Origin of the sequence: Arenibacter sp. S6351L (assembly GCF_023016025.1) — a bacterium.
Classification (GTDB): Bacteria; Bacteroidota; Bacteroidia; order Flavobacteriales; family Flavobacteriaceae; genus Arenibacter; species Arenibacter algicola_B.
In genome coordinates, this window is the sequence record NZ_JALKBB010000039.1 from 1 (window position 1) to 48,198 (window position 48,198).

Annotated in this window: 47 protein-coding genes and 1 pseudogene; 19 read left to right on the plus strand and 29 right to left on the minus strand. The window is 39.2% G+C overall.

Annotated features, from left to right (window positions below; genetic code table 11):
• Window positions 1-431 precede the first annotated feature (431 nt).
• The 3 genes from crtI to MWU82_RS21980 are packed head-to-tail and all read left to right on the plus strand — an operon-like array spanning window position 432 to window position 3,197.
• Entirely contained in the window at window positions 432-1,895 is a 1,464-nt protein-coding gene (gene crtI, locus MWU82_RS21970) for a phytoene desaturase family protein (protein WP_247097941.1), read from the plus strand.
• Window positions 1,896-1,897: 2 nt separating this feature from the next.
• Window positions 1,898-2,737 carry a phytoene/squalene synthase family protein gene (locus MWU82_RS21975; RefSeq protein ID WP_247097942.1) on the plus strand — a complete coding sequence of 280 codons (840 nt, stop codon included), beginning with the start codon at window positions 1,898-1,900 and terminating at the stop codon, window positions 2,735-2,737.
• Window position 2,738: 1 nt separating this feature from the next.
• Window positions 2,739-3,197 (plus strand): sterol desaturase family protein, encoded by a 459-nt coding sequence (locus tag MWU82_RS21980; RefSeq protein WP_247097943.1) that lies wholly within the window; start codon window positions 2,739-2,741, stop codon window positions 3,195-3,197.
• 16 nt (window positions 3,198-3,213) lie between these two features.
• Here MWU82_RS21980 and MWU82_RS21985 read toward each other — a convergent pair whose 3' ends face one another.
• The 6 genes from MWU82_RS21985 to MWU82_RS22010 form a co-directional block, all read right to left on the minus strand.
• Window positions 3,214-3,777, minus strand: coding sequence for a TlpA disulfide reductase family protein (locus MWU82_RS21985; protein WP_247097944.1), 564 nt, complete (start codon window positions 3,775-3,777; stop codon window positions 3,214-3,216).
• 7 nt (window positions 3,778-3,784) lie between these two features.
• The gene (locus MWU82_RS21990; RefSeq protein ID WP_215947160.1) at window positions 3,785-4,345 is read right to left on the minus strand and encodes a TlpA disulfide reductase family protein; all 561 of its coding nucleotides are present in this window, start codon (window positions 4,343-4,345) and stop codon (window positions 3,785-3,787) included.
• 77 nt (window positions 4,346-4,422) lie between these two features.
• On the minus strand, window positions 4,423-6,690 hold the full coding sequence (locus MWU82_RS21995; protein WP_247097945.1) for an aconitate hydratase: 2,268 nt from the start codon (window positions 6,688-6,690) through the stop codon (window positions 4,423-4,425).
• 202 nt (window positions 6,691-6,892) lie between these two features.
• The gene (locus MWU82_RS22000) at window positions 6,893-7,846 is read right to left on the minus strand and encodes a MoxR family ATPase (RefSeq protein WP_215947162.1); all 954 of its coding nucleotides are present in this window, start codon (window positions 7,844-7,846) and stop codon (window positions 6,893-6,895) included.
• Window positions 7,847-7,850: 4 nt separating this feature from the next.
• Entirely contained in the window at window positions 7,851-9,302 is a 1,452-nt protein-coding gene (locus MWU82_RS22005) for a peptidylprolyl isomerase (RefSeq protein ID WP_247097946.1), read from the minus strand.
• Entirely contained in the window at window positions 9,286-10,179 is an 894-nt protein-coding gene (locus MWU82_RS22010; protein ID WP_215947164.1) for a peptidyl-prolyl cis-trans isomerase, read from the minus strand. Before MWU82_RS22010 ends, MWU82_RS22005 begins: the two co-directional genes overlap by 17 nt.
• A 117-nt stretch (window positions 10,180-10,296) precedes the next feature.
• On the opposite strand from MWU82_RS22010, the gene MWU82_RS22015 reads away from it, so the two are divergent.
• From MWU82_RS22015 to MWU82_RS22030, 4 genes are all read left to right on the plus strand, one after another.
• A complete protein-coding gene (locus MWU82_RS22015; RefSeq protein WP_247097947.1) occupies window positions 10,297-10,545 on the plus strand; it encodes a hypothetical protein in 249 nt (82 codons plus the stop codon).
• A 23-nt stretch (window positions 10,546-10,568) separates the two neighbouring features.
• On the plus strand, window positions 10,569-11,717 hold the full coding sequence (locus MWU82_RS22020) for a serine hydrolase (protein WP_247097948.1): 1,149 nt from the start codon (window positions 10,569-10,571) through the stop codon (window positions 11,715-11,717).
• Window positions 11,714-12,229 (plus strand): SRPBCC domain-containing protein, encoded by a 516-nt coding sequence (locus tag MWU82_RS22025; RefSeq protein WP_247097949.1) that lies wholly within the window; start codon window positions 11,714-11,716, stop codon window positions 12,227-12,229. The genes MWU82_RS22020 and MWU82_RS22025 overlap by 4 nt, the downstream gene beginning before the upstream one ends.
• An 83-nt stretch (window positions 12,230-12,312) precedes the next feature.
• Window positions 12,313-13,209 carry a DMT family transporter gene (locus MWU82_RS22030; RefSeq protein ID WP_215947168.1) on the plus strand — a complete coding sequence of 299 codons (897 nt, stop codon included), beginning with the start codon at window positions 12,313-12,315 and terminating at the stop codon, window positions 13,207-13,209.
• On the opposite strand, the gene MWU82_RS22035 is transcribed toward MWU82_RS22030, so the two are convergent.
• Together MWU82_RS22035 and rimO are read right to left on the minus strand one after the other, a co-directional pair.
• The gene (locus MWU82_RS22035; RefSeq protein ID WP_247097950.1) at window positions 13,190-14,134 is read right to left on the minus strand and encodes a sugar phosphate isomerase/epimerase family protein; all 945 of its coding nucleotides are present in this window, start codon (window positions 14,132-14,134) and stop codon (window positions 13,190-13,192) included. The genes MWU82_RS22030 and MWU82_RS22035 overlap by 20 nt on opposite strands.
• Before the next feature lie 167 nt (window positions 14,135-14,301).
• Window positions 14,302-15,609, minus strand: a complete 1,308-nt coding sequence (gene rimO, locus MWU82_RS22040) for a 30S ribosomal protein S12 methylthiotransferase RimO (RefSeq protein WP_247097951.1) — start codon at window positions 15,607-15,609, stop codon at window positions 14,302-14,304.
• Between the two features lie 167 nt (window positions 15,610-15,776).
• On the opposite strand from rimO, the gene MWU82_RS22045 reads away from it, so the two are divergent.
• Window positions 15,777-16,817, plus strand: a complete 1,041-nt coding sequence (locus MWU82_RS22045; protein ID WP_247097952.1) for a serine hydrolase domain-containing protein — start codon at window positions 15,777-15,779, stop codon at window positions 16,815-16,817.
• A 21-nt stretch (window positions 16,818-16,838) separates the two neighbouring features.
• On the opposite strand, the gene MWU82_RS22050 is transcribed toward MWU82_RS22045, so the two are convergent.
• The 12 genes from MWU82_RS22050 to MWU82_RS22105 form a co-directional block, all read right to left on the minus strand.
• A complete protein-coding gene (locus tag MWU82_RS22050) occupies window positions 16,839-17,846 on the minus strand; it encodes an alpha/beta fold hydrolase (protein WP_247097953.1) in 1,008 nt (335 codons plus the stop codon).
• Window positions 17,846-18,805: a signal recognition particle-docking protein FtsY gene (ftsY, locus tag MWU82_RS22055; RefSeq protein WP_247097954.1), complete on the minus strand. Its 960-nt coding sequence runs from the start codon at window positions 18,803-18,805 to the stop codon at window positions 17,846-17,848. The genes MWU82_RS22050 and ftsY overlap by 1 nt, the downstream gene beginning before the upstream one ends.
• Before the next feature lie 90 nt (window positions 18,806-18,895).
• A complete protein-coding gene (locus MWU82_RS22060) occupies window positions 18,896-19,048 on the minus strand; it encodes a DUF4295 domain-containing protein (protein ID WP_069859169.1) in 153 nt (50 codons plus the stop codon).
• A 6-nt stretch (window positions 19,049-19,054) separates the two neighbouring features.
• The gene (gene rpmG / locus MWU82_RS22065; protein WP_031444791.1) at window positions 19,055-19,237 is read right to left on the minus strand and encodes a 50S ribosomal protein L33; all 183 of its coding nucleotides are present in this window, start codon (window positions 19,235-19,237) and stop codon (window positions 19,055-19,057) included.
• A gap of 21 nt (window positions 19,238-19,258) precedes the next feature.
• Window positions 19,259-19,495 (minus strand): 50S ribosomal protein L28, encoded by a 237-nt coding sequence (rpmB, locus tag MWU82_RS22070; protein ID WP_031444792.1) that lies wholly within the window; start codon window positions 19,493-19,495, stop codon window positions 19,259-19,261.
• Window positions 19,496-19,567: 72 nt separating this feature from the next.
• Window positions 19,568-20,815: a competence/damage-inducible protein A gene (locus MWU82_RS22075; RefSeq protein WP_215947174.1), complete on the minus strand. Its 1,248-nt coding sequence runs from the start codon at window positions 20,813-20,815 to the stop codon at window positions 19,568-19,570.
• Window positions 20,815-21,153 carry an Hpt domain-containing protein gene (locus tag MWU82_RS22080; RefSeq protein WP_215947175.1) on the minus strand — a complete coding sequence of 113 codons (339 nt, stop codon included), beginning with the start codon at window positions 21,151-21,153 and terminating at the stop codon, window positions 20,815-20,817. Before MWU82_RS22080 ends, MWU82_RS22075 begins: the two co-directional genes overlap by 1 nt.
• The gene (locus tag MWU82_RS22085; protein WP_215947176.1) at window positions 21,154-21,765 is read right to left on the minus strand and encodes a fumarylacetoacetate hydrolase family protein; all 612 of its coding nucleotides are present in this window, start codon (window positions 21,763-21,765) and stop codon (window positions 21,154-21,156) included.
• A 97-nt stretch (window positions 21,766-21,862) separates the two neighbouring features.
• Complete coding sequence (locus MWU82_RS22090) at window positions 21,863-22,639, minus strand: 3'-5' exonuclease (protein WP_215947177.1); 777 nt, start codon at window positions 22,637-22,639, stop codon at window positions 21,863-21,865.
• Window positions 22,640-22,845: 206 nt separating this feature from the next.
• Window positions 22,846-24,240: a dihydrolipoamide acetyltransferase family protein gene (locus MWU82_RS22095; protein WP_247097955.1), complete on the minus strand. Its 1,395-nt coding sequence runs from the start codon at window positions 24,238-24,240 to the stop codon at window positions 22,846-22,848.
• Window positions 24,241-24,338: 98 nt separating this feature from the next.
• Window positions 24,339-24,956: a recombination mediator RecR gene (gene recR / locus MWU82_RS22100; protein WP_247097956.1), complete on the minus strand. Its 618-nt coding sequence runs from the start codon at window positions 24,954-24,956 to the stop codon at window positions 24,339-24,341.
• An 835-nt stretch (window positions 24,957-25,791) separates the two neighbouring features.
• Window positions 25,792-26,802, minus strand: a complete 1,011-nt coding sequence (locus MWU82_RS22105) for a beta-ketoacyl-ACP synthase III (protein WP_247097957.1) — start codon at window positions 26,800-26,802, stop codon at window positions 25,792-25,794.
• Between the two features lie 273 nt (window positions 26,803-27,075).
• On the opposite strand from MWU82_RS22105, the gene htpG reads away from it, so the two are divergent.
• The 3 genes from htpG to MWU82_RS22120 all read left to right on the plus strand — a co-directional run bounded on the left by htpG (window position 27,076) and on the right by MWU82_RS22120 (window position 30,164).
• The gene (gene htpG, locus MWU82_RS22110; RefSeq protein ID WP_247097958.1) at window positions 27,076-28,962 is read left to right on the plus strand and encodes a molecular chaperone HtpG; all 1,887 of its coding nucleotides are present in this window, start codon (window positions 27,076-27,078) and stop codon (window positions 28,960-28,962) included.
• Between the two features lie 75 nt (window positions 28,963-29,037).
• Window positions 29,038-29,397: a hypothetical protein gene (locus MWU82_RS22115; RefSeq protein WP_215947182.1), complete on the plus strand. Its 360-nt coding sequence runs from the start codon at window positions 29,038-29,040 to the stop codon at window positions 29,395-29,397.
• A gap of 134 nt (window positions 29,398-29,531) precedes the next feature.
• Window positions 29,532-30,164, plus strand: coding sequence for an MOSC domain-containing protein (locus tag MWU82_RS22120; RefSeq protein WP_247097959.1), 633 nt, complete (start codon window positions 29,532-29,534; stop codon window positions 30,162-30,164).
• Between the two features lie 67 nt (window positions 30,165-30,231).
• Here MWU82_RS22120 and MWU82_RS22125 read toward each other — a convergent pair whose 3' ends face one another.
• Entirely contained in the window at window positions 30,232-30,819 is a 588-nt protein-coding gene (locus MWU82_RS22125; RefSeq protein WP_247097960.1) for a hypothetical protein, read from the minus strand.
• Window positions 30,820-31,038: 219 nt separating this feature from the next.
• Here MWU82_RS22125 and MWU82_RS22130 point away from each other — a divergent pair, with 219 nt between their 5' ends.
• Both MWU82_RS22130 and MWU82_RS22135 read left to right on the plus strand, forming a co-directional pair.
• A complete protein-coding gene (locus MWU82_RS22130; RefSeq protein ID WP_247097961.1) occupies window positions 31,039-31,911 on the plus strand; it encodes an AraC family transcriptional regulator in 873 nt (290 codons plus the stop codon).
• Window positions 31,908-32,507 (plus strand): alpha-ketoglutarate-dependent dioxygenase AlkB, encoded by a 600-nt coding sequence (locus tag MWU82_RS22135; RefSeq protein WP_215947186.1) that lies wholly within the window; start codon window positions 31,908-31,910, stop codon window positions 32,505-32,507. The genes MWU82_RS22130 and MWU82_RS22135 overlap by 4 nt, the downstream gene beginning before the upstream one ends.
• 307 nt (window positions 32,508-32,814) lie before the next feature.
• Here the strand turns inward: MWU82_RS22135 and MWU82_RS22140 are convergent, their stop codons facing one another.
• The gene (locus tag MWU82_RS22140; protein ID WP_215947187.1) at window positions 32,815-33,588 is read right to left on the minus strand and encodes a S1/P1 nuclease; all 774 of its coding nucleotides are present in this window, start codon (window positions 33,586-33,588) and stop codon (window positions 32,815-32,817) included.
• A 213-nt stretch (window positions 33,589-33,801) separates the two neighbouring features.
• Between MWU82_RS22140 and MWU82_RS22145 the strand changes: the two genes are divergently transcribed.
• From MWU82_RS22145 to MWU82_RS22170, 6 genes are all read left to right on the plus strand, one after another.
• Window positions 33,802-36,060 (plus strand): transglycosylase domain-containing protein, encoded by a 2,259-nt coding sequence (locus tag MWU82_RS22145; protein ID WP_247097962.1) that lies wholly within the window; start codon window positions 33,802-33,804, stop codon window positions 36,058-36,060.
• Between the two features lie 94 nt (window positions 36,061-36,154).
• Window positions 36,155-37,012, plus strand: a complete 858-nt coding sequence (locus MWU82_RS22150; RefSeq protein WP_215947189.1) for an SPFH domain-containing protein — start codon at window positions 36,155-36,157, stop codon at window positions 37,010-37,012.
• 267 nt (window positions 37,013-37,279) lie between these two features.
• Complete coding sequence (locus MWU82_RS22155) at window positions 37,280-37,444, plus strand: Arc family DNA-binding protein (protein WP_215947190.1); 165 nt, start codon at window positions 37,280-37,282, stop codon at window positions 37,442-37,444.
• Between the two features lie 122 nt (window positions 37,445-37,566).
• Window positions 37,567-38,370, plus strand: coding sequence for a Cof-type HAD-IIB family hydrolase (locus tag MWU82_RS22160; protein WP_247097963.1), 804 nt, complete (start codon window positions 37,567-37,569; stop codon window positions 38,368-38,370).
• A gap of 44 nt (window positions 38,371-38,414) precedes the next feature.
• Window positions 38,415-39,677 (plus strand): DUF819 family protein, encoded by a 1,263-nt coding sequence (locus tag MWU82_RS22165; RefSeq protein ID WP_215947192.1) that lies wholly within the window; start codon window positions 38,415-38,417, stop codon window positions 39,675-39,677.
• A 44-nt stretch (window positions 39,678-39,721) separates the two neighbouring features.
• On the plus strand, window positions 39,722-40,438 hold the full coding sequence (locus tag MWU82_RS22170) for a DUF4369 domain-containing protein (RefSeq protein ID WP_215947193.1): 717 nt from the start codon (window positions 39,722-39,724) through the stop codon (window positions 40,436-40,438).
• A gap of 53 nt (window positions 40,439-40,491) precedes the next feature.
• On the opposite strand, the gene MWU82_RS22175 is transcribed toward MWU82_RS22170, so the two are convergent.
• From MWU82_RS22175 to MWU82_RS24315, 7 genes and pseudogenes are all read right to left on the minus strand, one after another.
• On the minus strand, window positions 40,492-40,761 hold the full coding sequence (locus tag MWU82_RS22175) for a hypothetical protein (protein ID WP_247097964.1): 270 nt from the start codon (window positions 40,759-40,761) through the stop codon (window positions 40,492-40,494).
• A 32-nt stretch (window positions 40,762-40,793) separates the two neighbouring features.
• On the minus strand, window positions 40,794-41,762 hold the full coding sequence (locus MWU82_RS22180; RefSeq protein WP_247097965.1) for a type I phosphomannose isomerase catalytic subunit: 969 nt from the start codon (window positions 41,760-41,762) through the stop codon (window positions 40,794-40,796).
• A 106-nt stretch (window positions 41,763-41,868) separates the two neighbouring features.
• On the minus strand, window positions 41,869-42,276 hold the full coding sequence (locus MWU82_RS22185) for a 6-carboxytetrahydropterin synthase (protein ID WP_247097966.1): 408 nt from the start codon (window positions 42,274-42,276) through the stop codon (window positions 41,869-41,871).
• Window positions 42,273-42,806, minus strand: coding sequence for an isopentenyl-diphosphate Delta-isomerase (idi, locus tag MWU82_RS22190; RefSeq protein WP_247097968.1), 534 nt, complete (start codon window positions 42,804-42,806; stop codon window positions 42,273-42,275). The genes MWU82_RS22185 and idi overlap by 4 nt, the downstream gene beginning before the upstream one ends.
• A 397-nt stretch (window positions 42,807-43,203) precedes the next feature.
• Window positions 43,204-44,172, minus strand: coding sequence for a type IX secretion system membrane protein PorP/SprF (locus MWU82_RS22195; RefSeq protein ID WP_215947196.1), 969 nt, complete (start codon window positions 44,170-44,172; stop codon window positions 43,204-43,206).
• A gap of 3 nt (window positions 44,173-44,175) precedes the next feature.
• Window positions 44,176-46,200, minus strand: coding sequence for a gliding motility-associated C-terminal domain-containing protein (locus MWU82_RS22200; protein WP_247097967.1), 2,025 nt, complete (start codon window positions 46,198-46,200; stop codon window positions 44,176-44,178).
• Between the two features lie 34 nt (window positions 46,201-46,234).
• Window positions 46,235-48,198 (minus strand): annotated as a pseudogene (locus MWU82_RS24315) (hypothetical protein); the annotation flags it as partial.

A 48,198-nucleotide genomic window follows, 5' to 3' on the forward strand; every position in this document is an offset into this window, starting at 1 on the left:
GTATTCAATAATGGTCAATGATTTATTGACACTATATAGGTTGACGGAACAAAGGAACGGCCTATTTTTATTTTAGTAGTAAATCAAGGGGTTTTCACACCGGGTGTAGGTAGGCGTCCATAGAGCATTTCACCTTAGTGAAAGCGGCCTGGACGCTGCGGCCGTGCAAAGTCCGTAGATTTCAAGAAAAGAAAAATCAGCCTAGCGTTTTTTGGTTCGTTTTTTGGGCGATGCAAAAAATGAACAGAACACGAACTCTGGGATAGTCTATCCTATCTTTATCCAATTCACACACAACTTTTGGGATTGATCCGAAGTTCCAATAAGTGATCTATTAGAAAAATTGCCTTACATATCTAGAAAATAAGCCTTATTTTCATAATATGGCATTTAGCTAAAATTGGAATGCCACAAATTATATACAAATACCTATGGGCAAAAGAGTTATCATCATCGGATCTGGGTTTGCATCGCTTTCTGCATCCTGCTATTTGGCAAAACAGGGATACGATGTGTCTATTTACGAGAAAAACAAGACCGTTGGGGGCCGAGCTAGGCAATTTGTCCGGGATGGTTTCACTTTTGATATGGGGCCAAGTTGGTATTGGATGCCGGATATATTTGAAAGTTTTTTCAATGATTTTGGCAAAAAAACATCGGACTACTATCAACTGGATAAGTTGGATCCTGCCTATAACATTTACTTTTCGGACGATGTTATTACCATAGGGGATAGTATGGACAAGATTTGCGAAGAATTTGAGCGAATTGAAAAAGGCAGTGCAGAACCTTTGCGCAAGTTCATTAATAAAGCACAGGACAATTATGAAATCGCCATTCACAAGATAGTCCTTCGCCCGGGCCTTTCCCCTTTGGAATTGGTTAGTAAAGATACCATAGTGCGTCTGGACCAGTTCTTTAAATCTATAAGTGACGAGGTCCGAAAACGTTTTAAAAACCCAAAACTAATTTCTACCCTAGAATTTCCAGTGCTGTTCTTAGGGGCCAAGCCCAGCAAAACCCCATCCTTTTATAGTTTTATGAATTTTGCCGATTTTGGACTGGGCACCTGGCATCCCAAAGGCGGAATGCACCAGGTTATTAGAGCCATGGAGCTTTTGGCTTTGGAATTGGGTGTCAAAATTTACACAGATCAGGCAGTAACAAAGATTGAAGTAACCAAGGGCAAGGCCACAGGCATTAGTGTTAATGGAAACACCATTAAAGCAGATGTTGTACTGAGCGGTGCCGATTACCACCATTCGGAAACATTGTTGGACCAACAATTTCGCCAATATTCCGAAGCATATTGGAACAAAAAAACCTTTGCCCCGTCCTCCTTATTATTCTATGTGGGGTTTGATAAAAAATTACAAAACGTATCCCATCATAACTTATTTTTCGATACCAGCTTTGAACAACACGCCAAAGAAATATATGATGACCCCAAATGGCCCGAAGCACCGCTCTTCTATGCCAACTTTCCGTCCATCACAGATTCCAGTATGGCTCCCGAAGGATGTGAAACAGGCTTTTTCCTAATTCCCATTGCCCCAGATTTGGAGGACACCCAAGAACTCCGAAATAAGTATTTTGATATTATTTTAAACAGGTTTCAAAAACTTACCGGGCAACAAGTAAAAAATAGTATTCTTTTTAAGGAAGACTTTTGTGTAAATGATTTTATTGACCAATACAATTCCTATAAGGGAAATGCCTATGGCATGGCCAATACCCTGTTGCAAACTGCCTTTCTTAGACCCAAATTACACAGTAAAAAAGTAGATAATCTATTTTTCACCGGCCAGCTTACCGTGCCTGGTCCAGGCGTACCTCCAGCCCTAATTTCCGGAAAATTGGTGTCGGAACTTATTGTTAAATATCAGAAAACTTAAATATGAAGTCAATTTTTGATACCGTTTCCCTGGAATGCAGTAAGCTCGTCACCGAACATTACAGCACCTCCTTTACCTTGGCCACCAAAATGTTGGCTCCGTCCATAAGAGGGGATATATATAACATTTATGGCTTTGTACGGTTTGCCGATGAAATTGTGGACAGTTTTCACGATTATGATAAGTTGTTTTTATTGAATAAATTTGAGAAGGATTTGAAGGATGCTCTGGAACACAAAATAAGTCTTAATCCCATTCTAAATTCATTTCAACATACCTTCCACAAATATGACATTCCACTGCATTTGGTGACCTCATTCCTGAAGAGTATGCGGATGGACTTGGAAAAAAGGATTTGTCTTACGGATAGCCAGTATCAGGAATATATTTATGGCTCCGCGGATGTGGTTGGCTTAATGTGCTTAATGGTTTTTGTACAGGGAGACCAAATAGAGTATGAAAAACTTAAACCCTCAGCTATGGCCTTGGGATCTGCTTTTCAAAAGGTGAATTTTTTAAGGGACTTAAAAACAGATTTTGAAGATTTGAACAGAACTTATTTCCCGAACACCAATCTCCAAAATCTGACAGAGGAAGCCAAAAACAAAATTGTTGAAGAAATAAAATCCGATTTTAAATTGGGATATTCCGGCATAATTCAATTGCCCCGTGAAGCTAAATTTGGTGTTTATACAGCATATAGATATTATTTTAAGTTGTTGAAAAAATTGCAGGACACGCCTTCATCGCAGATCATGGGTACTAGAATACGGGTTTCCAATCTACACAAATTTAGATTATTGGCCAATTCGTATATTAACTACAAATTAAAACTGGTTTAGGATGAAAATGTTGATTTGGATTTTAATTTTCTTCGCCACTTTTTCCTTTATGGAATTTATGGCCTGGTTTACCCATAAATATATTATGCATGGTTTCTTATGGTCATTGCACAGGGATCACCATAAAAAGGACCACGATTCATGGTTTGAAAGAAACGATGCATTTTTTTTGTTCTACGCCGCGGTCAGCATGACTTTCTTTTGGCTAGGCTCCCAAACCGATTTTTGGTACGGATGGCCCTTAGGGTTTGGCATATTGGCTTATGGAGCCGCTTACTTCCTGGTTCATGATATTTTTATACACCAAAGGTTTAAATTGTTCAGAAATGCAAATAATTGGTATGCCAAAGGGGTAAGGAGAGCTCATAAAATGCATCATAAACATTTAGGAAAAGAGGACGGGGAATGTTTTGGAATGCTAATGGTACCCTTTAAGTATTTCCAAAAAAAAGAAAAATAGAATTAGGGCCCTAATACTACTTACTTAACAGGCCGTCTATAAGCGCCCTTGTTTTGCTACTGTTCCAATCTGCAGCACCGGTTTCCGCTACAACAATTTTACCTTCCTTGTTAATAATGTATGTAGTTGGAAGGAGCTTGGATCTAAGCGTTTTAGGCGTTTCTGAAGCAGGATAGTAAACAGGGAGATCCAAATTCTTTCTTTTTAAAAAGTTCACCACTTTTTGACGGTCGTCCGAAGTAACGAACATAAACGTAACCTTATCACCATAATCATTATATAGATCCTGCATACTCGGCATTTCCGCTACACATGGAGGACACCAAGTTGCCCAAAAATTTACAAGGATTACCTTTCCCTTTTGATCTTCAAAATCAAATGACCTATTTTCCAAATCGGTCAATTTCCACTGATACGAATCCAAAGGAACCTGCACCCCCTCCTTTACCATTGCAGCACTTGTAGATAACAATTGGCTAGCAAAAACCTTTACTTTAAATCCTAGCGGAGTAAATAACAACACCAGAACGGCAAGAATAAAAACACCGTTAATAATCCACTTCTTGTTAGGTACCATCATATAGTCTCTATTTAGCAATAAGATCGTCCAAGATGGCCTTTACCTTGTCATTGTCCCAATCCGCTACCCCTTCCTTACTAATTACTATCCTTCCCTCCTTATCCAACAAATAGGATCGTGGTGGTTTGGAACCATCTACAGGCATGGGATCCCCTACTATGGAATAAGTTACCGGAAAAGTAAAACCGTGATCCTCCATGAATTTCTCTACCGGTTCCCTTTCCTCATTGGTAATGATATAAAAATCTATCTTACCCTTATAATCATCATATAATTTTTGGATACTTTCCACTTCGGCCTCACTTGGAATATTCCAAGACCTCCAAAAATTGATAAAGACAACACGACCTTTAGACTTCTTAAAATTGAAGAAATTCCAATTGGCATCTTTTAATTTCCAATTGTAATCCTTAATCTGTCCCCTATTGATTTCTTTAGTTACTTCCGGTGAAAAGGAGAACCATTTATTTAACAACACCTTGCTATAGTCGCCCAAGGGCGTTACAAAAAAAGATAGAATTAAAGCCATAAAGGCGATGTTCAAAACAGTTTTTTTACGAATTTTCATTTAATTTATCCTTTTGTCAAAACTAAAAAACTCCTGATGAATATCAGGAGTTTTTATAAAGTATTTACAACACTAAATTAAGCCGCGTTCTCCCTTTTTATAACGTTAAGGGCGGAGCCTTCATTAAACCATTCAATCTGCGATTGATTATAGGTATGGTTTAATTTAATAGTGTCCTTAGAACCATCTTTATGTACCAATTCCAAGGTAATTTGCTTTTCTGGGGCAAAATCCTTTATATCGATAAAGTTGAAGGTATCGTCCTCTTGTATCAAGTCATAATCACTTTCATTGGCAAAAGTTAATCCCAACATACCTTGTTTCTTAAGGTTGGTTTCATGGATACGTGCAAATGACTTAACGATTACCACAGCTACACCCAAATGTCTTGGCTGCATGGCAGCATGTTCACGTGACGATCCTTCTCCATAGTTATGATCTCCCACAACTACTGTTTTTATGCCAGCGGCCTTGTAAGCCCTTTGTGCATCAGGAACACCAACATACTCTCCAGTAAGCTGATTCTTTACGAAATTTGTCTTTTTATTGAAGGCATTTACCGCTCCTATCAAGGTGTTATTGGCAATATTATCCAAATGACCTCTAAAACGCAACCAAGGACCAGCCATGGAAATGTGGTCTGTAGTACATTTTCCAAAGGCCTTGATCAATAATTTAGCCCCTTGAAGACTTTCCGGTTTTATAGGAGTAAAAGGATCCAACAATTGCAAACGTTCTGACTTGGGATCTACCTTTACTTCAACACTCGAACCATCTTCCATTGGTGCCAAATAACCTACATCTTCCACTTCAAATCCTTTTGGAGGCAATTCAATCCCCAATGGCTCGTCCAATTTAACTTCTTGTCCGTCCTCATTGATCAATGTATCGTTCATTGGATCAAAATCCAATCTACCTGAAATTGCAATTGCAGCCACCATTTCTGGGGAACCTACAAAAGCGTGGGTATTTGGATTTCCATCTGCCCTCTTGGAAAAGTTACGGTTAAAGGAATGGACTATAGTATTCTTCTCATCACCTTTTAGATCACTACGATCCCATTGTCCTATACATGGACCACAGGCATTGGTAAATACCGTTGCTCCCAAATTTTCGAATATCTGCAACAAACCATCACGTTCCGCTGTAAATCTGATCTGTTCAGACCCTGGATTGATACCAAAATCCGATTTTGGTTTTATCTTTTTATCAACAGCCTGCTTGGCAATAGAGGCAGCCCTGGTCAAATCCTCATAAGAAGAATTGGTACAAGACCCTATTAGCCCCCAATCCACTTTTAAAGGCCATCCGTTAGCTTTCGCCTTTTCTCCCAACTGCCCTACCGGAGTAGCTAAATCTGGGGTAAATGGACCATTAAGATGTGGCTTAAGCGTGTTCAGATCTATTTCTATAATTTCATCAAAATATTTCTCAGGATTGGCATATACCTCAGGATCTGCAGTCAAGTAATCCTTAACGGCATTTGCTGCATCGGCAACATCATTTCTATCCGTAGCCCTTAAATATCTTTCCATAGAGGCATCATAACCGAAGGTAGAGGTAGTAGCCCCAACTTCAGCGCCCATGTTACATATGGTACCTTTACCGGTACAAGAAAGATTTTTGGCACCTTCACCAAAATACTCTATTATGGCTCCGGTACCACCCTTTACGGTTAGTATACCAGCCACTTTTAAAATAACATCCTTGGCAGATGTCCAGCCAGAGATATTACCGGTTAATTTTACTCCTATCAATTTTGGAAACTTAAGTTCCCAGGCCATTCCGGCCATAACATCCACAGCATCGGCCCCACCTACACCAATGGCAACCATTCCAAGACCCCCGGCGTTAACCGTATGGGAGTCGGTTCCTATCATCATTCCTCCAGGAAAGGCATAGTTTTCAAGAACTACTTGGTGAATAATACCAGCACCTGGCTTCCAAAAACCAATTCCGTACTTATTGGAAACAGATTCCAAAAAATTAAAAACTTCGGCACTGGAAGTATTGGCAACTTTCAAATCTGCCACAGCTCCACTTTTTGCCTGTATAAGGTGATCACAATGAACTGTAGTTGGTACAGCTACTTTTGGTTTTCCAGCCTGCATAAATTGTAACAATGCCATTTGCGCAGTAGCATCCTGACAAGCGATTCGATCCGGTGCAAAATCAACATAGTCCTTACCTCTATTAAATGCCTTGGTAGGCGTACCGTCCCACAAGTGGGAATACAAAATTTTCTCTGAAAGGGTTAAAGGTTTTCCAACAATTTCACGCGCCTTATCAACACGTTCGGACATGTTGGCATACACCTTTTTAATCATATCAATATCGAATGCCATTATCTATAAAATTTTAGTTTAAGTTATTCTTCAAAATTAAGAAAATACCTTACGTTTATAAAACTTTTAAACTAAGAATACGACAAGAATACGCCAATTTTATGTAATTGTAAAAAAGATTGCCCTTATAGGAATGTAAATGCAATAAATTTCATTTTTTTGAGCCTATAAAAATCGAGTAATTCTTGCTTATTTTAGTCTACTATAAAAGCTTTCGAATAATATCCTCTTCGGAAATTCCTTCGGCCTCCGCCTTATAATTTTTAATAATCCGATGTCTCAGGATTCCCAACGACACTGCTTTGACATCTTCAATATCCGGAGAAAATTTACCGTTCACGGCAGCATGTGCTTTAGCTCCCAATATTAAATTCTGGGAAGCTCTAGGCCCTGCCCCCCAATCTATGAACTGCTTTACAAATTCCGAAGCACTATCTTGATTCGGTCTTGTGCTATTCACTAATTTCACTGCATATTCCACCACATTGTCGGGAACTGGAATTCTACGGACCAAATGTTGAATATCCATTATTTCCCCTGGAGTAAACAAAGGAGTGATTTCATGCTTAAAATCGGAAGTTGTTTCCTTTACTACCTTAATTTCCTCAGCGATAGATGGATATTTCAATTCTATGGCAAACATAAATCGATCCAATTGCGCTTCGGGCAATGGGTAGGTGCCTTCTTGCTCTATTGGGTTCTGGGTTGCCAAAACATAATAGGGCAAATCCAATTTATATTGATTACCAGCTATGGTCACCGCTCGTTCCTGCATGGCCTCCAACAGGGCTGCTTGGGTTTTGGGCGGGGTACGGTTTATTTCGTCGGCCAAAATTATATTGGAAAAAATTGGCCCTTTTATGAACTTAAAGTTCCTATTTTGATCCAATACCTCACTACCTAGTATGTCACTGGGCATAAGATCTGGGGTAAATTGAATCCTTTTAAAACCCAATCCCAAAGCCGAGGCAATTGTATTTACCATGAGGGTCTTGGCCAAACCCGGAACTCCTATAAGCAAGGAGTGCCCCCCAGTATAAATAGAAAGTAGTATTTGATCTACCACTTCCTCCTGCCCAATAATTATTTTGGCTATTTCCTTTTTAAGAACCTTATTTTTTTCAACTAGAGCCTTAATTGCAGCTACGTCTGACATGCATTTATTCCTTTACCCAATTATTTGCAAAATCACAATCTTTATTCGCGGAATTAACACTCACATAGGTATCTTCAATATGCTCGTCCATCCATTTTTTAATGGCATTATACTGCTTTTCCCTAAGCGCCAATTCCTGAATCTTTATATAATCCTTTGCAAAATCGGCAACATGTTCATCATAACGATTGGTGATTTTCATGATTTTGTACTTGGGAGCGCCTCCTCTGGGATCATTCTCCAGAATTGGCATGGAAATTTCATTGTCCTTAATGTCCCTCACTTGGTTATAGAGCGATGGCTCCATTTTGGTAAGTTCAAATCTGGAGCTATAGTCCTGTGGGTTTCTTAATAAACCTCCGTCAAACTTGGTTTCCTTTTCATCGGAAAAGTTTAAAGCTGCGGCCGCAAAGGTAAATTTACCATCCAATACGCCTTTTCTTATGCTATCCAATTCCTTCTTTGCATCATCCAATTCTTTTTGGGATATCTCCGGGGTTATAAGAATGTGTCTTAGATCCAACTCACGGCCCCTAATTTTTTCAACATATATAATGTGATAACCAAAATCGGTTTCGAACGGTTCTGAAATCTCACCTTCCCTCAAACTAAAAGCCACATCCTTAAATTCCTTAACAAATGGAGTCTCACGGGTCATACTGTAAAACCCACCTTTGGATTTGGATCCGGGATCTTGTGAATATAAAATAGCCTTCACGCTAAAGCTAGCATCATTTTCCTCAATATCTGCCTTAATCCCATTTAGTTTATCTATAACTTTTTGCTTTTCTTCATCGGAAGCCTTGGGCTGCTTTACGATTTGGGCAATTTCCAACTCCGCACCAAAAACGGGTCTCTCATCCACTGGAATCTTATTAAAGAACTGCCTAACTTCCTCCGGAGTAATCTCTATTTCCGAAACAATTTTGTTCTGCATTTTTTCGGAAAGCATCCTTAACTTGTTGATCTTGTATAGTTCTTCACGAAAACTGGCCTCATCATCCTTTTTATAATAATTTAAGACTTTCTCCATGGAACCGATCTGGGACACCAGTTGTTGCAACTGTCTATCCCCTTGGGCATTTACCTCATCATCCGAAACCAAAATACTATCCTGAACAGCCTGATGCGCATATAAGCGATCTTCCATTAACTTGCCCAAAAGGCCGCATCTTGTTACATCGGCAGTGGAAGCCCCTTGACTCTTAAGATCTATCAAAGTTTTTTCTATATCCGATTCCAAGATTACATAATCTCCTACCACAGCAGCTATCCCGTCCAATTTTATCCTTTTAAAATTGTTGACAGTATCGTTTTTCGAAATCATGGATTCCTCCACAATTACCTCTTGTGGTTCTACCTGAGTGTCTGGAATATTTTCTGATTCCTGTGCAAACATCATCCCTGTCAACAATAAAATAGAAAGGGAAAAACCTGTTTTAATTACCTTGTTCATAAACTTCAAATTCTTTTTCTTTAATAGCTTCATCCATTACCTCTACCTCCAATTTTTTCATATAATCCAACTTCCTTCTATTTAAAAGCAGTTGTTTAATGGTAGGTTCAATATAAGTAAGGGGAGCAATATCGTTGATTTCCAACATATCGTTTACCTTCGCCAAATATACCCCTAAAGAGTCCTGTAATTCAAAAAATTGTGATTTTTTTAAGTACTTGTCCTGATTTTCAACGGTTAACGGAGTAATTTCTTCCATAACCCGAAAAACATTTACCCAAATAGAATCGTTAAAATTGACTTTACTAAATTGTACACTAATAGAATCCAAATAGCGTTTATCCGATTCCTTAAAATCCCTTAATTTCTTGGCAACCAAATCCTTGTCCAAATATTGTATAGGCAATTCTACAAACCTCAACTGTATTATCCGTTCCTTCAATTTAAAATTTTCCTTTTCGCGCTCATAGAACTCAGTGAGCTGGGAACGGGTTATAGCGGTATCATGGGATTGAAGGACCAATGCCTCCTTATAGGCCCCTGTGTATAAATCTGTTCTGTAATTGGACACCAATTGCTCAAAATATTCCAGCTTCTCCTCGGGAAGATTTATTTTGGCCTTGGAAAGCAAAAGTTGTTTATAAGCCCAATTATTAATATAATTATTGACCAAAGAGGTACTGTCCTCCTTGGACATATTGGTCAAAAGCAACTCTTTTAAATCCTCCTTGTACAAATAGGTTTCCCCTACCCGGGCCACAGGAATTTTGTCTTCCTTCTTCTTAAAAAGGGAATCACAGGATATAAAAGTGCATAGCATTACTACACTCAGTAAAAATATCGAGACTTTTTCCAGCTTTATTTCACAAAAATCCATTCCGCAAATTTAGCAATTAAGCAGCATTATGCAAGTCTTCATTTCCCAATAAAAATCCCCAACATTTATCGGATGGTTTACTGCCTATGTTATTCCTTTTATTATTAATTTTATTCCATGGCGGATAGACAAATAAAACTAATTTGGGATTTTAGGGGTGAATCGGCCCAGAATACAGCGAAGCACCACAAAATACATCTTGAAGAATATGTGCTGGCACAAAATTTGACCTTAAACATTACAGGAAATACGGACCTAAACAATATGCACTCCATTGCATATATGGTTGTAAACGAATCCGAGATGATTGCCGTTAGGGATGCCTTAAAACCGCATCGAGGTGAAGTCTACACCCCAATAGACTAGCCAAAATATAAGTAATAAAACCCATGGGCAGAAGATTCTTTTTTCACATTATCGCCATAACGACCCTGCTTTTTTCATGCGCCACACCTATTGAAGATCCAGACTTATTGAGTATGGCCCTAGCCTCCGACAATTCCAAAATAAGGAACGTTATGGATAGCTTGGCCCAATATGAGCTACAAGTTAGGTATACCCGAATAGACAGGATAAAGGACAGCATAATTTTTACAGACTACAATTTTCAGGTTAAAGACAGCAACTACTTCTACCCGGCAAGCACGGTTAAAATCCTAACCGCCGTCCTTGCTCTAGAAAAATTGAACGAAATGGATTCCCTGGACCTATACACCCAATTTTATGTGGAAGGCGACTCACTGGAAACAACATTTGCCAACGAAATCTCCAAGATTTTTGCAGTAAGTGACAATGAGGCCAATAATCGACTTTTGGAATTTTTAGGTCAGGACAGAATAAACCAAAGTTTGAAGGACAAGGGCATAGCAGCTGTGCGCATCTCCCATCGACTTTCAACGGAAAATGCTTTTGAGGTAACTACAAGGCCACTTATTGCTTACTTAAACGACACCACAACAACTTGGTTAAAACCGAGTGTGAACAAACCCCCAGTACCCTTGGCCCTGAACGGGATAAAAAAAGGAATGGCCTATTACGAAGAGAACACCCTAATTAATGAACCGTTCGATTTTAGCTTAAAAAATTATTACCCTCTTAGCACCCAGAATGAAGTGCTAAAAAGGATAATTTTCCCGGAACAATTCCCGAAAAACGAACGATTCAATCTTAGTCCCGACCAACATAGTTTTCTCCTAAAGGCCATGAGTGACCTTCCCAAAAACATGGGGTACGATGAAATGGATTATTATGATGGTTATTGTAAGTTTTTTATGTTCGGAGATACCAGGGATACCATTCCGAAATATCTCAAAATATATAATAAAGTAGGCAATGCCTATGGCACTATTACGGATTGTGCCTATATAACAGACAGTAAAAATCATGTGGAATTTATGCTGGCCGCCACCCTTTTGGCCAATAAAAATGGGGTTTTCAACGACAACACCTATGAGTACGAAGATATTGGACTTCCGTTTTTAGCACAATTGGGTAGAGAGATCTACAATTTAGAAATAGCCCAAAAACAACGACAATGACAGCCTTAAGCTTTGACTCCTTTACCAAAAAAATCTACATCAAAACCAATATGGAAAAAATCTATTGGGCCTGGTGTACAGCTGAAGGGATTACGTCTTGGTTTTTGAGCAAGGCCACTTATATATCACCTGATGGCCGTGCCAAGACAGCACAAGAGATTATTGCCGAAGGGGACAGCTATATCTGGGAATGGCACAATTGGGACGGTCAGGAAAAAGGAACAGTAACAAAGGCGAACGGCACGGATTTTTTTGAAATCACCTTTGCCAATGTTTGTAAGGTTTCGGTTTCACTCGAAGACTGTGGCGATGATATACTTTTGACATTAAAACAATACAGCATACCCACAGATGATGACAGCAAATTAAACATCCATTATGGCTGCAGCAACGGATGGACGTTCTGGTTGGCAAATCTTAAGGCCTTTTTGGAATATGGCATTTTGTTGAATGAAACACAAAATGATCTGCGACACCAACCTCTCGCAGGATTTGAATTTGTGAATATTTAGGGGATGTCAATATTATAAGAATTTAACTAGTTTAAGGACAGCAACAAATCTTCTTATTTCCTATTTTTGGGCATTTTTCAAAAATGATAACAAAACCTCGTATCGCCCTAATTATCGGAATAGTTTGTATTTCCATATTCCCGGTATTGGTGAAACTGAATTATACTCCGGGCCTTATTTCCGCCTTCTATCGCATGGCTATCGCGCTAAGCATAATCTTGCCTTATGTTCTATTTACCAAACAATTGAAAATCCCGGATCTGCGCACATTATTGCTTACCATTATTTGCGGAATATGTTTTGGATCTGACGTGGCGGTTTGGAATATTGCCATTCAGGAATCCACGGCCACACAAGCATCGTTCTTGACCAACCTATCCCCGGTTTGGGTGGGCATCGGTACATTTTTCTTTTTAAAACCCAAACCCTCCATTAATTTTTGGATAGGTACCGTTATTGCCCTTATAGGAATGGTTACCTTGGTAGGATTTAAATTCTTTGCCCATCTTTCTTTTGATATTGGCTTTAGTTTTGGATTATTGTCCGGGGTATTCTATGCCATCTATATTCTAATTAGTAAAGAAGTGCTGGCCAAGACATCTGTCTTAAACTTCATGACCCTTAGTCTAATTTCTTCTTCTTTCTTTTTAGGGATCCTATCATATGTGCTAGGGGAGCCTTTTAACGGCTTCTCAAATATTGGTTGGTTTGTACTTTTTATCCAAGGATTGGTCTGCCAGCTATTGGCATGGTTGTCCATCAGCTATTCCACCCAACATATGCGGGCCACAAGAGTCTCCTTAAGTCTATTGGCACAGGCCATCTTGGCCACTATTCTGGCTTGGATATTTCTCAACGAGCTAATTACCCCACAAATGATTCTTGGAGGCATTATCCTACTCTTTGGAATACGACTTACCTTTTACGACAAGCCACTTGTTCCACCGATAAGGAAAAAGGTTAAACTCCCGCCTCTTTAATGACTTTCAAGGTCTTTTGTAGTCCGGTCTTGGCCACCTCCAACAAATCCATACTGTGGTACTCCGGATTGTACAGCTCCAAGGAAATACAGCCATTGAAACCCGTGCTTTTAAGGTCTTTTAAAATCTGTGGCAACGGTAAAATTCCGTCACCTGGAAAAACACGATGTTTGTCCTCCATATCTTTTAACTCTATGCCTTTAGGTGCATCGTTAAACTGAAAAATAGCAAAAATATCACCGTTCAAAAGCCTTAATCCTTCAAAGCCTCCTTCCGAAATGTACATATGATATACATCCGGTATTATTTTGGCTTTCGGGTGATTGGCATCCAAGGCCACAGCTGTGGCCTGACCCATGGTCTTGAGAGGGAACATCTTAACAAATACCAAGGCCGGTATTACATTGTACTCCTTTATTCCAATTTCCAATAATCTTCGATAGCAGGACGCAACAAAGGCAACATCATAATTCTCCCCCACCTGATTGGGTATGGCCTGTACATAGGTACAGCCTATTTCAGATGCCATTCTCATTCTATTTTTGGTGGCTGCCAAGGAATTTTGAAACTCTTCCTCATTCTTGGGAATGCAACCCCATAACCCTATCATACTGGGCACAAACAATCCGGCTTCCTTTATTTTAGCACCTAATTTCTTAAGATCGCCACCACTCTTCTCATATTCTGCCAAATCGCTGTCCCAGGGTTCTATAGCATCGTAGCCAGCCGCTATGGCAATCTCTACTTTTTTTTCCAAACCCTTTGCAGGTCTAATGGTCGCCGTATCCAAACAGATAGGCCACGGACTCTGTCCGTTTTGATATCTTTTTTCTTTCTTTGGAATTTCCATCGGCAGGGTGTTGGCCAATGAGACTGTAGCAACACTAGCAGTTGCTGCACCTGCAATAAAGGATCTGCGATTCATATTAATGTCTGTTATTCGACTAAAATATGAAAAAAAGTGAAGTATATGTTACTTGAAGGCAAGAACCGAAGGTTTAAGATTCAAAATAAAACCAACAAGACATCAAATGGCACAAAGATCATTTACCCTGTGGCCAGTGAAACCAATTACAACTAAAATTTAATTGATTATCCTTGAATAGGCTCCCCGTAAAGGTCAAAATCTGCTGCTTCAAAAATATGAAGATCAACAAATTCTCCTACTTTCAGATAATGCTTTGCAGCATCAACCAAGACTTCGTTGTCCACATCGGGGGAATCGAACTCCGATCGACCCACAAAATATTTACCTTCCTTACGGTCTATAATACAGCGTAAAGTTTTACCCACTTTTTCTTGGTTCAACTCCCATGAAATCTGTGATTGCAGTTCCATGATCTCCGAAGCCCTTTGTTGTTTCACCTCTTCAGGAACATCGTCTATCAAATTATAGGCGTGTGTATTTTCCTCATGGCTATAGGTAAAACAGCCCAATCTTTCAAAACGCATTGCTTCTACCCAACTTTTCAAGGTTTGAAAATCTTCCTCGGTCTCCCCGGGATAACCAACAATCAAAGTGGTCCTAATGGTCATTTCTGGTACTGCAGCCCTAAAGTCCTGCAACAATTTTGTTGTTTTGGCCTGAGTAGTTCCCCTACGCATGCTCTTTAATATAGCATCTGAAATATGCTGCAATGGAATATCCAAGTAATTACAGACCTTAGGCTCTCGTTTCATCACTTCCAGAACATCCATAGGAAATCCGGTAGGGAAAGCGTAATGCAATCGGATCCATTCAATGCCGTCTACCTTCACCAACTCGTTCAGCAATTCTGCCAAATTCCTTTTCTTATAAAGGTCCAATCCATAATAGGTAAGGTCTTGAGCAATAAGGATCAATTCCTTAACCCCTTTGGCTGCCAATTTATTAGCTTCCGTGACTAGATCCTCTATACGGGTACTCTTATGTTTGCCCCTCATGATGGGGATGGCACAGAAAGAACAAGGACGATCACATCCTTCAGCAATTTTTAGATAGGCGTAATTTTTTGGAGTGGTCGTTAGCCGTTCCCCTATAAGTTCATGCTTATAATCGGCCCCCAAGGCCTTTAACAAATTGGGCAATTCACTTGTTCCGAAATATTCATCCACATTAGGGATCTCTTTTTGCAGGTCCGGTTTGTATCGTTCACTTAAGCAACCTGTAACAAATACCTTATCCACTTCCCCAGCTTCCTTTTTTTGAACGTATTCCAAAATGGTATTTACACTCTCTTCCTTGGCATTGGCAATAAAACCACAAGTGTTTATAACTACAACATTCCCTTCCTCCTCATGCACAACTTCCTTATTGTTGGCCGTCAATTGCCCCATCAATACCTCTGAATCGTACACATTCTTGGAACACCCCAAGGTTACAACATTAATCCTATTCTTCTTAAGTGATTTAGTACGCATATTTTTGAAATAAAGTGCAAAAGTACAACTTGAAAAAAGATTGTAGTCCCAATATATCTTTTTTTATTCTTTAAACGTTAAACCTTTATAACCAATTGAACTCTAATTCATAAAGCCCTATGAAAACCCAATTTCTTATTTCTGGTTTATTCCTCATTTGTTGTTTAATGGGATGTTCCAAAGGGAATGATGATCAAGTGCCAATTCCACCTGAGGAAGCCTTGTATTTTCCACCATTAAATTCTGACGAATGGGAAACTGTTTCCATCGAGGAACTCCAATGGAATTCAAGTGCTGAGCAACCACTTTATGACTTTCTGGAAACAAATAAAACGGATGCCTTTATCATTTTGAAGGATGGAAAAATTGTTTTGGAAAAATATTTCGGAAGCTTTAACGCCACCAAAAACCATACTTGGAACTCGGCAGCAAAGACTTTGACTGCCTTTACCGTGGGAATTGCCCAAAGGGAAGGATTTCTAGCCATAGACAATGCCTCATCGGACTATATGGGAACGGGCTGGTCCTCCCTCACCCCAGAGCAAGAAATACAGATTACCGTAAAAAATCATCTTACCATGACATCGGGCCTTGATTTTACTGGTGAAAATAGTTTTTGTACTGATGTGGAATGTTTGATATACAAAGATGACCCCAATAGCTTCTGGTATTACCATAATGCGGCCTATACCTTATTGGATAATATTATAAGCGGAGCAGTTGACCAAGATTTTAAGGAGTACTTTAATGAAAAGGTCCGCGACAAAATTGGGATGCAGGGATCTTGGATAAAGACGGGATATCTTAATCTTTATTTTAGCAATGCCAGAAGTATGGCAAGGTTTGGACTGTTGAGCCTCAATAAAGGCATATGGGAAGACACCCCAATTCTGGACGACCCCAACTATTTTAGAGAAATGACCACGACTTCCCAAGAACTGAACAAGTCATATGGCTATCTCTGGTGGCTGAATGGAAAAAGTAGCTTTAGAATACCAGGTTCCGAAGAATTGTTCCCGGGAAAATTAACACCCAATGCTCCGGACGACCTAATAGCCGGACTCGGTGCCTTTGACCAAAAATTATATGTGGTGCCAAGTAAAGGATTGGTAATTATACGAATGGGCGATTCTGCCAATGAAGATGAATTGGGCCCAACTACTTTTGATAACGATTTGTGGGAAAAAATAAATGACGTGATAAACTAAAATCCGTAGGTATCAAAATCATTAATTCACAGGTTGAAGCTGAACTACATCTTCCAAGAACCCTATGGTTTCCCTTTTTACAGATTCCAAATCCTTTGACGTAATATAGGAGGTCATTACATGGTTGCCTACCTCCGGAAACGCAACTTTACGTTTTAAATTGCTCTTTACACCCAGTTCATCGTACATTTCCAACAAGGCAGGAACCGAGACTACCTTATCCTGTTCCTCCTCATTTTTATAGTAATATCCTAAAAAGGTAGGTTGATCGATGTGCTGAAAGACTTCCGGTTTCATTGTAACATCCAACAAAGCCTGTAGCTGCGTCAATGCCTCTACCCTGTATTTTGTAGTCCAATAGCTCTGTTTTAAAGAATCCGCTTCAGATTCATAAAAATCGCTATCCATAATGGTTTTGGCTATCTCCAATCCCCAAGGTCCGGAAAGTAATACTGCAGTAGGGTCGTAAATCCTAACATTCGGGGAATACAAAAGAAGGCCTGCGATATCCTTATCCCCTTGAGCCAAATAAAGCGCCAGGGTACCTCCTGTGGAAGTGCCCATAACAATAACCTTTTTACCAATCTGTTTTGCTATCGCCAAAGCCTCTTTGGCCGATTCAAAGTAGTCCGTTGCCGTTAAATGAAGCATTGCCTGTTCTTCCTGTACACCGTGACCTTTCAAACGGGGCAAGTATACATTGGCACCATACCTCTGTCCCAATTCCCTGTGCAGAGGCGCACCTTCCTCATGACTGGCAGACCAACCATGGAGATAAAGGATAGCATATTCGGTTTTGCTGGGGATAGAATCGTACCAAAGAATTTGCGATTCGTTATTGGCCTTAATTTTGGTATTTACCTTTTCCCTCTCGTATACACTATTTTGAAGTTTGATCAAATCGGTTTCCATTGCAGGAAGGTCCATGGTCAAAAGGGGTTTATCCACTTTGGGCCCCAAAAAATAGACAATCAGCAATAACAATAATAAAAGAAATACAGCTTTAAATAATCGACGGATTATCTTCATTATTTTCCACTAAAAAATGAATCCACAAACTCAATCTTATTAAAGACTTGCAAATCATCCATTCCTTCCCCTACCCCAATATACTTCACCGGAATCTGGAATTGATCTGAAATACCAATAACCACACCGCCTTTAGCGGTACCATCCAATTTTGTAACCGCCAAGGAAGTCACTTCTGTAGCCTTTGTAAACTGTTTTGCCTGTTCAAAGGCATTCTGGCCTGTAGAGCCGTCCAAAACCAGTAGAACCTCATCCGGAGTACCCTCCACCACCTTTTGCATAACGCGCTTCACCTTGGTCAATTCATTCATTAAATTAACCTTATTATGCAATCTTCCAGCGGTATCAATAATTACCACGTCCGCATTCTGCTTAAGGGCAGAACTCAGGGTATCAAAGGCCACTGAGGCCGGATCACTCCCCATATTTTGTTTTACAATAGGCACATCTACACGATCTGCCCAAACCTGAAGTTGGTCTATTGCAGCCGCCCTAAACGTATCGGCCGCTCCGAGCACTACCTTTAAACCTTGCTTTTTAAATTGATATGCCAATTTACCAATAGTGGTTGTCTTACCTACCCCGTTAACCCCAACTACCATTATAACGTAAGGCTTTCTTACCAAGGGCACCATGAATTCCGTTTCATTTCCAGAATTGGTTTCGGATAGCAATCCCGCTATTTCCTCCCTTAATATGACATTAAGCTCATCTACGCCAAGATATTTATCCTTGGATACACGGGCCTCTATACGGTCTATTATCTTTAAAGTGGTATTTACACCCACATCGGAAGAAACCAATACTTCCTCCAAATTATCCAAAACATCATCATCTACCTTGGATTTTCCTACTACCGCCTTACTAAGTTTGGATAAAAAATTGGTCTTGGTCTTTTCCAGACCCTTGTCCAAAGATTCCTTTTTTTGTGTGGAAAATATTTTCTTAAATAAACTCATATTTTTGGCATGTTCCTTTTTATCAAAGATATAAAAATAAAAAAGCTACTTTCATCAGAAAGTAGCTTTATAACCAATAAATTTAGGTTATTAATTTTTTTTCAACCAGTCGTTTACCATTTCTGGGCTCATTACAGACTCCATAAAAGTGTAAGCACCTGTTTTAGGTGACTTTACCATTTTAATGGCCTTGGTCAATCTTTTTGAACTTGTTTGTAAACTCGCTACCGTTTTCTTTGCCATGACGTATTATTTAATTTCTTTATGAACTGTCATTCTCTTTAGAATAGGATTGAATTTTTTAATTTCCATCCTATCTGGAGTGTTCTTTTTGTTCTTAGTGGTTATGTACCTTGAAGTACCTGGCATGCCAGATTCCTTATGCTCTGTACACTCCAAAATAACCTGAATTCTGTTACCTTTCTTTGCCATTGTTATCTTAGTATTTCAGGATTATTTAATTAACCCTTTTTCCTTTGCTTCTTTTAAAACAACGGAAATTCCTTTTTTATTAATACTCTTTAGAGCTTTAGCGGAAACCTTTAAGGTTACCCAACGATCTTCTTCTGGAATATAGAAACGCTTTTTAGAAAGATTTACATCAAATCTTCTTCTGGTTTTATTAATCGAGAAGGACACATTGTTCCCAAACATGGCTCTCTTTCCAGTAACATCACAAACTTTTGACATCTCTCTACTTTTATTTTGTTATAAACAGGGTGCAAATTTAAATTAATTTTATGGGACGGACAAAATTCTTTGTCAGAATTTTAAAATTTCTTTTTGAAGCATTTCAAAAGCCTTATTTACAGTCTTTTGCACAATTCTTTCACGCTGACTTCCCATACGATATTTCTCTACCACTGTAGCTTTAGGGGAAACAACCGCTATAAACACAGTCCCCACCTCAGCATCTGAGTCGCCTTTTGTTGGACCTGCATTCCCTGTAGTGGCAATAGCAAAATCCGTCTTTAACATTTTTTGCAGATTGGTGGCCATTTCAACGGCAACTTCGGCACTTACCACAGAAAACTGGTCAATTGTAGTCTTCGACACCTTGAGCACCTCTATTTTGGTTTCGGTGGCATAACTCACAATACTCCCTTTAAAATAAGCCGATGCCCCCGGTATACTAGTTATCTGTTGGGCTATTTTTCCTCCGGTACAGCTCTCCGCCGTCCCCAAGGTCATCCCCTTTTTTGTCAATAATTGGGCAATTACAGATTCCACGGGCTCGTCCCCTGCCTCTCCAAGGACAAGGTCCCCCAAAAGATTTCTAATTTTTTTCGCCTCAATATCGACCAAGTCATTTAACTGCTCACTGTTGTTTCCTTTTGCAGAAAGCCTGAGCCTTACAGAACCAAGGCTAGGTAGATAGGCCAATTTCACCATACTGGGCAGGTTGTCCTCTACAGAGGATATCCTATCCGCCAAGGAACTTTCCCCTATACCATAGGTAATGATGGTCTTATGCACAATATATGGCCGCTTAAACTCCTGTATAATTCGTGGAATTACCTTGGATGTTATTAGATTCTTCATCTCGAAGGGCACACCTGGCAATGAAACAAAGGCTTTCCCTTCCCTTTTAATCCACATTCCGGGTGCCGTACCAAATTCATTGTGGAGCACATCTGCCTTGGAAGGCACCAAAGCTTGATTTTTATTGACCTCCAACAAGGGTATTCCCAAGTGTTTTTTAAAGATAGCCTCTACATGGGCCAGCACTTCCTTGTTTTCCACCAAAGTATCATTGAAATATTCGCAAAGCGTATGTTTGGTGATATCATCTTTGGTAGGGCCCAGTCCACCCGTTATTATAATAACATCGGCCCTAGCTTCCGCTTCCTTAAGTGCTTCGAGAATATGCAGCCTTTCATCCTGTACCGAAGAAATCTGGTACACGGAAACCCCAATCTTATTTAGTTCTTGGGCAATGAAGGCAGAATTTGTATCTATAATTTGACCAATGAGAATCTCATCGCCAATAGTTATGATTTCAGCAAACATTAAATCCTAAAGTCGTTTTTCAATTCTGATACCACTTGATCTACGTCCTTTTTAAGCAAAGGCACCAGTCGCTCAATTTCTTCCGTATTCTCTTCCTTTTTTCCCAAAGTTTCTATCTGAAGAGCTATTGCCCGGGTTTGTTCCATACCCAGCAAATCTACATTAGGTTTAATTTTATGCGCCAATTTATATACACTATCATAATTTTTCACCACTAATGCTTTCTCCAGTTCGTCCAAATCTTGGGGAACTTCTTCCAAAAAAACAGCAACGACCGATTTAATGAATTCATCATCACCATCTGCCATTTCATTTATCTTGTCCAGACTATAAATCATCTATTTTATATTTAATGAGAACATTTGTTCATTCTCCAAAGTACCCGAAAGATAATCATTTGCACTTATTCTACCAACACCGGCAGGGGTACCTGTAAAAATAATGTCTCCTTTTTTCAACGTAAAAAAACTGGAAACATAGGAAATTATTTCATCGATCTTCCAAAGCATTAAACTGGTGTTCCCTTCCTGCACAACCTCATTGTTCTTTTTAAGTTGGAAGTTTAAATGGTTTACATCACCAAAACTGGATTTCGGCAACCATTTACCTATGACCGCAGATCCATCAAAACCCTTGGCCTTTTCCCAAGGCAATCCTTTTTCCTTTAATTGGGACTGAAGATCCCTAGCTGTAAAATCTATTCCTAAACCAATTTCATCATAATAGGTATGGGAAAACTGGGCATCTATGTGCTTGCCCACTTTTTTAATTTTCACCAAAACTTCCACTTCGTAGTGTATGTCATTGGAAAACTCGGGGATATAAAAATCCTGTTCTTTTGGTAAAACAGCGGAGTCCGGTTTAATAAACAGGACCGGATCTGTAGGCCTCTCGTTGTTCAATTCCTTTATGTGATCAACATAGTTGCGACCAATACAAATAATCTTCATATTATATAGAAATGTTTAGCACCCAGCTTTGGAATTTAAACCCAGCATGTATATCAAATAAAGCTTTCAACAATAAATAATTACCCTTATTAAACCCTTAACCCAGCTTATTGTTCAACTTGCTCAATTTTATTTGGGTCAAAACCTTTTTAGTGTACAGTGGAAAATCGGCGTTCAATATCCAACCAAAATATCCAGGTTCATTTTCCAAAACGGCATGTACTTTTTTACCCTTGTGTTTTCCGAAGGAAAAAATCTCCTCCCCATCTTCATCCAACACAATAAATCCCGCAAAATCTACCGATTGTTTTCTAGTTGTAAATTCGGATAGCTTTTTAATGTTGTTTTCCAATTCAGGATAACGGTCCAATTGTGACAATAGCACTTCATAGGTAGCCAAGGTATCCGCCTCCGCACTATGGGCATCTATAAGATTTTTATCGCAATAGAATTTATAGGCCGCCTCCAAGGTTCTTTTCTCCATTTTATGAAAAATGGTCTGCACATCCACCGAAACGGTATTCTTCATATCAAAATCTATTTCGGCCCTGAGCATCTCTTCTGCCAAAAGTGGAATATCGAAGCGATCGGAATTATAACCTCCCAAATCACAGTCCTTGATCATTTTATGAATTTCTTTGGAGAGCTGTTTAAATGTAGGTTCGTTGGCCACTTTCTCGTTAGAAATGCCATGAATAGCCACCACTTCGGCAGGGATTTCCATTTCTGGGTTAACCAGCCATGTTTTGCTTTCCTTATTCCCATTTGGATAGACTTTTAGAATAGCTATTTCCACTATTCTATCCTTGGCAACATTAGTACCTGTGGTCTCCAAATCGAAAAAACAAATTGGCCTTGTAAGCTTTAATTGCATGATGTAGGTTCTTTATGCAAATATAGTTTTTACAAAGGTTTTGGCTAAAAATAGACCCACAAAATGTTCAAAATCCTCTTCATTGCAGGGAAATCTATGGATATGAATCAAAATTAAATGTGTAGACTCCTGGCCATCCCTACAAACCATGGAACAAAGCAATACTTTAAAACCAATAGAGGACTGAACAAAACAGTAGAGATTTACTAAATCTCCCTATTCACGTCCCAAGCCTCCAAGTAATCGGCTACGGCCTTTACAAACATTCCGCCCAAGGCCCCGTTCACTACCCTGTGATCATAGCTATGGGATAAATACATCTTACTTCTGATGGCAATAAAATCGCCCTCCTTGGTTTCGACCACAGCGGGCATTTTACGTATAGCCCCCAATGCCAGGATACCCACTTGGGGCTGATTTATAATTGGCGTGCCAAAAACACTGCCAAAGGTACCTACATTGGTAACGGTATAGGTACCGTCCTTTACCTCATCTGGTTTTAATGCATTGTTCCTGGCCCTCTTGGCCAAATCGTTGACCGCTTTGGCCATGCCCACCAAGTTTAACTGATCGGCATTTTTAATCACGGGAACAATCAAATTTCCATCGGCCAAGGCCGCGGCCATACCTATATTTATGTTCTTTTTCTTTATTATGGTATCTCCGTCCAGGGATATATTCACCATAGGATACTTCTTCAAAGCAATGGCCACAGCTTCCATAAAAATAGGGGTAAAAGTAAGTTTCTCACCTTCCCTTTTTTCAAAGGCATCCTTGACCTTATTCCTCCAATTGACCACGTTGGTCACATCTACCTCTACAAAACTTTGTACGTGTGCCGAAGTAGCAACACTTGCGGTCATATGCTGGACTATCAATTTACCCATACGGGTCAAAGGAATATGCTCGTCCCCGTTACTGGGCTGTTCCTTCTCCAAAGCCGGTTTAACCACTTCTTGTTTTGGTTCCTCTTTTTTAACAGGAACAGGCTTGGTTACGTGCTCCACTTTTTCGACCACAGGCATTACATGCTCTTCCTTTTTTTCCTCAAAAGGTTGTCCCCCGCTTGCCTTTCCGGAAGCAACATATTCCAAAATATCATTTTTTGTCACCCTGCCTTCACTTCCCGTACCATTAATGGTATCCAACTCGGCCAAGGTAATTCCTTCCTGCTTCGCTATATTTTTTACCAAAGGGGAATAAAATCTATCGGATCCACTATAATCCATTACCGGAGCGGTAGCGCTTTCCTTGGCACTCAACACCGCTACTTCCAATTCCTCGACTGCTTTGTTCGGGGCATCTTCTTTTGCCGCAGAAACTTCACCATCCTGTTCATGTTCAGAACTAAAACCACTTCCGTTTAATTCTATAATGGCCACGGTCTGACCCACCTTAACAACATCATCTATATTGAATAATTTCTCCACCAAAATGCCATCTACCTCGCTAGGAACTTCGGAATCCACCTTATCCGTAGCAATTTCAAAAACCGCTTCATCCATTTCTATGGTATCACCAACTTCCTTCAGCCATGAGGTAAGTGTTGCCTCTGCAACACTCTCTCCCATTTGTGGTAATTTTAGCTCAAATTTTGACATATCCTTATTTAATACACTTGTAATGATTAATAATTTGCAAAACTAATAAATAAAAGGCCATATTTTTGACTTTTATTCATGCTTTTTACTTACAACTCCTATACTTTTAACGAATTCTCAAACGGAATTCTATTCAGAATGCTTCTTCCCAAAGTCACTTCATCGGCGTATTCAAGTTCATCCCCCACGGCAATACCCCTTGCAATGGTCGAAGTTTTTACCCCCAAACCTTCTAATTGCCTGTATATATAAAAGTTGGTGGTATCCCCCTCCATGGTAGAGCTTAAAGCGAAAATTAATTCCTTAATTCTCCCTTGCTTCGCCTTGTCGACCAAAGAGTAAATTGTCAAATCTTGTGGCCCCACACCTTCCATGGGGGAAATTTTCCCGCCAAGGACATGGTATAGCCCTAAAAACTGACCTGTATTTTCAATGGCCATCACATCCCGAATATCCTCCACCACACAAACAAGACTTTCATCCCTCCGAGGGTTTGAACAAATCTCACAAACCTCTACATCGGAAATATTATGGCAATTTTTACAGAATTTAATATTGTCTTTTAAGTTGACCAACGCATTGGCCAATCTGGCAGTTTGCTCCTTTGGCTGCTTTAAGAGATGCAGGACCAACCTCAAGGCCGTGCGTTTTCCTATTCCCGGTAATTGGGACATCTCATAGACCGCATTTTCCAATAATTTAGATGAAAATTCCATATCCACAAAATTACAATTTTATACCATTATATTAAGGCATTCCCCCTAAAAGTAAATTTCAGGGATTGAACAATCCAAATCATCAAGGCACAACAATAAAACATTTACTTAAGCCGCAATTGTAAACACGACCTACTTAATGGATGTTGACATACTTCATTCCCAAGCATCCAATTTAGCAACACACTTCTTTTCCGAATTACTACTTACCTTTTACCGAAACATACAACCTTTCATCGACAGACCTGCTTTATGTATTTACATTTATTTTCAAGCCCAAAACCCACCATCTAATTAAGCCTTCACCTAAAAAAAATACAATACAAGAAGTTAAATCCAATGGAATAAATAAGTACATTATATTCTGATTTACAATAAATTAAGAACATATACCAAAACCTATATTTAACATTTCGAATTCTTGTAAATGCCTTTTAGAACATTAAATCCCATAAAATTAACGCTGATTTTCAGAAAATTAAGATAAACTTGTGAGAGGTTTATTTTGATAATATAATTATTAACCTTTATTTTGTCCTAGGCATAGTTCCCCCAGTCCTATAGCCGCAACGCAATTAAAATTTATTGGCTTATTCCCTATAAGGAACGGCACCCAAATATTGGTGTTAACACTCTGCTATTTTGAAGTTAAAGTGTGTTAATACTTGTAAGCAGGTAATAGAATATTCGTACTTTAAGGTGTATATAAAGAAATTGGTCATTGATAACGCTATATATTTATAGTTAATGGTTAGTGTTTAGTATAGTCTATCAATGAAAGAAACCCGGAACATTTGTTCCGGGTTTTATTTTTTATATCATAATTCTTAGTCCCTTACCACCTTATTATGGCGCTGCCCCAAGTAAATCCACTACCAAAGGCGGCGAGCACCACCAAATCTCCAGACTTAATTTTTCCCTGCTCCCAAGCTTCGGTCAATGCAATAGGTATAGAGGCTGCAGTTGTATTACCGTATTTCATAATATTATTGAACACCTGGTCATCCCCTAGGCCAAACTTATTTTGTATATACTGGGATATCCTTAGATTCGCTTGATGGGGCACCAACATATCTATATCCTTAGCTTCCAAATTATTAGCTTTTAGCCCTTCTATGATTACTTCACTAAACCGGACCACGGCGTTCTTAAAAACAAACGGACCGTTCATATGGGGCAAATAAGATTCATCGTTAGGATCATTATCTTCCAAAATATCATTGACCCAACGCTTTCCCATCCCTGGCGCTATAAGGGACAATTCCTCAGCATGCTGTCCTTCGGAATGCAAATGGGTGGAAAGAATACCCTTTTGGTTATCTTCCTCCCTACTTACGATGGCAGCTCCTGCCCCATCGCCAAAAATCACTGAAACTCCCCTACCCCTGGTAGTCATATCGAGTCCGTGGGAATGAAGTTCGGATCCTATCACCAGAACATTTTTGTACATCCCCGTTTTTATATATTGATCTGCGACGGACAATGCATAAACAAATCCCGAGCATTGATTACGTACATCCAAGGCACCAACTGTCTTTATGTCCAAATCCAGTTGCACCAAGACCCCGGGACCAGGAAAATAATAATCAGGACTTAGTGTGGCAAAGACGATAAAGTCTATATCATTTTTATCTATTCCAGAGCGTTCTATAGCAATCTTTGCTGCTTTAACGCCCATAGTGGTAGTGGTGTCCCCATCACCTTTTATAACGTGTCGTCTTTCCTGAATACCAGTACGCTCCTGAATCCAAGCATCATTGGTGTCCATTATTTTTGACAAATCATCGTTGGTAACCACATTTTTAGGTACATAGTAACCTAGACCAATTATTTTTGAATTGAACATCTATTGGAAAATTAAGTTTTTGGGAAGCCGTTGCCCCCTTCTTTTTCTATTACAAAATCTAAAATATGAGAAATAAATTTAGTTACACACAATTTAAATAAAAATATATACGAATATGATGATTTTGGTCATACGGCCATAAAGGGAATTTTAATAAGCACAATGACATTAGTATCGTTTTAAACCCACTAAAAAATGTCAGTTTGTCACCTCTACCAACAATGGTATTTTTTTTGACAGTGTTAATTCGTTAAACTTAAAAAAAATAGAAGTATGGCCACAGGCAAGATCAATGTTTCCGTAGAGAACATATTTCCGCTCATAAAAAAATTCCTATACAGCGACCATGAAATATTTTTACGGGAGCTCATTTCGAACGCAACAGATGCAACTTTAAAATTAAAGCACCTAACTACTATAGGGGAAGCCAAGGTAGAATATGGAAATCCACTTATTGAGGTAAAGATCGATAAGGAAGGAAAGAAAATACATATTATTGATGAAGGTGTAGGTATGACCGAGGAGGAAGTACAGAAATACATCAATGAAATTGCGTTTTCAGGGGCTGAAGAATTCTTGGACAAATACAAGGATTCTGCCAAAGACTCAGGTATAATTGGTCATTTTGGACTAGGATTCTATTCTGCGTTCATGGTGGCATCCAAAGTAGAAATTATCACCAAGAGCTATAAAGACGAACCTGCAGCACATTGGACCTGTGATGGATCGCCCAATTTCACCCTTAAAAAGGCTAAGAAAACTACCCGTGGTACGGAAATAATCCTTCACATTGCAGATGATTCCACAGAATTTTTGGAAGAAGGTAAAATTGGCACCTTACTTAGAAAGTATAACAAGTTTATGCCTATCCCCATTAAGTTCGGGACTACAACGGAGACCCTTCCCAAACCGGAAGGAGCTAAAGAAGAAGATCCTGCACCTACAAAGGAGGTAGACAACATAATCAACAATCCCAATCCGGCTTGGACCAAACAGCCAACGGAATTAACGGATGAGGATTATAAGGGGTTCTACAGGGAACTCTACCCAATGCAATTTGAAGAGCCTTTGTTCCACATCCACCTAAACGTAGATTATCCTTTTAATCTGACAGGGATTTTGTATTTCCCAAAATTGACCAATGATTTAAATACCCAAAAGGATAGGATTCAATTATACCAAAACCAGGTTTTTGTCACTGACAACGTGGAAGGAATTGTCCCTGAGTTTTTAACCATGCTGAGAGGGGTTATAGATTCTCCGGATATTCCGTTGAACGTTAGTAGATCTTACTTACAGGCCGATGGAGCGGTCAAGAAAATATCGACCTATATCACCCGTAAAGTTGCCGATAAACTAAGCTCCTTATTTAAAAATAATAGAGAAGATTTTGAAGCAAAATGGAACGATATCAAAATCGTTATAGAATACGGAATGCTTTCCGAGGACAAATTCTTTGAGAAAGCGGATAAGTTTGCATTATATCCTACAGTAGACGGAGCATATTATACCTTCGAGGAACTACAGCAGAAACTAAAAGCCAACCAAACGGACAAGGACGATAAATTGGTAATACTTTATGCCTCCAACAAGGAAGAACAACACAGTTATATAGAGGCTGCCAAGGCCAAGGGATTTGAGGTTTTATTGTTAGATTCCCCTATAGTATCCCACTTAATGCAAAAACTGGAAACTTCCAAGGAGAAAATTTCCTTTGCCAGGGTAGACGCTGATCATTTGGACAATCTCATCAAAAAAGAGGACACCCAAATCTCCAAGCTGTCCGACGAGGAAAAAGAGACCTTAAAAACCGATATCGAGACTGCCATCAACAACAAAAGCTATACCATTCAATTGGAAGCTATGGATAGTAGCTCTTCTCCGTTCATTATTACAGAACCGGAGTTTATGCGACGTATGAAAGAAATGCAGCAAACCGGCGGTGGTGGAATGTTCGGCATGGGAAACATGCCGGAAATGTACAATTTAGTGGTGAACACCAACCATGAATTGGTTTCTGAAATTTTAAACACAAAAACGGCCAAAAAGAAAGAGCGACTTATTAACCAGTCCCTCGATCTGGCACGTTTATCCAAAGGATTGTTGAAAGGTGAAGAACTTACCAAGTTCATTAAGAGAAGTTATGAAATGGTGAAATAATCATTTTTTAATGATAATTATAAGAAGCTGAATTGCCTTGTGCAATTCAGCTTCTTTTATTTATACCTTTAGCAAATGGACTACCCTTGGCACCTCTATCTTTTGGCATCTATTTATGTATTGGCAGGTATAATGCATTTTATTGTTCCAAAAGTCTATTTGCGCATAATGCCCAGATACTTGCCCAATCATAAGCTATTGGTATCCCTAAGTGGCCTGGCTGAAATTCTTTTGGGTCTGGGACTGTGCTTCCCTGCTACTAAAAATAGCTCTATCATCGGCATCATTTTAATGCTTACCGTATTTCTATTGGTTCACTTCTATATGCTAAAGGGCGAAAAAGAATCGGCAGGAATCCCAAAATGGATCCTAATTCTAAGAATCCCCCTTCAATTTGTGCTTATGTACTGGGCCTATTCCTATTTTGGAATATAGTGTACCAAGGCAAAAATCCTCTTGCACAAAACCTCTTTGGAACAAAAATTTGAACATAATAGGAATAAGGCAAATGCCCAAATAAAGTAAAACCATCTTAATATTAATTTACAGTGGTTTTCTATCTTTATCATATGAAAGTTATTTCCACAAATATTGGAAAAGCTACCACCTTTCTATGGAATGGAAGGGAGGAGCAAACAGGGATATTTAAATATCCAACGGACGAACCTCTTTTTCTAAGTAAAATTGATGTTCTAAAGGATACCGTTATAGATAGGGTACACCATGCCGGATTCAATAAAGCCTGCTACCTTTTTGCATCAGGCCACTACCCGTATTGGAAAGGGTTATATCCGGATTTGGAATGGGATTGGGGAATGTTCGGAGAAAATCTTACCGTAGAAGGCTTGGATGAATCCCAAATGAGAATCGGTGACATTTATAGTATTGGAAGCGCCTTAGTACAGGTCTCACAGCCTAGGGAACCCTGTTATAAGTTGGGAGTTCGCTTTGGCAATGCCAAAATATTAAAGGAATTTATAGATTATGGCTATTCCGGAACCTACGTTCGTATATTGGAGGAAGGCCAAGTAAAAACAGGAGATAAGATTATATTGCTGAAAAAATCCGAAAACACTCTGACAGTAAAAGAATGCTTTCAAATTATTCTTGCAAAGGAAAAAGACCCCATAATTCTTCAAAAAGCGATCAATAACCCTTCGCTACCTGAGTATAAAAGAGATCGACTTAAAAAATACGTATAGCAGAAAAGTAAAATAGGGACCGATTGGCCCCTATTTTTTACTATAATAATATTTACTTTTTCATAAATTAATTCACCGAAATGGTTTCATAATAAGTTTTGGTACCTTCACTAACAGATACTGTATACTCATCTTTTACAGCATTGGTAAAGTTGAAAACCTTTCCTACAACCAATTCTTTATCAAATTTTTGAGTGAAGACAACCCTGTTGGCACTGTCTACAACATTAATAACTACAGGACTTAGCTTTTGGTTCAAGTAGTTTAAATAAAGAACATCACCGTTTTTTCTAAAGAATGGTTTTGTAATCTCATCACGTGCTATAACATTTACTTCAGAATCCTCTACACTTATGGTAAACTCTACAGTCCTGGTAAGGCTTTCCATCTTTAAAAAATAAAGACCTTCCTCTAATTTCGATAAGTCGAACTTTTTGGTATAATCTTCGTCTTCCTTAATATTCTCCATGAATATTTGATGCTTCTCCGTATCGGTCAAAGTCAATGTAGAAGATTCAGTTTGCTTATTTAATTTAAGAACCAATCTTTTTGCTTCTTTAACTGTTGTCAAGTACATTCCTGGGTCGTTGGCCATAGCTATAGTACTACTAAGTAATAAGGCTGCCACTGCTGTTAATTTTAAAACTGCTTTCATAACATTTAGGATTTAATATTAATAAATCATTTATATGGCAAATGTAGACCAGGTATTCCCTTCCCACTACTCCAGAATTCTCCAGTTTCTATTCTATTTTACCATCGCTGTATATTAAATAATTGTTAATAGGTTAATTTTAGACACATTTAGGTTAATTTTGCACAGAATTGTCCAAAATAGCTGTATTACCTTTACTTAACCTAATGAAATTAACTTATGATACCTAAACCTACATTTGAGGCCATAGAACCTGATTTCGGTCATTCTTACACCTATCAACAGTATGATGAACACAACCCTAATAAAATTGGGGTATGGCACTATCACCCTGAAATTGAACTGGTTTATGTCAATGGGGGTTCTGGAAAGCGACAAATTGGAAGCCACGTTTCCTATTATACCGATGGAGATTTAATCCTAATTGGATCCAACCTGCCCCATTGTGGCTTCACTGATGTACTTACAGGCAATAAAAACGAAAGCGTGGTACAAATGAAACAGGATTTTTTAGGGAACGATTTTTTCAATATCCCCGAAATGAAAAAAATTCAAAGCCTTTTTCAAATTGCTAAAGGAGGGGTTGCCTTTACTGGTAGTACGAAGAAAAAAATTGGTGAAAAAATTGAAATCATGGAATATCAGACCGATTTTCAACGTCTTCTCTCCATTCTGAATATTTTAAATGAGTTGGGGAATTCCAAGGAATATCAGGTATTGAACGCACAGGGTTTTTCACTTCAAACGGAAGTAAAGGACAATGACAGGATAAACATTGTTTTCAATTACGTAAAAACAAACTTTAAGGAGGAAATAACCCTAGAAGAGATTTCTGATTTGGTGAGTATGACAGTACCGTCGTTCTGCAGATACTTTAAAAAAATAACAAATAAGACCTTCGTACAGTTTGTTAATGAGTGTAAATTGGTACATGCCTCAAAATTATTGGCAGAAAAGCCCATTAGTATAACAGAGGTATGTTTTGAAAGTGGATTCAACAATTTCTCACATTTCAACAAGTCCTTTAAAGCTTTTACCGGTCAGAATCCGTCAGAATATAGAAACGAGCTGAAAAGTGTACTTCAATCGTGAACCCTTTATGTACGAAAAAAATAGAGCTACAACTCCCAGATAGTGACATAGTTTATTATCCCAATTTTTTAAGCGCAATTGAAGCGGATCATTATTTTAAGGCGCTTAAAGAAACTACCCCTTGGCAGCAGGATGATATTACAGTATTTGGCAAAACATATCCCCAGCCCAGGTTAACCGCCTTATTTGGGGAAAACAGCAAACCCTATTCCTATTCCAATATTACAATGCATCCACATGCATTTACAGCCGAGTTACTGGAATTGAGGAATAAGCTGCAAAGGGAAATTGGCATACACTTTACAAGCTGCCTGTTAAACCTATATAGAGACGGTAAGGATAGTAATGGCTGGCATGCCGATGATGAGAAGGCCTTGGGAAAAAATCCCGCAATTGCATCCATAAGCCTTGGACAAGAACGCTACTTTCACCTAAAACATAAATTGAAAAAAGATTTAAAGCAAAAATTATTATTGGAACACGGGAGTTTACTTCTTATGAAAGGGGAAACCCAGCATTGTTGGTATCACCAAATTCCAAAAACTGCCAAACCAATACAGGAACGCATCAATATTACCTTTAGGGTCATTAAATAAAAAAATCGGTTACGAAAACCGATTTTTTTATGCCTTTGTTATTTCCGTTGGACACTGCCCCTAACCTACCAGGCATTTACGTTAGTCTCCTCACACCCAACTTCAATAACAATAACTCAACTTCTTTGCCAATTAATATAAAAATTGGTCAAAAGTCATGTTTTTTTCGATAATAGGCCCAAGAAAAACAAAATACACCATAAGACATTGATTTTAAGCTACCTATAATTAAATATAACACCATACTATAAGATTAGTTTTGAAAGAAGAAAGGCAAGTTATTTTTAATAAAATTTGCAAAAATTACTTAAGAAAAAAGCTCGTTCAACACCTTGGCCAAGCGTAAACCTCCCTTTTGCAGTTGTTTCTCCAGGGTAGCCCAATATTTATAATCATAGGCATAGCCCAATTTTTCACCTACCTCTACCGAACCATAAAGTTCATTGGCAATATCCTGGGATTCCTCTACCCAGTCATATATATTGCCCTGCTGAATAAATTTAATTTGACCCTTGGTAAGCTCCGGTAAATTATTTGCCAATTCCGAATAGCTCATTCCATAGTCATCTATCATATTGGAGTCCCATAATCTATGGAGATTGGTACCTCTTCCAAACCATTGCAATTGGATATCATTGCCCCCTTTATCCTCCAACCTGCCCACATGCATAGGTTGGTGCAGATCCCCTATCAAATGGATCAACATTTTTAAGTAAAATACTTTATCCTCTTCCGTGCTATTCTTATCCTTAACTATTTCAATACACTTTTCTATTCCTATAATTATATCTCCCGCCTCACTAGGTGGAACCTCTGTGTATTTTTTATCGGATGGGTAATTTACATAATGCCAGGGGCTAAATTTGGAAAAGCTACGATCTGCCTTTATTTCATCTGCATAATTTGAAACCAAAGCCAGACTTTGCCCATTTAAAAGTTTCTTTAAGGCCTTTTTGGTCTTTCCAGACAAATGTTGCTGCGCAACCTCCCCAATGGTTCTGTGTCCGGTCTTGGACCATTCCATATCGTTGCCATAGCTTAGTTGAAAAATAAGTAGGCACAGTACCGTAATTCTTTTCATATTACTATATGTTGTTTGCTTTATCAATACCAAACGTATCAAAAACTAGCTAATATTTAAAAACTGGATAATAACCTTTGAAAAAATTCAAGGAAATTCTATAAATCTAAATCTTGAGGGAGCTCAAAATTAATGAATTGAAGTATAACTAAATGTTAAGAAGTCAATCCTTTTGATTTTTTAATTTAATCTTGCAGTTCTTAATTGTAAAAGATGATGTTGAAGAATATAAAAAATCCCTTTCTAAGGATTGGAATAATTTCTTTACTGGTAATAGGTAGCTCCGTTCTTTTATTGGTCCTGAGTATATATATGGGGGCATGGGGAAAACTTCCCGGCAAGAAGGAACTTTCGGATTTCAAGTACCAAAGAGCTTCCGAAGTCTATTCTGCAGACAGTGTCCTTATAGGTAAGTATTTTCTGTTCGACAGGCAGCCCGTACAATATGAGGATGTACCTAAAAATTTAATAGAGGCCTTGGTGGCTATTGAGGATGAGCGCTTTTATGATCATTCTGGAATAGATTACAAGAGTCTTGTACGCGTGGCCTTCAAGACCATCCTAATGCAGGATCAATCGGCAGGTGGTGGTAGCACCATTAGCCAACAACTTGCCAAGAATTTATATCCCAGGGAAAAATCCGGAAAGTTTAATCTGGCCATATCAAAATTTAAGGAAATGATAATAGCTTCCCGCTTGGAATCCATGTACTCCAAGGAAGAAATTCTGATGCTTTATTTGAACACCGTTTCCTTTGGAGACAACACTTTCGGAATAGAAAGTGCTTCCTTAAAATTCTTCAATAAATCTGCAAAGGAACTTGAGCTGCAAGAAAGCGCTACACTAGTAGGCATGTTAAAGGCAACCTATGGTTATAACCCCCGCGTTTTTCCAAAAAACAGCTTAAACAGGCGTAATTTGGTATTACAATCCATGTATTCCAATGATTTTATATCACAAAAAGAGGCAGATAGCCTTAAACTACTTCCATTACAACTGGATTATCGGGAATACGATTACAATGAGGGCATAGCTCCCTACTTTAGGGAAGAGGTAAGAAAACAAATGCTAAGTTGGGCCAAAGCGCAAAAAGAAAAGGGACTGGAATACAATATTTACACTTCCGGACTTAAAATTTATACCACATTGGATTCCAAAATGCAGTTATTGGCAGAAGAAGCAATGGAGCAACATATGAAAGCACTTCAAAACAGCTTTGAAAAAAGCTACGGTAAGCGCGCGCCCTGGATTAAGGACCAAAAGCTCATTAATAAAATTATACAGAGTTCCGAACCCTATAAAAAATGGAAGAACGCAGGGCTCAACGAGAAGGCAATAATGGACTCGATGAACTTAAAAAAAGAAATACAGTTGAGCAATTGGAATCAGGATGAAATGCGCTCTGCCAGTACCATAGATAGTTTATTGCACTATCTTAAATTCTTAAATACCGGATCTCTATCCATGGATCCAACAACCGGAGCGGTTAAGACATGGATCGGTGGAATTAATTTTAAACACTACAAATACGATCATATTTCACAGAGCAAGCGTCAAGTAGGCTCTGCATTTAAACCCATTGTCTATACCGCTGCCCTTGAAAATGGCATAACGCCCTGCACCTACTTTTCCGCTCAAGAAGTTGCCTATAAAAATATGGAGGGTTGGTCTCCCAGTAATTCCGGAAAGAAAGATGAGGCCTACCTAAATTATTCCATGGAAGAGGCCCTGAGCAACTCTGTTAATACCGTGGCGGTGAAGGTTTTGGAAAAAACAGGTATTCCCAATGTAATAGGGCAAGCACAGAAAATGGGTATTGAAACCCCATTGCCCTCACTACCTTCATTGGCATTGGGCACTGCCGAGATCAAAATCAATGAATTGGCAGGTGCCTATGCCAGTTTTCTGAACAATGGCAAATCTGTCACCCCATTTTTAATCCACAGAATTACCAACGAAAAGGATTCCATAATTGAGACCTTTAAGCCAGTTGTAGCCGAAAAAAGGGCCTTTTCAGAAGAAACAGGCCAAATTATGTTAGAGATGATGAAGGCCACAGTGAATAGCGGTACTGCTGCCCGTATTCGTTCTACCTATGGAATTAAAAATGACATTGCCGGAAAAACCGGAACAACACAAAACAACAAGGATGCCTGGTTCGTAGCTTTGACCCCTAAGCTACTTAACATAACATGGGTGGGATTGGACAACCATGAAATTGGCTTTAGCAGCACAAGCTTGGGACAGGGCGCCAATGCGGCATTGCCCATTTTTGCGCTTTGGATACAAAAGTTAAATGCTGACAAATCCTTTGACCACATAACCAAAGCCAAATTTCCCACTCCTAGTTCCGCTGTGATGAACAAACTGGATTGCGACCCAGTAAAAAGGGATGGCTTTTTTAAAAGGCTTTTCAAGAATCCCAAAAAGAAGAAAACCAAAGATTTTAAAACCGGTAATACAAAGACTTAAACGCTCGAGATTTATTTAGTACCAAAGTGTTCATGGTTATTAAATTATTTATATCTTTATGATATCATTTTAATATCATTATAAATCAATCACCATGAAACAAGAAAAAAATATTATCCCTACCAATGGCTATATTATGCTACCTGTATTATTAGGGCTCTTCATATTAGCCATTGTGCTAGTAGTCGGTGGCGTACCGCTGGCGTTACCAATCTTCGTCATATGTATTATATCATTACGTGGGTTTGTTTTGGTAAATCCCAATGGATCCAGGGTGCTACTCCTCTTTGGGAAGTATATGGGTACCATTAAAAAAAATGGCCTTTTCTGGGTCAATCCCTTTTATAACAAAAATAAAATTTCCCTGAGGGCCAGTAATTTTGACAGTGAGCGCCTAAAGGTCAATGATAAGCTTGGAAATCCAATCATGATCAGTACCATTTTGGTATGGAGGGTTACCGATACATATAAGGCTGCCTTTGAAGTGGACGACTATAAGAATTTCGTCCGCGTACAAACAGATGCCGCTGTACGCAAATTGGCCAGCATGTACCCCTATGACAATTTTGCGGATGAGGGCCATACGGAGGATATTACCTTACGATCCAGTGTAAATGAAGTAAGCGAAGCCTTGGAAAAAGAGGTTCAGGAAAGATTGGCCATGGCAGGCATAGAAGTATTGGAAGCCAGAATTGGATATCTGGCCTATGCCCAAGAAATTGCCAATGCCATGTTAAAAAGGCAACAGGCCACGGCAATTGTAGCTGCGAGACATAAAATAGTGGAAGGTGCGGTAAGCATGGTAGAAATGGCGCTGGATCAATTAGGAAAGAAGGAAATAATTGACTTGGACGAGGAACGAAAAGCGGCTATGGTAAGCAATCTTATGGTAGTCCTTTGCTCGGATAAGGATGCATCGCCAATTGTCAATGCCGGGACACTTAACCATTAATCATTGCAAGGTAATATTATACGCCCGTTATGGTCTGGTTTTTATGGTCAACATACCGTTGGCTATCTTTGGCAATAGACCTATGTACCCTTATCTTTGCCGATATATAGGGCAGAACCTTGTTAAAAAAATCGAAGTATAATATTGGATTCCAAGTTTGAAAACGAAGCGAACACCTAGGCCAAGGAATATTGAAAGGTGAAATAAATCTATCAGGACCTTCTTTAAAGTTTTTAAAATAATTTTAAAGTGGTAAAAACTGATCATATGAGTAAAAAGAAAGCTTTTGCATTGCGATTAAATGAAGATATGCTGAAAGCCATTGAGAAATGGGCTTCGGATGAATTTCGTAGTGTAAATGGCCAAATAGAATGGATGTTGATGAAGGAACTAAAAGAGGCCAAACGTGCGCCCAAACAAAAAGAGGAATAATTTTAAACATACTTCAGACAGGTGCAATAAGTACCATTGAAACAACTCCATTACCTATTTTGTACTTAAAACTTATCTTTGCCAACAAATTAATTCCAAAAACCTAAACCCAGTCCCCCAATATGGATTTCAAAATTTTATGTTCCGATTTGGATGGCACTTTATTGACCTTTAAGGATAATGTCTCCGATTTTACAATTTCGGAAATCAAAAGAATAAAGGACCATCTAAGGATTATACTGGTCTCGGCCAGAATGCCGCAGTCCATGACCTATATTCAAAAAAATCTAGGCATAGAAAATGAACCCATTATATGTTACAATGGGGCGTTGGTACTGCACGGTTCAAAAGAATTGTTCTCCACTTATATCAATATGGACCAAATAGCCTCAATATATGACATGGCCAACAAGGTCGGAATTCAGCTGGGCCTATATTCAAAAAGCGAATGGTATGTAGAAATGGACTCTGAGCGCGTACTAAAAGAAATAAAATATACTAAAACCCTTCCCACCTATAGGCATACCCAAGCCACCATTGAGGACTGGAGGGATAGAAAAATTGGAGCCCATAAAATTATGCTGATGGGAAACAAAGAAAATACCGACGGTCTTTTCCCGATACTTCAAAAAAATTTCAACCAAACCCTGAACCTGTATCGTTCCAACGATACCCTGATCGAAATTGCCCCAAAATCGGTTTCCAAATTAACCGCCATTAAACTGTTGCTGGAAGACCATGAAAGTTTAAACGACGTTATTGCCTTTGGTGACAATTACAACGATATGGAAATGCTTCAAAACGTAGGTCGTGGAATAGCGGTAGCCAACGCCCGTGAAGAAGTAAAAGGTATTGCCAGCGATCTTGCCCTGAAAAACTCTGAGGACGGGGTGGCCCATTATATAAAACAGCATATTTTAATTTGATTATATTTGGCGGAACTGAAAAGCCCTATTGAACTAATTTTTATATGAACGAACCAATTATTACCAATGATACCGTTGTATTTGGACTACTTACCCTTTGTTTGGGATTTATATTTTACACCTCTTCCTTAAAAACTGGTTTTTGGAGTAAATTCTACAATATAGTACCTGCCGTTCTAATGTGCTATGTACTGCCTTCCATATTGGCCAGTAGTGGTTTAATATCGGACGAGACCTCCGGTCTCTACTTTATGGCCAGTAGATATTTGTTGCCGGCGGCCTTGATTTTAATGACCTTGAGTATTGATCTTAAAGCTATTGCCAATTTGGGATCAAAAGCCCTGATCATGTTCCTTACCGGTTCGGTAGGAATCATAATAGGTGGGCCATTGGCAATTTTATTAATATCCATATTCTCTCCTGAAACCGTTGGCGGAAACGATTTTGATGCCATTTGGAGAGGTCTTGCCACTATTGCCGGTAGTTGGATCGGTGGGGGAGCCAACCAAGCTGCAATGCTCGAAATTTATCAGTACAATCCGGACAAATATGGCGGAATGGTTTTGGTTGATATAGTGGTCGCCAACGTTTGGATGGCCGTTATTTTGTTGGGCGTAGGAAAAACAAAAAAAATAGACCGTTGGCTTAAGGCGGACACCTCTGCTATTGAAGAACTTAGAATAAAAGTTTCCAAGTTCACCGAAAAAATAACCAGGGTCCCCACATTAAAGGATTATATGATGATGCTGTTTTTTGCCTTTACGGGGGTTGGTATTTCCCATTTTTTTGGGGATTATATCAGTTCATATTTGACCAGCACCTTTGAAAGCGTAAGCGATAATAAAAGTTTTCTATCCTTTTTGGGTTCCAGTTTCTTTTGGATGGTAGTTCTGGCAACCGTAGTGGGGATAGTACTCTCCTTTACCAAGGCAAAGAATTATGAAGGGGCCGGAGCAAGTAAATTAGGCAGTGTATTTATCTATATCTTGGTGGCCACCATAGGTATGAAAATGGATTTGGGCAAGGTTTTTGAAAACCCGGGCCTAATTGCTATAGGGTTTGTGTGGATCACGATTCACGCTGTTTTGCTGATCGTTGTTGCCAAATTGATCAAGGCTCCCTATTTCTTTCTTGCCGTGGGTAGTCAGGCCAACGTAGGAGGTGCAGCCTCTGCCCCTGTGGTAGCTGCGGAGTTTCACCCTTCATTGACCTCGGTCGGTGTTTTACTGGCCGTTTTTGGCTATGTGGTAGGTACTGGTGGTGCCATACTTTGTACAATTCTCATGGAAATTGCATCAAAAGTTTAAAATTCAATAAACTTTAATGATATTTGCGCTTCAAAAAAAATAATATGAAGAAAATTTTAATGGTCGCGGTACTGGCAATAATTATTAGCTCTTGTGGGGGCGGCAGTACTGAAAATACTATGACCGTTACCGGAAATGTAAAGGGGCTGAAAAAAGGGACCCTTTATCTGCAACACATTGCGGATACTACCTTGGTCACAGTTGATTCGCTTGTAGTGGATGGGGATGGTAATTTTTCCTTTACCACGGAACTGGAAAGTCCTGAGTTGTTCTACCTATACCTTGATAAAAAGGATAACAATAGCATAAATGACCGAATTACCTTCTTTGGGGAACCTGGAACAATAACCATTAATACCAATTGGAACACCTTCGACCTTAATGCGAAAATTGAGGGGTCTAAAAGTAATGAGAAGCTAAAGGAATATCTGGAAGTAATGTCCAAGTTCAACACTAAGAATTTGGAATACGCAAGGTTGAGTATGGATCCCAATACCCAAAGTGACTCTGTTGCTTTTGATTCACTTCAAGATTTAACCGAAAAAAATGTTAAGAGAGGGTACCTCTACGCCATTAATTTTGCGTTGAACAATGCAGATTCCTATGTAGCACCTTACATTGCTGTAAAGGAAGTTTCAGATGCCAACCTTAAATATTTGGACTCTATAAACAATACGCTCTCTGTTGATGTAGCCAATTCCAAGTACGGTAAGGAATTAAAAGAACATATTGAAAACCTTAGGAAAGAAACTAAAGAATAAAAAAAAGCATCCAATAAATGGATGCTTTTTTTAAATACCTACTAAGGGAAATACTACCCTAATTTATTAAGTTGTTCAATTAAAGAACCTGCTCTGGTTTCCAATTCCGCTTTAACGGATTTTAAATGGGCCGGTCTGTTCTCCACCGACTTCTGGTTTACTTTCGCGATCAACTCGTCAAAGACTTCTATTGCATTATCTATTATTGCATTACCTTCTTTTGAATTTTGCTTATTTCCAGAAGCTTCCACTAAATACACCGCTTCAATAATATCTCCTAAAACGTAATTAATGTCTTTCTTTAAATCTTTTATACTTGCCATTGGTAAATTTTTTTTTGCAAAAGTAATCATTTTCAGATAGTAACCTCTAAAAGTTTTGCACTCGTTGTTATTATATTTATTTTTTTGGACTGTGCGGGCACTAAAGTGGTCTCCCCTTTTTTTATGGAAACCGAGCCAAATTCATTAGAAATTGTCGCCTTTCCGCCTACACACATGTATATGGTGAACGAATCCCTTTTTTCAACATCCAATTCCAGATCCTTGGTAAGCTCTAAAATGTTGGTATTGAAATAAGGACAGGAAACCATATTATTTACACTGTCTTTTTTATCGGAATATTTTACTTTAAAATCATCTTTCTTGGTGTAATCTATAGCGTCCAGGGCCAAATCGGTATGCAATTCCCTTAAATTGCCATTTTTATCCTTCCTATTAAAATCGAAGACACGATAGGTAATATCGGAAGTCTGTTGAATCTCTGCCAGCAAAACTCCAGCACCAATAGCATGCATTTTACCAGTATTTATAAAAAAAGTATCCCCTTCCTTTACACTTTCGTAGTTCAACAAATCCAACAGAGTATCCTCTTCAATACTCTTGGCATATTCTTCCTTGGTCACATCCCTGTTAAAACCTACTATTAACTCCGCACCTTTATCTGCATCCATAATATACCACATCTCCGTTTTTCCAAAGGAATTGTGGCGTTTTTTGGCCAATTCATCATTGGGATGCAATTGGATGGACAAATCCTGTTTGGCATCAATAAACTTAATAAGTATTGGGAATTCCTTACCAAATCGTTCAACAACGCTCTTTCCCAATAATTCTTCCGGATATTTGTTGATCAATTCCTGCAAAGAAGTACCAGATAAATCACCATTGGCTACTACTGAAACGTCCCCTTTCACTGTAGAAAGCTCCCAACTTTCCCCTGTAATGTCATTTTCAATGGGTTTTCCCAAAACATCTTTTAATTTGGTACCGCCCCAAAGTCGCTCTTTAAGGATAGGATTGAATTTTAAAGGGTATAAGTTCATTCTGATTGGTATTAGGTATTTGTATTCTATTTATTAAATTGATTAACCTGCTTAAAAGGTAGTTTCATAATTTTTCACAATTCTGATTGATAATAATAAACCTCAGCTATCCGGAGAAGGTTACATAATTTCTTGGCGTTTCGTATAGTACAACTTCCAACTCGTTTGAAGCTGGAATATGGGGTCTAAGCTGGTTCCAAATATAAACTGCAATATTTTCCGCTGTGGGATTTAACGTCTTGAACCATTCCACCTCCACATTTAGATTTTTATGATCCAGTTGATTTTCAATTTTTTCCCTTATAAGCTCCTTTAAGACTTTCATATCCATGACAAAGCCCGTTTCCTTATCTATTTCTCCTGTAACACTAACTATGAGCTCATAATTATGGCCATGAAAATTGGGGTTATTACATAATCCAAAAACATTATCATTTTTTTCAAAACTCCACTCTGGTCTATACAACCTGTGAGCAGCATTAAAATGAGCTTTTCTACTTACCTTAACTTTCATATTGCCGTATTGTATTGCGAAATATGGTTGTAAAACTTATCGAAAATAATTTTGAACCAGGCTGTGTATTTCTCTGGGGAAGTAAGCATATCCTGTCTAATATCTACAGGTTTCATCCATTTCCAAGACGCAACCTCCTCTGGGTTTATGTGTGGTTCCCCATTGTAGTGCCCTATCATCACATGATCCAATTCATGTTCGGTAAGACCATTGTCAAAAGGAGCTTTATAAATAAACGAGAACAACTCCTTCAATTCCGTCTCAAATCCCATTTCTTCTTTCAATCTTCTCTTCCCTGCCTGAATATTGGATTCTCCCTCCCTCTGATGACTACAACAGGTATTGGTCCACAAAAGCGGGGAATGATACTTATGACCTGCTCTTTGCTGAATCATTGTTTCTCCCTTATCATTCATTATAAAAACTGAAAATGCCCTATGGAGCATAGCTTTTTCATGGGCCTCCATTTTTGGCATCAGACCAATTTGAACATCAAATTCATCAACAAGAATTACATTTTCCTCTTCCATTTTGTAAAAATAAAACCTTTCCCCAATAATAAGGGTTAAGTGCGTCATAAAAATTAAATACTTTAAAGCTGGAGGGTCTTATTGCCTTTTCCCTAAAGAAAGGTTGAAAGAGATAGATTCTACCACGAACGTTATCCAAATAATTTCATTTTAAGATGTAATGAAAATTGGCATAAATCTTTAGACACGGGCAGCGGACGATTTCCGTATGTGAATATAACTTTCAGACTAAGCTTACGAGGCAAGTGGTCAAAATAATTCTTAAACCCTCAAGGTCAACCAAGAAGCATTGAATTTAAGACAGCTTTAAAAAGTAGGTGTTGGTTAGTTCATCATATTTCAATAAACCTATGGCTTATGAAATACGGATATCACTTATGAAATTTCTGATAGGCTTTTAGAAGAATCTAGGCGATTTTAAATTGCCTAGCTCCTTGATGAAGTCGTACCGTAAAATAATCTCAAAGGATCCATCATTAAAGGTAGCTTGTCCCAACTCGGTTGTTTCTTTATCATAAGCCATTCCAATTAGAAAAGAATTAGAGATATTGAAACCTACCATGGCACTTAATGCCGCATCCCAGCGATATGCCGCTCCAACAATAAATTTGTCGTTGAGCATAAAATTGGCAGAAACATCTACTTGCACAGGTGCACCTTGAACTATTTTGGTTAAAAGGGCCGGTTTAAATTTTAAATTGGTATTCAGATCGAACACATATCCGGTTATCAAATATAAATTCATCTGTTCCTTTGCTGTAGACAAAGCTTCACCATCAAAATGTGTCGTCTGTAAAAATCGAGGTACTGATAAGCCTGCATAGAATTTCTCGTTGTGATAATATACTCCAGCACCTATGTTGGGCGAAAATTTATTATCAATATCCTGTTGTAAAGTAGGATCTGGCCCACCTGGGTTGGTATAATCTTGATTAAGTTCTGAAAAACGTATGTCCAACATATGGGCACTGGCCTTTAAACCAAAACTTAATCTTCCTTCTTGGGAAGTATATACGGTGTATGAAAAATCTCCATCAAAATAAGTTTCTGAAGTGGGGCCAATTTTATCGTTTACAATTGACATGCCCAAACCCACTCCCCTGTAGCCTATAGGTGAGTGTAAATTTAGTGTCTGGGTAGTAGGGGCTCCATCCAAACCCACCCATTGGGACCTATGTAATGCTGCAATACTGATATGTCCCCTGGAACCTGCATAAGCAGGATTTACACTTACCGTATTGTACATATACTGGGTATATTGGGCATCTTGTTGCGATTGTACCGTGTTACTAACCAACATGACTATGGCAAATAAGTACCACAACAGCTGATTGGAATCTAGGATATTTTTTAGAAGATTTGGCATCTTTTATCTGTTTATGTAAATGTATCCCGTAAGGGTCGTCATCTTTCCACCGGCCGATGGACTATAGTCCAAAATGTAGAAATAAGTTCCTACCGGCAATTGATTATCCTTTGCAACGGTCACCCTACCTTCAGAAGTACCGTCGAAATAGTTGGAATCATTATTATAGGCTTTGGTTGCATAAACCAATACTCCCCAACGGTTATATATTTTGATGGTATTGTTTGGATAATTTTCTATTCCCTTTATGGTCAGAACATCATGAATTCCATCATTATTCGGTGTTATAACGTTAAATACTTCCACTCCATCATCCAATATGATTAAATCTGAATCCAAATAATTAGGAATACCATCCTCATCAAAATCGTCGTTGGCATAATTTCCATCCCCATTTTCATCTTCATCAATAGTAAGTATTCCGTCATCGTCATCATCGGTATCCCTGTAATCAACTTCATCATCCCCATCGGTATTGGGCAGATCATTGTAGGGATCATTTATTTCATCGTTAACATCAATATCAATAGTTGTACTGCCTTCATAACCATCATCCAAACCATCATTATCTTTATCCGAACCAATATAAACTACATCCGGAATACCGTCATGGTCGTGATCATGACCTTCAATACTGTCCGGAACATTATCGTTATCACTATCCTCGTCCAAGTAATCTGGCAAACTATCCCCGTCCGTATCTATTGGGAACAAGCCAAGATTGCCATTGTTTTCATAGGCATCGTCCAGACCATTATTATTGGCATCTACACCACTAGGTTGAATATAACCTTGGGTGGTTTGTGCTTCAACGTTATCTGGAATACCATCATTATCACTATCAATATCCAAGTAATCCGGTATACCATCACCATCGGAATCCGTTGGATCTGTAGACGGATCATTATCACCATCCAAATTAAGATCTTCGAAACTGTCCAAAATTCCATCGTCATCACTATCAATATCAACTATTCCAAGCGGATTCACCAATATATTGACGTTGGCAGTACTACAATTTGATTGATCATCACATATGGTGTACGTAAAAAGATCATTGCCTACATAGCCATTGTTGGGAGTATATGTTACCGTATCGTCCCTAAGATCATTAGGTGTACCATTATTATTTACTACTACATTGCCATTGGATGGACTTGTGGTAGTTATGGTTCCCAGGATAGGGATATCATTGTCGTTCACCAAAATATCTATATCAACAGGCATATTTTCCAAGGTAGCCACAGAATCATCAAAAGCATCAACAATAGGAAGTACGTCCACATTTACAGTGGCTGTACTACAATCTCCCAGGGAATTACAAATGGTATAGCTAAATGTACTTGGACCATTGTAATTAGGATTTGGAACAAAAGTTATGATATCATCCGATGGATTATTTGGTGTACCATTATCATCAATAAGAACGTTCCCATTAAATGGATTGGTTGTAGTTAAAATCCCAGTTGTAGGCAAATTGCTATCATTATCAAAAATGGGAACTACCACGGAAGAATCTTCATTAACCGTGATAAAATCGTCCACCAAAACACTGGACTGCTGTAAACAAACCACAGTAAAATTTGGCAGATCAAAGGAGTTCCCTGCCTTGGTTACAGTGGCAGTATAGCGCACTACACTCTGCGTGGCAATCACCGTAGGTCTTAGTTGATCCCCACTAACTGCCGGAGACCAACTTATGGCAGCACTGGCACCCACATTATTGGATATATCCATCGTTACCTCATTATCCGGACTCGTACAATCCGTTACTATAAAATAACCAGTAGCATTTGATCCACACAGGGTCCCGTCATATGTTGCAAAATAAATCCCGGAGGATGTTACCTCGTAAAAAAAATCGGTACCCAAAACCGTAGAAGTGTCGGAAGCCTCGTACCATTTGTAATTATGTTCATCGGTACTGTTGGGTGCCTGCAACAAAAATTGCGCATTGGCCCTATTAGCACCAAAGAATATGGTTACAAGGGTAACAAAAAGAAATCTATATATGTGTTTTGGTTTCAAACTCCTGTTGTACCTAGTTGGTTTATTTATTCTATTATTTTACTACAAATACTACGTTGATCAATGAATTGTAATCTGTTGGTGTTGCAATCACATTATAGGTCATTACACCAGATGCATTTATAGTCACACCGCTAAAAACCGCAGGATCAAAATATGTAACATAGTAATATAACTCTGTTGCGGCATAAGTGGGTATTGCTGTTGGTGCTCCGGCACTAGAAACTGCAGGCGTTGCAAACTGAGCCGTATATTGCGAATACAGATCAATTGTCCTACCACTACCTGTTGTTGATGCATCTACTGCAATTGAAGGTGGATAGAAAATTCTAGCAGCCTTAGAAGTAATTGGTGCTATAGCATCTATCACTTCTTTAACCGTAGTTTCTGTTGTAAACCCTTGTGCAACAGATTTGCCAGCATCATCAACGTCAATAGGTACACGTAAAAGAACTTCATCATCATATTGATCATCGGTATTATCCAAATACACCGACAAATCGATAGGTGTTGCTGTTGGATCACCAGTAAGACTCAATATATGGGAAGCCAGACTTAAATCTTGATCATCCGTTGCTGGATCCCCTGCTGGACCAGTTGCTCCCGTTGGACCTTGGGCACCTGTAGCTCCAGTTGGACCCTGAGGACCTGCTGGACCTTGAGGACCTACAGCACCATCTATACCATCAGATCCGGCTGGACCTGCTGGACCTTGGGCTCCTGTATCTCCTTTGGCTCCGGTTGGCCCCTGAGCTCCCGTAGGACCTTGCGCTCCCGTGGCTCCTGTATCACCAGTATCTCCTTTAGCACCAGTTGGCCCCTGAGCTCCCGTAGGACCTTGGGCACCTGTGGCTCCTGTGTCACCAGTATATCCTTTGGCTCCGGTTGGCCCCTGAGCTCCAGTAGGACCTTGCGCTCCAGTAGCTCCTGTAGGACCTTGCGCTCCCGTGGCTCCTGTATCTCCCGTTGGACCCTGGGCACCAGTTGCTCCTGTGTCACCTGTATCTCCTTTGGCTCCGGTTGCCCCCTGAGCTCCAGTAGGACCTTGGGCACCTGTGGCTCCTGTGTCACCAGTATCTCCTTTAGCACCAGTTGCTCCTGTGTCACCTGTATCTCCTTTGGCTCCGGTTGGCCCCTGAGCTCCCGTAGGACCTTGGGCACCTGTGGCACCTGTGGCTCCTGTATCTCCTGTTGGACCCTGGGCACCGGTTGCTCCTGTATCGCCAGTATCTCCTTTGGCACCAGTTGGGCCTTGAGCTCCCGTAGGACCTTGGGCTCCAGTAGCTCCTGTAGGACCTTGCGCTCCCGTGGCTCCGTCACTACCCGGAGGTCCTTGTGGACCTGCCGGACCTTGTGGACCGGTATCAGGATCAATCCAAGAATATATTCCTGAGCCGTCGGTGGAAAGCACTTGTCCGCCTGTTCCTCCCGCCGGTAATTCTATTTCATTATACGGATCATCATCAGCATCACGAATATCAATTGTTGTACTACCTCCTCTTTCCAAGGCTATATTTACTGACTCATTCACACTAACAACTGAACTACTAATTCCCTGATTATCTGTATTTAATAAAGATTTATCTACCCACTCTACTGTACCGGTTGCATCGGTAACCATTACCTTATCATTACCACCGCTTAGTATATTTTCTGTCTGTACCGCATCGTCGGCCAGTTTAGCATTGGTCACCGCATCGGCAGCCAATTCTGTAGTTCCCACGGCCCCGGCAGCTATCTCAAGGGTAACATCACCTAATAAAGCATTTCCATCGCCACCTACCGTTAGATCGGAGGAAGTAATGTTACCATCACCAGTAATCGCTGTACCGTCTACTTCCAATGCTCCGGTGGTCGCGTTCTGTACCAATCCGCTTCCCGCAACGTCAGCGTTGATCTTGGATGCCGTTACGGCATCATTGGCCAATTCGTTCGCCGTAATACCTCCCGTGGCCACATCCAATGTATACGGACTTACAGTAGTACCCGCTCCTGAAC

Bases quoted from the DNA above. Each gene is read 5' to 3' on its own strand.
- MWU82_RS22185 (WP_247097966.1), bottom strand. From the start codon at position 42,276: ATGAAAGTTAAGGTAAGTAGAAAAGCTCATTTTAATGCTGCTCACAGG.
- MWU82_RS22130 (WP_247097961.1), top strand. From the start codon at position 31,039: ATGATACCTAAACCTACATTTGAGGCCATAGAACCTGATTTCGGTCAT.
- MWU82_RS22045 (WP_247097952.1), top strand. From the start codon at position 15,777: ATGGGATGTTCCAAAGGGAATGATGATCAAGTGCCAATTCCACCTGAG.
- MWU82_RS22075 (WP_215947174.1), bottom strand. From the start codon at position 20,815: ATGTTTGCTGAAATCATAACTATTGGCGATGAGATTCTCATTGGTCAA.
- MWU82_RS22085 (WP_215947176.1), bottom strand. From the start codon at position 21,765: ATGAAGATTATTTGTATTGGTCGCAACTATGTTGATCACATAAAGGAA.
- MWU82_RS21990 (WP_215947160.1), bottom strand. From the start codon at position 4,345: ATGAAAATTCGTAAAAAAACTGTTTTGAACATCGCCTTTATGGCTTTA.
- ftsY (WP_247097954.1), bottom strand. From the start codon at position 18,805: ATGAGTTTATTTAAGAAAATATTTTCCACACAAAAAAAGGAATCTTTG.
- MWU82_RS22195 (WP_215947196.1), bottom strand. From the start codon at position 44,172: ATGCCAAATCTTCTAAAAAATATCCTAGATTCCAATCAGCTGTTGTGG.
- MWU82_RS22095 (WP_247097955.1), bottom strand. From the start codon at position 24,240: ATGTCAAAATTTGAGCTAAAATTACCACAAATGGGAGAGAGTGTTGCA.
- MWU82_RS22000 (WP_215947162.1), bottom strand. From the start codon at position 7,846: ATGTCAGACGTAGCTGCAATTAAGGCTCTAGTTGAAAAAAATAAGGTT.
- MWU82_RS22125 (WP_247097960.1), bottom strand. From the start codon at position 30,819: ATGAAAGCAGTTTTAAAATTAACAGCAGTGGCAGCCTTATTACTTAGT.
- MWU82_RS22105 (WP_247097957.1), bottom strand. From the start codon at position 26,802: ATGTTCAATTCAAAAATAATTGGTCTAGGTTACTATGTACCTAAAAAT.
- MWU82_RS21995 (WP_247097945.1), bottom strand. From the start codon at position 6,690: ATGGCATTCGATATTGATATGATTAAAAAGGTGTATGCCAACATGTCC.
- MWU82_RS22145 (WP_247097962.1), top strand. From the start codon at position 33,802: ATGATGTTGAAGAATATAAAAAATCCCTTTCTAAGGATTGGAATAATT.
- rimO (WP_247097951.1), bottom strand. From the start codon at position 15,609: ATGCGTACTAAATCACTTAAGAAGAATAGGATTAATGTTGTAACCTTG.
- MWU82_RS22165 (WP_215947192.1), top strand. From the start codon at position 38,415: ATGAACGAACCAATTATTACCAATGATACCGTTGTATTTGGACTACTT.
- MWU82_RS21985 (WP_247097944.1), bottom strand. From the start codon at position 3,777: ATGATGGTACCTAACAAGAAGTGGATTATTAACGGTGTTTTTATTCTT.
- htpG (WP_247097958.1), top strand. From the start codon at position 27,076: ATGGCCACAGGCAAGATCAATGTTTCCGTAGAGAACATATTTCCGCTC.
- MWU82_RS22140 (WP_215947187.1), bottom strand. From the start codon at position 33,588: ATGAAAAGAATTACGGTACTGTGCCTACTTATTTTTCAACTAAGCTAT.
- rpmB (WP_031444792.1), bottom strand. From the start codon at position 19,495: ATGTCAAAAGTTTGTGATGTTACTGGAAAGAGAGCCATGTTTGGGAAC.
- recR (WP_247097956.1), bottom strand. From the start codon at position 24,956: ATGGAATTTTCATCTAAATTATTGGAAAATGCGGTCTATGAGATGTCC.
- MWU82_RS22180 (WP_247097965.1), bottom strand. From the start codon at position 41,762: ATGAACTTATACCCTTTAAAATTCAATCCTATCCTTAAAGAGCGACTT.
- MWU82_RS22120 (WP_247097959.1), top strand. From the start codon at position 29,532: ATGAAAGTTATTTCCACAAATATTGGAAAAGCTACCACCTTTCTATGG.
- MWU82_RS22175 (WP_247097964.1), bottom strand. From the start codon at position 40,761: ATGGCAAGTATAAAAGATTTAAAGAAAGACATTAATTACGTTTTAGGA.
- MWU82_RS22025 (WP_247097949.1), top strand. From the start codon at position 11,714: ATGACAGCCTTAAGCTTTGACTCCTTTACCAAAAAAATCTACATCAAA.
- MWU82_RS21980 (WP_247097943.1), top strand. From the start codon at position 2,739: ATGAAAATGTTGATTTGGATTTTAATTTTCTTCGCCACTTTTTCCTTT.
- MWU82_RS22150 (WP_215947189.1), top strand. From the start codon at position 36,155: ATGAAACAAGAAAAAAATATTATCCCTACCAATGGCTATATTATGCTA.
- MWU82_RS22015 (WP_247097947.1), top strand. From the start codon at position 10,297: ATGGCGGATAGACAAATAAAACTAATTTGGGATTTTAGGGGTGAATCG.
- MWU82_RS22160 (WP_247097963.1), top strand. From the start codon at position 37,567: ATGGATTTCAAAATTTTATGTTCCGATTTGGATGGCACTTTATTGACC.
- MWU82_RS21975 (WP_247097942.1), top strand. From the start codon at position 1,898: ATGAAGTCAATTTTTGATACCGTTTCCCTGGAATGCAGTAAGCTCGTC.
- crtI (WP_247097941.1), top strand. From the start codon at position 432: ATGGGCAAAAGAGTTATCATCATCGGATCTGGGTTTGCATCGCTTTCT.
- MWU82_RS22035 (WP_247097950.1), bottom strand. From the start codon at position 14,134: ATGAATCGCAGATCCTTTATTGCAGGTGCAGCAACTGCTAGTGTTGCT.
- idi (WP_247097968.1), bottom strand. From the start codon at position 42,806: ATGGAAGAGGAAAATGTAATTCTTGTTGATGAATTTGATGTTCAAATT.
- MWU82_RS22005 (WP_247097946.1), bottom strand. From the start codon at position 9,302: ATGAACAAGGTAATTAAAACAGGTTTTTCCCTTTCTATTTTATTGTTG.
- rpmG (WP_031444791.1), bottom strand. From the start codon at position 19,237: ATGGCAAAGAAAGGTAACAGAATTCAGGTTATTTTGGAGTGTACAGAG.
- MWU82_RS22090 (WP_215947177.1), bottom strand. From the start codon at position 22,639: ATGCAATTAAAGCTTACAAGGCCAATTTGTTTTTTCGATTTGGAGACC.
- MWU82_RS22010 (WP_215947164.1), bottom strand. From the start codon at position 10,179: ATGGATTTTTGTGAAATAAAGCTGGAAAAAGTCTCGATATTTTTACTG.
- MWU82_RS22060 (WP_069859169.1), bottom strand. From the start codon at position 19,048: ATGGCAAAGAAAACGGTAGCGAGTTTACAAACAAGTTCAAAAAGATTG.
- MWU82_RS22050 (WP_247097953.1), bottom strand. From the start codon at position 17,846: ATGAAGATAATCCGTCGATTATTTAAAGCTGTATTTCTTTTATTATTG.
- MWU82_RS22170 (WP_215947193.1), top strand. From the start codon at position 39,722: ATGAAGAAAATTTTAATGGTCGCGGTACTGGCAATAATTATTAGCTCT.
- MWU82_RS22115 (WP_215947182.1), top strand. From the start codon at position 29,038: ATGGACTACCCTTGGCACCTCTATCTTTTGGCATCTATTTATGTATTG.
- MWU82_RS22030 (WP_215947168.1), top strand. From the start codon at position 12,313: ATGATAACAAAACCTCGTATCGCCCTAATTATCGGAATAGTTTGTATT.
- MWU82_RS22155 (WP_215947190.1), top strand. From the start codon at position 37,280: ATGAGTAAAAAGAAAGCTTTTGCATTGCGATTAAATGAAGATATGCTG.
- MWU82_RS22020 (WP_247097948.1), top strand. From the start codon at position 10,569: ATGGGCAGAAGATTCTTTTTTCACATTATCGCCATAACGACCCTGCTT.
- MWU82_RS22080 (WP_215947175.1), bottom strand. From the start codon at position 21,153: ATGATTTATAGTCTGGACAAGATAAATGAAATGGCAGATGGTGATGAT.